42 protein-coding genes and 2 tRNA genes (1 of these 44 cut by a window edge) are annotated in these 46,929 nt (G+C 44.4%); 19 read left to right on the top strand and 25 right to left on the bottom strand.

From position 1 onward, the window contains the following. The 4 genes in view from KTG12_RS10675 to KTG12_RS10690 are tightly spaced (at most 39 nt apart) and all read right to left on the bottom strand, a layout consistent with a single transcriptional unit that may run on beyond the window. On the bottom strand, positions 1 to 1,342 hold the 5' portion of the coding sequence (locus tag KTG12_RS10675; RefSeq protein ID WP_046451997.1) for an efflux RND transporter permease subunit. It extends 1,787 nt beyond the left edge of the window; only the first 1,342 of its 3,129 coding nucleotides appear in the window; the start codon lies at positions 1,340 to 1,342; the stop codon falls past the left edge of the window. A gap of 12 nt (positions 1,343 to 1,354) precedes the next feature. Beyond that, positions 1,355 to 2,380: an efflux RND transporter periplasmic adaptor subunit gene (locus KTG12_RS10680; protein ID WP_005641164.1), complete on the bottom strand. Its 1,026-nt coding sequence runs from the start codon at positions 2,378 to 2,380 to the stop codon at positions 1,355 to 1,357. A 38-nt stretch (positions 2,381 to 2,418) separates the two neighbouring features. Continuing rightward, positions 2,419 to 3,801, bottom strand: coding sequence for a TolC family protein (locus tag KTG12_RS10685; RefSeq protein WP_005641163.1), 1,383 nt, complete (start codon positions 3,799 to 3,801; stop codon positions 2,419 to 2,421). A gap of 39 nt (positions 3,802 to 3,840) precedes the next feature. Then, the gene (locus KTG12_RS10690) at positions 3,841 to 4,452 is read right to left on the bottom strand and encodes a TetR/AcrR family transcriptional regulator (protein WP_005641161.1); all 612 of its coding nucleotides are present in this window, start codon (positions 4,450 to 4,452) and stop codon (positions 3,841 to 3,843) included. A gap of 221 nt (positions 4,453 to 4,673) precedes the next feature. On the opposite strand from KTG12_RS10690, the gene KTG12_RS10695 reads away from it, so the two are divergent. Beyond that, positions 4,674 to 5,582: an AraC family transcriptional regulator gene (locus KTG12_RS10695; RefSeq protein ID WP_216945436.1), complete on the top strand. Its 909-nt coding sequence runs from the start codon at positions 4,674 to 4,676 to the stop codon at positions 5,580 to 5,582. Between the two features lie 24 nt (positions 5,583 to 5,606). Here the strand turns inward: KTG12_RS10695 and KTG12_RS10700 are convergent, their stop codons facing one another. Next, entirely contained in the window at positions 5,607 to 6,125 is a 519-nt protein-coding gene (locus KTG12_RS10700; RefSeq protein WP_005641157.1) for an HdeD family acid-resistance protein, read from the bottom strand. A gap of 46 nt (positions 6,126 to 6,171) precedes the next feature. Next, positions 6,172 to 6,468, bottom strand: coding sequence for a hypothetical protein (locus KTG12_RS10705; RefSeq protein ID WP_227225845.1), 297 nt, complete (start codon positions 6,466 to 6,468; stop codon positions 6,172 to 6,174). A 423-nt stretch (positions 6,469 to 6,891) separates the two neighbouring features. Here KTG12_RS10705 and KTG12_RS10710 point away from each other — a divergent pair, with 423 nt between their 5' ends. Both KTG12_RS10710 and yidC read left to right on the top strand, forming a co-directional pair. Beyond that, a complete protein-coding gene (locus KTG12_RS10710; protein ID WP_005651232.1) occupies positions 6,892 to 8,499 on the top strand; it encodes a CTP synthase in 1,608 nt (535 codons plus the stop codon). 9 nt (positions 8,500 to 8,508) lie between these two features. Further along, a complete protein-coding gene (gene yidC / locus KTG12_RS10715) occupies positions 8,509 to 10,425 on the top strand; it encodes a membrane protein insertase YidC (protein WP_138272957.1) in 1,917 nt (638 codons plus the stop codon). Positions 10,426 to 10,488: 63 nt separating this feature from the next. Here yidC and kdsB read toward each other — a convergent pair whose 3' ends face one another. Beyond that, the gene (gene kdsB, locus KTG12_RS10720) at positions 10,489 to 11,274 is read right to left on the bottom strand and encodes a 3-deoxy-manno-octulosonate cytidylyltransferase (RefSeq protein WP_005651239.1); all 786 of its coding nucleotides are present in this window, start codon (positions 11,272 to 11,274) and stop codon (positions 10,489 to 10,491) included. A 35-nt stretch (positions 11,275 to 11,309) separates the two neighbouring features. Further along, positions 11,310 to 13,577: a cation:proton antiporter gene (locus KTG12_RS10725; protein ID WP_005641143.1), complete on the bottom strand. Its 2,268-nt coding sequence runs from the start codon at positions 13,575 to 13,577 to the stop codon at positions 11,310 to 11,312. Positions 13,578 to 13,648: 71 nt separating this feature from the next. Here KTG12_RS10725 and KTG12_RS10730 point away from each other — a divergent pair, with 71 nt between their 5' ends. Further along, complete coding sequence (locus KTG12_RS10730) at positions 13,649 to 14,287, top strand: helix-turn-helix domain-containing protein (protein ID WP_119215433.1); 639 nt, start codon at positions 13,649 to 13,651, stop codon at positions 14,285 to 14,287. A 22-nt stretch (positions 14,288 to 14,309) separates the two neighbouring features. On the opposite strand, the gene KTG12_RS10735 is transcribed toward KTG12_RS10730, so the two are convergent. After that, complete coding sequence (locus tag KTG12_RS10735) at positions 14,310 to 15,692, bottom strand: nodulation protein NfeD (RefSeq protein ID WP_122204349.1); 1,383 nt, start codon at positions 15,690 to 15,692, stop codon at positions 14,310 to 14,312. A gap of 261 nt (positions 15,693 to 15,953) precedes the next feature. Here KTG12_RS10735 and KTG12_RS10740 point away from each other — a divergent pair, with 261 nt between their 5' ends. From KTG12_RS10740 to xpt, 5 genes are all read left to right on the top strand, one after another. Beyond that, a complete protein-coding gene (locus KTG12_RS10740; RefSeq protein ID WP_005641140.1) occupies positions 15,954 to 16,463 on the top strand; it encodes an RNA polymerase sigma factor in 510 nt (169 codons plus the stop codon). A gap of 98 nt (positions 16,464 to 16,561) precedes the next feature. Beyond that, entirely contained in the window at positions 16,562 to 17,584 is a 1,023-nt protein-coding gene (locus KTG12_RS10745) for a low specificity L-threonine aldolase (protein WP_005641139.1), read from the top strand. Positions 17,585 to 17,679: 95 nt separating this feature from the next. Continuing rightward, complete coding sequence (locus KTG12_RS10750) at positions 17,680 to 19,548, top strand: endonuclease/exonuclease/phosphatase family protein (protein ID WP_022322385.1); 1,869 nt, start codon at positions 17,680 to 17,682, stop codon at positions 19,546 to 19,548. Positions 19,549 to 19,566: 18 nt separating this feature from the next. Then, entirely contained in the window at positions 19,567 to 20,937 is a 1,371-nt protein-coding gene (locus tag KTG12_RS10755; protein WP_005641137.1) for a nucleobase:cation symporter-2 family protein, read from the top strand. Positions 20,938 to 20,939: 2 nt separating this feature from the next. Continuing rightward, entirely contained in the window at positions 20,940 to 21,506 is a 567-nt protein-coding gene (gene xpt / locus KTG12_RS10760; protein WP_005641135.1) for a xanthine phosphoribosyltransferase, read from the top strand. Positions 21,507 to 21,526: 20 nt separating this feature from the next. Here the strand turns inward: xpt and KTG12_RS10765 are convergent, their stop codons facing one another. From KTG12_RS10765 to KTG12_RS10780, 4 genes are all read right to left on the bottom strand, one after another. Further along, positions 21,527 to 22,051, bottom strand: coding sequence for a histidine phosphatase family protein (locus KTG12_RS10765; RefSeq protein ID WP_022322384.1), 525 nt, complete (start codon positions 22,049 to 22,051; stop codon positions 21,527 to 21,529). A gap of 69 nt (positions 22,052 to 22,120) precedes the next feature. Next, positions 22,121 to 22,195: transfer RNA gene (locus KTG12_RS10770), tRNA-Met, on the bottom strand. A gap of 135 nt (positions 22,196 to 22,330) precedes the next feature. After that, positions 22,331 to 22,648 carry a chaperone modulator CbpM gene (locus KTG12_RS10775; RefSeq protein WP_008150563.1) on the bottom strand — a complete coding sequence of 106 codons (318 nt, stop codon included), beginning with the start codon at positions 22,646 to 22,648 and terminating at the stop codon, positions 22,331 to 22,333. Positions 22,649 to 22,662: 14 nt separating this feature from the next. Continuing rightward, entirely contained in the window at positions 22,663 to 23,556 is an 894-nt protein-coding gene (locus KTG12_RS10780; protein WP_022322383.1) for a DnaJ C-terminal domain-containing protein, read from the bottom strand. Between the two features lie 330 nt (positions 23,557 to 23,886). Between KTG12_RS10780 and KTG12_RS10785 the strand changes: the two genes are divergently transcribed. Beyond that, complete coding sequence (locus KTG12_RS10785) at positions 23,887 to 24,111, top strand: DUF4248 domain-containing protein (RefSeq protein WP_005641125.1); 225 nt, start codon at positions 23,887 to 23,889, stop codon at positions 24,109 to 24,111. A gap of 507 nt (positions 24,112 to 24,618) precedes the next feature. Here the strand turns inward: KTG12_RS10785 and KTG12_RS10790 are convergent. Further along, positions 24,619 to 24,690, bottom strand: a tRNA-Met gene (locus tag KTG12_RS10790). 265 nt (positions 24,691 to 24,955) lie between these two features. Between KTG12_RS10790 and KTG12_RS10795 the strand changes: the two genes are divergently transcribed. The 4 genes from KTG12_RS10795 (at position 24,956) to KTG12_RS10810 (ending at position 28,044) form a co-directional block, all read left to right on the top strand. Then, positions 24,956 to 25,549, top strand: a complete 594-nt coding sequence (locus tag KTG12_RS10795; RefSeq protein ID WP_005641117.1) for a TetR/AcrR family transcriptional regulator — start codon at positions 24,956 to 24,958, stop codon at positions 25,547 to 25,549. A 14-nt stretch (positions 25,550 to 25,563) separates the two neighbouring features. Next, positions 25,564 to 26,508, top strand: coding sequence for a 3-oxoacyl-ACP synthase III family protein (locus KTG12_RS10800; protein ID WP_005641115.1), 945 nt, complete (start codon positions 25,564 to 25,566; stop codon positions 26,506 to 26,508). An 18-nt stretch (positions 26,509 to 26,526) separates the two neighbouring features. Beyond that, entirely contained in the window at positions 26,527 to 27,273 is a 747-nt protein-coding gene (gene fabG, locus KTG12_RS10805; RefSeq protein ID WP_005647896.1) for a 3-oxoacyl-[acyl-carrier-protein] reductase, read from the top strand. A 93-nt stretch (positions 27,274 to 27,366) separates the two neighbouring features. Further along, positions 27,367 to 28,044, top strand: a complete 678-nt coding sequence (locus tag KTG12_RS10810; protein WP_005641111.1) for an RluA family pseudouridine synthase — start codon at positions 27,367 to 27,369, stop codon at positions 28,042 to 28,044. A gap of 51 nt (positions 28,045 to 28,095) precedes the next feature. On the opposite strand, the gene KTG12_RS10815 is transcribed toward KTG12_RS10810, so the two are convergent. After that, complete coding sequence (locus KTG12_RS10815) at positions 28,096 to 29,025, bottom strand: DMT family transporter (protein WP_022322001.1); 930 nt, start codon at positions 29,023 to 29,025, stop codon at positions 28,096 to 28,098. A gap of 232 nt (positions 29,026 to 29,257) precedes the next feature. On the opposite strand from KTG12_RS10815, the gene KTG12_RS10820 reads away from it, so the two are divergent. The 4 genes from KTG12_RS10820 to KTG12_RS10835 all read left to right on the top strand — a co-directional run bounded on the left by KTG12_RS10820 (position 29,258) and on the right by KTG12_RS10835 (position 33,143). Beyond that, a complete protein-coding gene (locus KTG12_RS10820; protein WP_005647891.1) occupies positions 29,258 to 29,995 on the top strand; it encodes a copper homeostasis protein CutC in 738 nt (245 codons plus the stop codon). A gap of 75 nt (positions 29,996 to 30,070) precedes the next feature. After that, positions 30,071 to 30,274, top strand: coding sequence for a PspC domain-containing protein (locus KTG12_RS10825; protein WP_005641105.1), 204 nt, complete (start codon positions 30,071 to 30,073; stop codon positions 30,272 to 30,274). Then, positions 30,271 to 32,298, top strand: coding sequence for an excinuclease ABC subunit UvrB (gene uvrB, locus KTG12_RS10830; RefSeq protein ID WP_122204346.1), 2,028 nt, complete (start codon positions 30,271 to 30,273; stop codon positions 32,296 to 32,298). The genes KTG12_RS10825 and uvrB overlap by 4 nt, the downstream gene beginning before the upstream one ends. 14 nt (positions 32,299 to 32,312) lie before the next feature. After that, entirely contained in the window at positions 32,313 to 33,143 is an 831-nt protein-coding gene (locus tag KTG12_RS10835; RefSeq protein WP_122204381.1) for an N-acetylmuramoyl-L-alanine amidase-like domain-containing protein, read from the top strand. Between the two features lie 2 nt (positions 33,144 to 33,145). Here KTG12_RS10835 and KTG12_RS10840 read toward each other — a convergent pair whose 3' ends face one another. After that, complete coding sequence (locus tag KTG12_RS10840) at positions 33,146 to 35,326, bottom strand: DUF5686 family protein (RefSeq protein WP_216945437.1); 2,181 nt, start codon at positions 35,324 to 35,326, stop codon at positions 33,146 to 33,148. A 129-nt stretch (positions 35,327 to 35,455) separates the two neighbouring features. Here KTG12_RS10840 and KTG12_RS10845 point away from each other — a divergent pair, with 129 nt between their 5' ends. After that, positions 35,456 to 36,157 carry a Crp/Fnr family transcriptional regulator gene (locus KTG12_RS10845; RefSeq protein ID WP_005641096.1) on the top strand — a complete coding sequence of 234 codons (702 nt, stop codon included), beginning with the start codon at positions 35,456 to 35,458 and terminating at the stop codon, positions 36,155 to 36,157. Between the two features lie 116 nt (positions 36,158 to 36,273). Here the strand turns inward: KTG12_RS10845 and kdsA are convergent, their stop codons facing one another. The 9 genes from kdsA to KTG12_RS10890 form a co-directional block, all read right to left on the bottom strand. Next, a complete protein-coding gene (gene kdsA, locus KTG12_RS10850; protein ID WP_005641092.1) occupies positions 36,274 to 37,080 on the bottom strand; it encodes a 3-deoxy-8-phosphooctulonate synthase in 807 nt (268 codons plus the stop codon). A 70-nt stretch (positions 37,081 to 37,150) separates the two neighbouring features. Next, positions 37,151 to 38,068 (bottom strand): tRNA (adenosine(37)-N6)-dimethylallyltransferase MiaA, encoded by a 918-nt coding sequence (gene miaA / locus KTG12_RS10855; protein ID WP_046452007.1) that lies wholly within the window; start codon positions 38,066 to 38,068, stop codon positions 37,151 to 37,153. A gap of 71 nt (positions 38,069 to 38,139) precedes the next feature. Further along, complete coding sequence (gap, locus tag KTG12_RS10860; protein WP_005641086.1) at positions 38,140 to 39,150, bottom strand: type I glyceraldehyde-3-phosphate dehydrogenase; 1,011 nt, start codon at positions 39,148 to 39,150, stop codon at positions 38,140 to 38,142. A 182-nt stretch (positions 39,151 to 39,332) separates the two neighbouring features. Further along, complete coding sequence (locus KTG12_RS10865) at positions 39,333 to 39,710, bottom strand: hypothetical protein (RefSeq protein ID WP_122115325.1); 378 nt, start codon at positions 39,708 to 39,710, stop codon at positions 39,333 to 39,335. Further along, complete coding sequence (locus tag KTG12_RS10870; protein WP_138272959.1) at positions 39,667 to 40,077, bottom strand: phage holin family protein; 411 nt, start codon at positions 40,075 to 40,077, stop codon at positions 39,667 to 39,669. Before KTG12_RS10870 ends, KTG12_RS10865 begins: the two co-directional genes overlap by 44 nt. 6 nt (positions 40,078 to 40,083) lie before the next feature. Continuing rightward, entirely contained in the window at positions 40,084 to 40,305 is a 222-nt protein-coding gene (locus tag KTG12_RS10875) for a YtxH domain-containing protein (RefSeq protein ID WP_005641080.1), read from the bottom strand. Positions 40,306 to 40,395: 90 nt separating this feature from the next. Further along, positions 40,396 to 41,247, bottom strand: a complete 852-nt coding sequence (prmA, locus tag KTG12_RS10880) for a 50S ribosomal protein L11 methyltransferase (protein WP_005641079.1) — start codon at positions 41,245 to 41,247, stop codon at positions 40,396 to 40,398. 197 nt (positions 41,248 to 41,444) lie between these two features. After that, complete coding sequence (locus tag KTG12_RS10885; protein ID WP_138272960.1) at positions 41,445 to 43,349, bottom strand: RagB/SusD family nutrient uptake outer membrane protein; 1,905 nt, start codon at positions 43,347 to 43,349, stop codon at positions 41,445 to 41,447. A 19-nt stretch (positions 43,350 to 43,368) separates the two neighbouring features. Beyond that, positions 43,369 to 46,701 (bottom strand): TonB-dependent receptor, encoded by a 3,333-nt coding sequence (locus KTG12_RS10890; protein WP_122342677.1) that lies wholly within the window; start codon positions 46,699 to 46,701, stop codon positions 43,369 to 43,371. Positions 46,702 to 46,929 lie beyond the last annotated feature (228 nt).

Raw genomic sequence — 46,929 nt, forward strand, 5'->3', positions numbered from 1 at the left:
TCAGGGGCAGGAACACGGCCAACATGGTCAGGGTTGAGGCGATTACAGAGATGGCCACTTCGTTTGTAGCATGTACGGCCGCTTGTTTTGGGGCACTACCTCTTTCGATATGGGTAGTAATGTTTTCCAGCACCACAATCGCGTCATCCACAACCATACCGATAGCAATAGAGAGTGAACTCAGCGAGATAATATTCAGTGTATTGCCGGATGCAAGCAAGTAAGCGAACGAGGCTATCAACGAGATCGGAATGGTCAGAATAATGATAAACGTTGCTCTCCATCGTCCGAGGAATACGAACACCACTAACATAACGATAATGAAGGTGATGAAAATGGTTTCTTTCAGACTGTCGATTGTATTCAAAATGTTAGTGGAGGTATCCATGATTACCCCTAACTTGACATCTGAAGGAAGGCTTTTTTGAATTTCCGGCAACTTCTGATGAACCTTCTTGGCTATGTTCACCGAGTTGGCTCCCGATTGTTTTTGGATAACGATCATGCCGCCTTTTTTACCGTTATTGTAAGTCTCTTGGGCACGCTCTTCGATGCTGTCTTCAATGCGGGCAACATCACGCAGATAGATAGTCTTGTTATCTTTATGACCGATCACAAGATCGTCCATCTGATGCGCATCCGTAAATTCACCTTGTACACGGAGCGCATAGGCGTTGGAACCGATATCCACGCTGCCGCCTGGAGTGTTCCTGTTTTCCTGTGCGATGATAGCGGATATTCCTTCGATTGAAACTCCGTATGCTTCCAGTTTGTACGGATCACAATAGACTTGTATTTCACGTGCCGGCGTACCGGAAATGGAAACCGCTCCTACACCGCTGATACGTGCAAGCGGGTTCGATACCTTATCGTCCAGAATCTTGTATAGGGCGTTCGTGCTCTCTTCCGCCGTAACCGAAAGGATGATAATCGGTATATCGTTCGTCCCGAATTTGAAGATAATGGGATTGTCCACATCATCCGGCAGCATTGGCTCGGCAACGTCCAGTTTATCGCGCACGTCGTTTGTCGCCACATCGATATCCGTACCATAGTCGAATTCTAGTGTGATGATTGAAATGTTTTCACGTGACTGTGACGTGATGTGTTTCAGGTCGCTGACACTGTTCAGCACGTTCTCCAACGGTTTGGAGACGTTCATTTCGATATCCGCAGCGCTGGCGCCGGCATAGGAGGTCATGACCATGATCGTGTTTGTCTCGATCTCTGGCAGCAGGTCCACTGATAATCTGGTTAATGAAAAAAGACCGAAGATCACGATTGCCACAAAGACAAGGGCAGTCGTAACCGGCTTTTTTACCGCTGTTGCATATAAGCTCATAGTGTTTGTCTCTTACTTTTCGATTTCTACTTCCATTCCGTTGTTTAGGCGGCTTTGACCGGATATTACAACCTGGTCGCCACTGTTTACCCCTGAAATGACTTCATATTTGTTTCCCATACGGCGTCCTAACTCCACTTTCTCGTAGTAAACTTTACCGTCTTTGTATACATATATATAGCGGTCTCCTGCACCGGACTGTTTTACGATGGCGAGATCCGGAGCGACCACATGGTTTTGTGTTCCGAAACCGATCGTCACGCGGGCGAACATCCCCGGACGGACACGTTCGTCATTGTTGTCGATTTTGATTTCGACAGGGAATGTGCGTGTATTCGGATCGATAGTCGGGTAAACCAGGCTGACTTTTCCTTTGAAAACTTCGTCTCCGTATACATCTAACCGGATGTCGACATCTTTTCCCTTTTTTACTTTCGTGAAAAGACTTTCGGATACGTTGATCAACAGTTTGACCGGACGAATCTGTTCTACGGTGAAGATCGGCGAACCTCCGCTATACATATCGCCGCTATCATAGTTGCGGGCAGTGACGATACCGGTGATCGGACTCAATAACTGTGTGTTTTCCTGCAAATTCTTGTAGGTCGCACGGCTTACGTCTAATTGTGTTTTCTGTGCATCCCAGGCTGATTTGGAAGCACCGCCTACTTTGTACAGTTCATCAATACGTTTGAACTCCAGTTCCTGGTTATCCAATTGTATTTTTGTCTGTTTGAGGTTTGTCTCATCCATCTTGACCAAGAGTTGACCTGCTTTTACATGATCGCCGACTTCTGCAAACAGTTTCTCTATGCGCACTGGGTTTTGTGGGGCGATGTTATTCGAAATATTGGCTTCTACTGTTGCTGTAAATTCACTGATCTGCTCCACATCTTGTGCGGAAACAGTTTCTATTCTCACAATGGCTTTGTTGCTGACGGTTTCCGTTTGTGCCGAATCTTTCTTTTCCCCTGAACAGGATAGCAACAAAGATAAAATGAAGAGTGATATAAAGTGTTGTCTTTTATTTGTTTCCATTTTGTGATATTTTTATTCAATGTCTATTTTTTTGTTTTTTAAAACTCTTGCTGGCCTAATACCTTTTCCAAGTCAGCTTTTGCTACCATATAGTCGTAAATAGCTTGGTTGAAATTCAGTTTGGCCTGTGTCAATGCTAATTCCGAATCGTTCATTTCTAACAGAGTCCCGGCTCCTGTGTCGTATCGTTTCTGTGAGATCATATATCCCCGTTCGGCTTGCTCTACTCCCTTTTGTGAAGCGTCGAAACGTTTGACGCAGGTATTCATATTATCTATATACTGCTTGATTGCCAGTTGCAGGTTTCGCTGTGTATCCTCTCTTTGCAGGCTCAACTGTTCGATCGAATTTCTTGTTTGTTTGATCTTATAGAACTTGCTGCCGCCTGAGAAGATAGGAATAGAGAGTGATAAGCCGACCATCGAGTAGGGGTTCCACATATAGTCTTTGAACTTGAAGTCGTTGTTCATGGCTGTCCACTGATATAGTCCAGTGAGCGACAGTGTCGGCAGATAATCGAACTTTTGCATGGTCAGTGTCTTTTCCAGTTGCTTGGCTTGCAAATCCATCTGTTTCAAATCTGTATTATTAGCCAGGGTTGTGTCTGTGGAAAGAAAATCGCCGAATAGATCTTTTTCAAAGTCGGTCAATTGTCCTTCACATTCGATATTTATGTCCAGATCCATGCCTAATAATGCTTTCAATTGCCATTTGGCAAGAACTAATGCGTTTTCTGCCTGCAACATATTGGGTTCGCTGTTCTTTACGGTAACATTGGCGCGTATCAGGTCATATTCGGCAACGGTTCCCTGTTCGAACTTATGCTTGATATCCAGGTAATTTTCCATTGCGTTGTCATAGCTTTCCTTAAATACGCGGTATGAATCGTTGGCAAGAAGCACGCCGTAATACCCTTTCTTTACCTGGTTGACCATAGCAATTTTGGAAGAACGTGCCTGTTCGATAGCCAATTCCACATCGACAGCTGAGATGCTTAGGCTTTTCCAAAGAGCGGCGTTGACAATCGGCATAGAGGCGTTGAAACCGAGATTCCAGTTATTATCACGTCCTACTTCGATCCCTTCATCCATATTCGGCATGTCTTCCATGCCTGGTATTTCGGTACTTCCCATGTCGAAGCCGTCCATATACATCACCTGTTTTTTCAAAGTTCGATTATAGTCGGCAGCAAAACTTACTTGGGGAAATAGGGCGGCATATGAACCTTTCTGTGCATATTTTTTTTTCTGGATTTCCTTGTTAGCCACTTTTACGGTGGGATTTTCGCTCAGCGCGATCTCAAGAGCTTTCTTTATATCGAGAACGAGCGTGTCTTGAGCTTTTACGGTGGTGAAGGCCAGAGAGGGGAGTAACATTATCACTACCCACATCATCTTTTTGGTAATTATGATTTGTCTCATTTAAAATAAGTAAATTTGATTTTTAATAAAATCGTTTGTTCAATCTAATTGCTTCTGTTTATATTTCAACAAGTAACGATCTAAAATGGCAATGCCTTTTTCTGTAGAGATTCCCCGAAGGAAGGTATAAAGAATCGTATTGAACACTTCGGACACGGAATGGTTGGAAAGGGCTTTGGACGGACGGATCATTTTTGCCTGCTCTTTCGCCAGTAAAGCTACAATCTCAAAGTTAATATTCGGTTGAAAAACACCTTCTTTAGCCCCTCGTGACAGTAGTTTTATACATTTTTTCAAAAAGCGGGACTTTTCTTCTTCCGTTTTTTGTAATGCTTTCGGATAACGTTTCAGATCATCATAGAACTTCCGGTTAAACCAGCGAGGCCGTCTCATAAGTTCTTCATAAAAAAGCAAAGCGACTTCTAAGGCTGTTATCGGCTCGGATTCAAGTCGCTTCATGGATAGCCTCATTTTAGTATAACTCAGGTTTATACATTCTGTTAGCAGAGTCTCCTTATCTTCGAAGAGCTCATAAAGAGTCCGTTTGGATATACTCGCGTTATGAGCGATATCATCCATACTGACATTCTTGATCCCGTGTTCCGAAAATAAGTCGAATGCCGTTAACATTATTTGTTCTTTTATGACCATCGATTTTAATGATTACTTTTTATACGATCAGATATTGCAAAGGTCTGTCTAATTTGGAAAACTAAAAAGGTTTATTCTGTTACGGAATTAGTCGAAAACGAATAAAAGGAACCTTTCTTATTCCTGAAAAACCGTTATTCATTGGTAAAAAAATGAAACATTTTTCTGTTTGTTGAAAAAATGTTTACCTTTGCAAGTACACGATTAGTAAATATGTAAAGATGGAAAAACTTCCTTTAATAGAATTGGCGGAACTGAATAAGAGTATTATTTTCCGTGATAGTTTTCAGGATATTTTTTCGATTGCGGATCTGGACGGAGGTATGGATATCGGAGATCCCGACTCGCCTGAGCGTTTTGCTCCGATGCGGTTAAATGCGCTTTTGATGGTGTTGACTTTTGAAGGGACACTTGAAATCCATGTGGATTATGTTTCTTACATTGTCAAACCGAACAGTTTCATAACGATCATGCCTACGCATGCACTCCAACTTGATAGGATCGGTAAAGATTTTAAAGGTCGCTTGCTGATTGCGTCTAAGGAGTTTTTGAACGATTGTAATCCTGGTGGAGGTAACCGGACTCAGGCTATAGCGAACTATATGGAGATCCGTAAGAATCCTTGTACGGAACTGGAACCGGAAGAAACAGCGAAACTGGCCGGTAGCATGCAGGTTATACGGGAGAAGATGAGGGAACGTACTCATTTTTATCAGAAGGAGTTAGTACAGAATGCCTTTATTGGCTTCTTGCTGGACTTAGGGAATATAATGTTAAGCAAGAAAGATCGTTTGATCCGACCGACCCTTTCTCGTAAAGAAGAGCTGTTCGAACAATTCCTGCAATTATTGTTTGAGCATTGTAAGGAGCAGCATGTGGTTACATTCTATGCTGAAAGGTTATTTATTACGCCACAATATCTGTCATTGATCCTGAAGGAGTTGACGGGTAAATCCGCTAATAAGTGGATAGATGATGCCCTGATTGTCGAAGCGAAAATTCTTTTGAAAGCGCCTCAGGCGACTGTCCAGCAGGTGGCGGATATACTTCATTTTTCCGACCAGTCGACTTTTGGAAAATTCTTTAAGAAACATATGGGAATTTCTCCGATGGAGTACCGTAAATCCTGAAGCGGGTGGTACTCCATTTTTCTCTTATCTTTTACTGAACTTATACCAGTTGATCAATTCGGAAATACCATAGATCAAGCAAGCAACTCCGAAAATCACAAATGTGTTGGCGGCTGCTCCGAATGGGTAGGCGAGGATCATGATCCCTGTTATTAAAATCAGGGATGGTATGATATAAAAAACATAGGAAACGGTACTCCATTTGCGGGCAGAAACCAGTGAAATCAGTTGCTGCGCGCCTGCAAGAACCAGTAAAGCCCCTAAAACATACATCAATATGCTAACGAAAAATTGCGGCATGATTACCAACCATGCTCCGAACAGAATACTGCCTGCTCCGTCGATCGGAAACATTGGACTCGGCTCTCCTTCTACTTTTTCACGGGTGAAATAATTTAAGAGTGAGAATAAGCCGGGTATGATAAAACAGATACCGATCGTTATCACCAAGTAAGTAACAGCCGCTTCCGGCCAAAGAACCAATACAAGTCCCAATACGATCGCAAATATGCAACGCAGGACTGAACCATTTAAACTTTTCATCTTATATGTATTTTATACTTTTCTTTAATATAACAACGAAGATACACTATTTTCTTTGGAATGAAAATAAAAATAAATGATACGTTCTTTTTTCAATTGACAAAATGTTATCGCCCTGCTGTGAAAATCTATTTATCAAAAAACAGCTATTCCACTGGATTATAATCAGAAACAGTGCATAAAATCTCCTCAAACAAGGCAGATAAACAGCTCCACATCCCCGTTCCGGTTTCACGAAGACCCGGGTCTCCACCTCCTCCACACCCGGATCTCCCATACCCTTCCACCCGGGTCTGAAGAAACTTTTCAAGTTGTTTTCGGTAAAAAAGTAGCTTGTCTTCATGAAAAAACGAGCCTTTTTTATCTACTTTGTATCAGCTTTTGAACATATCTGTTGTTTTATAAAAGTCTGGTATATAATACTTTATTGCTTTTTGACCATGATGGTTATGATAGATGAATGATAGTTGAAAATAGGAACTGTCATGGAATAACATGCTGTTTTACAAGTATATGAATTTAATTATGATAGTATGATAGTTGTTTTTTAAACAAAACTTTTATATAGAGCTCTGTTTTCGTTACATCCGTTTGATGTACCTTTTTTAAGTTTGTTCGTTTCTATATGAAGAGGATCAGCTTCCTTTTGCTGTCAAAAGGACAAAAGATGTTTTTCTCTCTCCCCTTGTTATATGAATGAAATTATGTAACTTTGCAGTTTTGAAATGCGAGTGTGCAATTAAAAGATAATTAAAATATTACTATCGTGGCAGATACAAAGTACATCTTCGTTACGGGCGGCGTGGTCTCTTCATTGGGTAAGGGAATTATTGCCGCATCATTGGGTAAACTACTTCAGGCAAGAGGTTATAAAGTTACCATTCAGAAATTTGATCCCTATATCAATATCGATCCAGGTACGTTGAACCCATACGAACATGGGGAATGCTATGTTACCGTAGACGGACATGAAGCGGATTTGGATCTCGGACACTACGAGCGTTTCTTGAATGTTCAGACGACCCGTGCAAATAATATCACTACAGGCCGCATTTATCAGAGCGTTATTAACAAAGAACGTAAAGGGGATTACCTGGGAAAGACTGTGCAGGTGGTGCCTCATATCACGGACGAGATCAAGCGCAATGTGAAATTGCTGGGAAATAAATACAAATTTGATTTCGTGATCACTGAAATCGGAGGTACGGTCGGTGATATCGAATCTCTTCCGTTTATCGAAAGCGTGCGCCAGCTGAAATGGGAATTGGGAAAGAATTGTATATGCGTACATCTTACTTATGTACCTTATATCGCGGCTGCAAAAGAATACAAGACCAAACCGACACAGCATTCTGTAAAACAACTGCAGGAGCTGGGTATTCAGCCAGATGTTCTGGTATTGCGTACTGAACATGAGTTGAGTGCCAATTTGTTAAGTAAAGTGGCCCTTTTCTGTAATGTAGCACAGGATGCCGTCATACAGTCTATTGATGTTCCGACGATTTACGAAGTTCCGTTGGTATTGCAGCGCCAGAAGATGGACGAGGTGATCCTGCGTAAGGTAGGACTGGAAGTCGGACCGACACCCGAGATGAAGCCTTGGCATCAGTTCTTGCAACGTAAGGTTGATGCTACTGAAACTGTAAGGATCGGCTTAGTCGGTAAATATGTCGAACTGCAGGATGCTTATAAGTCGATCGACGAATCTCTGTTGCAGGCCGCTATTTATAATGATCGTAAGTTGGATTTGCATTTGTTTCATTCTGAAAAACTGAATGATGGTAATGCCGCCGAATTGTTGAAAGATATGGACGGAATCCTGATTGCTCCGGGATTTGGACAGCGTGGTATTGAAGGAAAATTTGCTGCATTGAAATATGCTCGTGAAAACGATGTCCCTTGCCTGGGTATTTGTTTGGGCATGCAGTGCATGGTGATTGAATTTGCCCGTAATGTAATGGGACTGGCGGAAGCCAACTCGACAGAAATGGAACCAAATACCCCATATAAAGTGATCGACCTGATGGAAGAGCAGAAGAACGTAACCAATATGGGCGGTTCTATGCGTCTGGGAGCATACGACTGTATATTGAAGAAAGGGTCTAAGGCTTATGAAGCGTATGGACAGACACACATCCAGGAGCGCCATCGACATCGTTTTGAATTTAATAGCGAATATCGCGATAAGTTCGAGGCTGCCGGCATGATGTGTGTAGGTGAAAATCCTGAATCGAACTTGGTTGAAGTCGTTGAGATTCCAGCATTGAAATGGTTTGTGGGGGTTCAGTTCCATCCGGAATATAACAGTACGGTCGTTAATCCTAATCCTCTTTTCGTTAGCTTTATAAAAGCTGCAGTTGAAAATAAAAAATAAAAATTATAGATGGATAAAAACACGATAATAGGTTTCCTGCTTATTGGAGTTGTCTTAATTGTATTTACCTGGTTGAACCAGCCTACGCCGGAGCAGATAGAAGCACAGCGCCGGATGCAGGATTCGATAGCCCGGATAGAATATGCAAAGCAGCTGGAACAGCAGAAAGAATTGAATAGAGAAGCAAAAGCGGACGACGAACTGGCCGGTTTGCCCGATTCTGTACGGCTTGCCCGTTTACAGAACACGTTTGGCGTTTTCGCCGATGCAATGATTGGAGAGGAGGGTTCCACTGTTTTGGAAAACGAGCTGATTGAAGTCCGTTTGGCCAATAAGGGAGGGCGTATTGGATATGTCCGCCTGAAAAAATACGATAATTATAAAGGTGAACCTTTAGTGCTTTTCGATGAAAAGGACTCGAAGTTCGATTTTACATTGGTTACGGCTGATAATCGCGTGGTAAATACCGGTGATTTGTATTTTACCCCTGTAAAAGGAAATGACGGGAACAGTATTACCATGCGTCTGAATACGGGCGAAGGCAGCCATCTGGATTTTATGTATACCTTAAAACCGGATGATTATATGTTGCAGTTCTCCATTAAGGGAACCGGCCTGAATGGTGTACTGTCGCCAGGTACGACTGCATTGGACTTGTTGTGGCAACAAAAAATAATCCAGCAGGAAAAGGGGCGTAAGTTTGAAGACCGTTATGCAACGGTATATTATAAATTTATGGCCGACGATGTGGAGTACCTGAGCGAAACCAAGAACGACAGCAAACAATTGTCTAACCGGTTGAAATGGGTTGCCTATAAAGACATGTATTTTTCTTCTATCCTGATCGCCGGAAACGAAGGATTCGAGTCGACAACTATCGATTCGAAGATGTTGCCTGAAGACGGTTCTTTCCTGAAAGAGTATAAGACGACGACTTCCGTACCTTTCGATTTGAAGGGTAACGAAGCGACGGATATGCGTTTCTATTTTGGTCCCAATCAGTTCTCTCTGTTGAAATCTTACGATGATGATGTAGAGAAAGCCGACCAACTGGATCTGGAAAAGATCGTTCCGCTGGGATGGGGTATTTTCCGTTGGGTGAACCAGTATTTCGTCATTCCGTTGTTTAATTTCCTCGGACAATTTATTCATAGCTACGGCTTGTTGATCTTCCTGCTGACGGTTATCGTAAAATTGATCCTGTTTCCGTTGACATATAAGTCTTATATGTCATCGGCCAAAATGCGTGTATTGCGCCCGCAGGTAGAAGAGCTCAATGCTAAATACCCGGGACAGGATAAGGCGGTAGAGCGTCAGCGTGCGATCATGGAACTGTATAGCCGTGCCGGAGCGAGTCCGATGGCAGGATGTGTTCCGATGTTGTTACAGATGCCGATCCTGGTCGCTCTGTTCATGTTCTTTCCGTCGGCTATAGAATTGCGTCACCAGAGTTTCCTTTGGGCACACGACTTGTCTACTTATGATGCGATTGTAAGCTGGAATACATATATTCCTATTATTACACCGTACTTCGGAAATCATATCAGTTTGTTCTGTTTGTTGATGACTGTAACGAACATCATATATACGAAGTTCAATATGGATCAGACGAACACTGGACAGCAGCAGATGCCGGGAATGAAGGCGATGATGTACATGATGCCGCTGATGATGTTGGTATTCTTCAATCAGTATGCATCCGGTTTGACCTACTACTACTTCATCTCCACATTGATCACGATTTTGCAGACTGTAATTTTCCGTTATACGATTAACGAAGATAAGCTGTTGGCCAAGTTGGAAGAAAACAAGAAAAAGCCGATGAAGAAGTCCGGTTTCATGAAACGTTTGGAAGAAGCCCAGAAAGCTCAACAGGCCCAGTTGGAAAGACAGAAACAACAGCGGGAGAATAACCGTCGCCGTTGAGAAGTCGAATCTGATGGGATAAAAAGAATGCCGGTTGCTTTGGAGAGCAACCGGCATTCCTTTTTATGCGGATGCCGATTCATTAGTCGGTTGATACTCCCTATTTTTCAAGAAGGCCAATGCCTTTTCCATATCCTCTGGCGTGTCGATACCGATTGTTTCCTGCTGGGTAATTCCAACTTTTATCTTGTAGCCGTTTTCTAGCCAGCGCAGTTGTTCCAGGCTTTCAGCCAGTTCCAGAGGGGATTGGGGTAAATGGGTAATTTCTTTGAGTGTGTCGGCGCGGTAGGCATATAGCCCGATATGTTTGTAATAGGTATGGTTCGGCAGCCATTCGGTATATTTCCTTCCTCTCATGTAAGGAATGATCGAACGGCTAAAGTACATAGCCTCATTCTTCTTGTTCAAAACTACTTTCGGTGAATTGGCGTTGAATAAGGTCGTTTCGAAATCATCATCCGGGCGAAATGGTTTTACCAGGGTGGCGATTTGGATGCTGTCATCGATGAAACATGCTTTTAGTATTTCGATCTGTTCCGGTTGGATAAAAGGTTCGTCGCCTTGTATGTTAACAACCACATCGTATCCATCTCCGATTTTACAATACGCTTCATAACAACGATCCGTACCGCTTTTGTGTTGGTCGGATGTCATGATGACATTGCCGCCGAAAGCTTGGACGGCTGCTTCTATACGGTTATCGTCCGTAGCTACGCAAACTGAATCAAGCACATTTTGGACTTGTTCGTATACCCGTTGGATCATCGGCTTGCCTGCCAAATCGGCAAGTGGCTTCCCCGGAAAGCGGGTAGAGGCGTAGCGTGCAGGAATTATTCCTATAAACTTCATGATCTATGAATTATAATTTATGATTTATGAAATTATCAATTGTTCACCGTTTTTCCTTCGCTTAACTGAACGACTTTTTCATGTTCTCCAACAATCCATACAATATCCCCCTCTTCAAAAACAGTTGAAGGAGATGGGTTTTTGATGGAAGAGGAACCTCGTTCGATACCGATGACCAGACAGGCAGACCTGTCCCGTATGCCTGATTCCAGAATTGTACGCCCGATCAGATGGGATCCTTCGGCGATGGTGAATTGTTCCATATTGACTTCATGCGTCGTCTGCTCCTTGTCGGTTTGGGCCTTTTTATATCGCTCGACCAGATATTGGCGGAAATGTTCAAGATCGACATCTGCACCGACTACTACCAATTTGTCAAATGGATAGAGACGTTCTTCTCCTCCGGGAATATTAATCCGCTGTTCTCCCCGAATGATCGTTACGATGTTGACATTGCATTTCTGGCGGAAGTTGAGTTCCTTCAAGGTTTTTCCCATGCTGGGGGAGTTCTGCTTTACTTCAAAATCGGCTAAATGAAGGTCGCGTTCCAACAGGTGGTTGGCAAACCGTTGGTTGATCGGAGCTTTCCGCTCGTTCTCCAATTCACGTGCGGAGAGGTTACTGAAAAAATGTCGTTCCATCAGGATGGATTGTCTTTTCAGCCGTTTGGATAAAATGACAATAACGATGACGGTTGCTGCGATCGCCAGTACGATACCGACTGTGGCATTCAACAAACGGGCGACGGGCAGCATGACTAGGCCGATACATAATATAATACGCAAAATGACCAATGAAACCAATGGTCCCCGGTTGTACTTGCTGTCCAGCCATAATTGTTGGAATTCGGCGGAATGGTTCTTCTTCATCATGATCGCACGCAGCATGGGAGCTATTAGTAGTAGGATCAGAACGAGTGAGATACCCGCTCCCCGTATGCCCGGAAGTTCTTTCATGATAAAAGGAGCTATGAACTGAAGCCAGATAAAGATCAGGACAAGGGTAACGGCTGTATAAGTGCCGACTATGCGGATCAGCGCCTTCAACAGTTTATTCCAGGCGCTTTTCTGATGTATGGTATTGGAACCGGAAGAATAACGTTCGAGAAATTTCATCCATGACTTCGGTATGATCCGGTCGGCAACCCGGCATGCAGGTTCTGCCATACGAATCATGTAAGGCGTAAAGAAAGTCGTGACAACTGAAACCGCTACGACAATAGGATAGAGGAAATTATCGGTTACCCCTAATGACAGCCCCAACGATGCGATGATAAAAGCAAATTCGCCTATTTGAGCGAGAGAAAAACCAGATTGTATGGCAATCTTGACCGGTTGTCCAGAAAGCAAGACCCCGAAGCTGGCAAATAATATTTGTCCGGTCATTACGACCAACGTGAGGATCAGGATCGGAATTTTGTATTCCCACAGCAATGCCGGATCGATCAACATCCCGACAGAGACAAAGAATATGGCTCCAAAAAGATCTTTTACTGGTTTGATAATATGTTCGATATGTTCCGCATCAATGGTTTCTGCCAAGATAGATCCCATGACGAAAGCTCCCAAAGCGGAAGAAAAACCAGCTTTCGTGGCAATGATAACCATTCCGAGGCATAATCCCAGGCTGACGATCAACAAGGTCTCGTCATTCAGGAAAGTCCTGGCTTTTTTTAGAAAAGAGGGAATTAGATAAATGCCGATAACAAAACAGAAAAGCAAAAAGACTCCCAGTTTGATCACACTGTTGAGCAGTTCCATTCCCTCTACGTGTTTACTGACTGCCAATGTAGACAGTAAAACCATTAGTAAAACGGCAAACAGATCTTCGACAACAAGGATTCCGAAGACCACTCCGGCAAACCTCTGATTGCGTAGTCCCATATCGTCGAACGCTTTGAAAATAATGGTTGTAGACGACATGGAAAGCATTCCCCCGAGGAAAAGGCTGTTCATATGTCCCCAACCTAAAGATAATCCGGTAGTATAGCCAAGTGTCATCATGCCTATCACGATGGTAATAGCTCCGATCACAGCTGTTCCGCCGACTTTCATCAGCTTTTTGAAACTAAAGTCGAGTCCTAAAGCGAATAAGAGGAAGATTACGCCTATATCAGCCCAGATACGGATACTTTCTATATTCGTGACAGTCGGTATTTGCGTGATAGACGGACCGGCAAGAATTCCGGCTACGATATATCCGAGTACGACCGGTTGCTTTAACCATTTGAAAAGCAAGGTGACCAATCCCGCTGAAATCAGTATGACAGCAAGATCCGATATAAGAGAAGGTATTTGAGACATGCTTTCATTGTTTTTTCTGTTGGCAAAGTTATGTATTTATTTTAATTTTGCCGATCTAAAAAATTGCCAAAATGAAGAAGATGCATCCGATAGAAGCGTTGATAGAGCAGGGGGAACACCAACAACTTGATTTTAAATTCGAAGTGAGCGACAGTAAGAAGATTGCGCGTACGCTGAGTGCTTTTGCCAATACCGACGGTGGACGTCTCCTGATCGGTGTGAAAGATAACGGGAATATCTCCGGTGTCCGAAGCGAAGAAGAATATTATATGATTGAAGCGGCCTCCAAGATGTATACCCGCCCGGAAGTCCCCTTTGAGGCGACACGCTGGGAGGTGAACGGCAAAACGGTTCTTGAGGTGTACATCGCCCCCAGTCCGGATAAACCGCATACCGCTCCCGATAAGGATGATAAGTTTAAAGCCTACATAAGGGTCGCCGATGAAAATATTTTGGCAAATGAAGTGTTGGTGCTTGCCTGGCAGAAAAAGCATAAACCGGACGGGACTTTATTGAAGATAAGCAAACCTGTGGAACGTTTGTTTGCTTATCTGGATGATCATCCCCATATCAATATCAGCCAGTTTTGCCGGATCGGGCGGATCAATTATTATACCGCGAAAAACATTCTGAGCGATCTCCTGGCCATGAACACCTTGCAATACCTTGTAATAGACAAGCATATCTTATATCAACGCGTCCCTGCGTAGAAAGTGCCAAAACGGCCGTGTCTTAAAGGTTTTCCACATACACTTGTGCATTCTCAAAACGGACAACTTTGACCTTGCCCCCTTTCTCTATAAAGCCTGATTCGGAAATCCCGTCATAAAATACTCCGTCGACCGACACTTTCCCGGAAGGACGCAATACGGTTGCGGCTGTACCTTCTTTCCCGACTAACGAAGATAAATCAGGGGATGATATCGCATTTTCCAAATCTGTATTTAGCGCGACTTTCCGGAACATTCCCCGATGTCCGATTTTATTAGACAGCCAGATCATCAGGCTGAAGCCTGTCACTAATCCGACCAGGACTGTCAATGTCGCTTTCCCGATCTCTTTTCCGCTGACTCCTTCGAAATCGAAATGATCGTTGTTCAGTAAGCCCATGACTAGGCCGCCGATAATCAATATGATACCGCTAATTCCGGCAACCCCGAATCCCGGAATGATGAAGATTTCCACTGCGAGCAATAGAATGCCGATGATAAAAACCAGAATCTCCCAGTTTGCCGCCAGCCCATCTATATAGAGTGGTGCAAAGTAGAGGATTGCCGCCAGCAGGGAGGCAGCAGAAGGGAAACCCAGTCCTGGCGTTTGCATTTCAAAATAAATACCGCCGATGATAATAATGATCAAAATAGACTGAAAAATAGGATTCATCAAAAATCCTTTTAAATCGTCCTGCCAACTAGGGATATAACTTTTCATTTTGTAATCTTTATATCCCAAATATTGCGTGATTACTTCATCCGGATTTTCTGCTATACCGTTGCAATATCCCCACTTTTGAGCCTCCTGTGCTGTGAAAGTAAGGACTTTTCCTGTGTCTATCAGATTTGGAATGGCAACCCGTTCGTCTACCATCGCTTCGGCTATCAACGGGTCTCGTTTCCATTTGTATAAGGTGTCGTTTTTTTGGACGATTGTATCTTGTCCATGCGCTTCGGCTGTCGAACGCATCATGGAACGCATATAGGATTGGTATTTGTCTGGCATTGCTTCCCCTGTTGGGTTCACGACGGTGGCTGCCCCGATATTTGCACCTTTCCGCATATAAATTTTTTTACATGCGATGGAAATGAGCGCCCCAGCAGAAGCCGCATTGTTGTCGATGAAGACATAGACAGGGATGGGGTTGTACAAAATAGCCGTACGCATCGAGTCTGCAGCATCTACCTGGCCGCCGTATGTGTTCATATGGATCAGGACGGCGTCTGCACCCAAAGCGTAGGCTTCCGCTAAACCATTGCTAAGATACAGGCGTGTGGTGTTGCTTATCTCTTTTTTTATATCGATTTTATATATTAGCGGGTGCAAGGTGTCTGCCGCTGATATAAATGGAGCTATCTGAACCAATATGATAGCTAAAAAAAGTCCTAAATTTTTCTTCATTTTATATTATTCTCCATCTCTTTTACATGTTGTACGAATTTGTAACATACATGTTGTGAATTTTGTATTTTAGTTGTTGCAAAACTTGTAAATACTGCTCATTTTCAATACTGTTTGTTATAAATGTATTAAGTTACGATTTTTAATATTAATAATCATCAAACCGCATTGTATTTAAAATATTATTCCTACATTTGTAATGTCCTTCAATGGTGAAGGATAATGCCAAACCGGTATTAAACATATAAAAAAATAAGTAATATGAATGCGTTGCAATTTCAGAAAAAATTATTGAGCATGCAAGAAAACATGATGAATTTTGCATTAATGCTCACCGCAAATCGGGATGACGCCCAGGATTTGATGCAAGACACAACGCTGAAAGTTTTGGACAATCAGGAAAAGTTTGTAGATAATATTAATTTCAAAGGATGGGTCTTAACTGTGATGCGTAATATCTTCATAAATAACTACCATAAAATCGTTCGTACACAGACTGTCGTTGACCAGGGTGTCGACCTGTATAATCTGGATGTAGTGAATGACTCAGGTTTTGATTCTCCTGACGGTGCTTATCAAATCAAAGAGATAACAAAAGCGATAAACAGCCTGAACGATGAGTTGAAAATCCCGTTCTCCATGTTTTTGAGTGGTTACAAGTATAATGAAATTGCAGAGAAGCTATGTGTACCTCTGGGAACGGTTAAAAGCCGTATCTTCTTCGCTCGTCAGGAATTGCAGAAAGTCTTGAAAGATTTTCATCGAAGTTGAGGTGAAGTTTAAAATAAATATGTGAAAAAATAAACGGGAGTATCCAAGGGGTGCTCCCGTTTATTTTTATTACTTTTGGCTCAAAATTTTAAACGGAAATGAGAAGTTTTGCAAGTGATAACAATTCGGGTGTTCATCCTTTGGTGATGGATGCCGTGATAAAGGCGAACGATAACCATGCTGTAGGATATGGTGACGATCCCTGGACAGCAGCAGCTACTGCGAAAATTAAAGAAGTGTTTGGCGAAATGGCATCGCCTTTTTTTGTTTTTAACGGAACAGGGGCGAATACTGTAGCTTTGCAGGCTGTGACACGTCCGTTCAATAGTATTTTGTGCGCTGAAACAGCTCATATCAATGTGGACGAGTGTGGTGCTCCTGCCCGTATGACTGGTTGTGCTATCGTGACGATTCCGGCTCCGGACGGAAAACTGACGCCGGAATTGATCAAACCTCGTCTGCATAATTTCGGTGTCTGCCATCATTCGCAACCGAAAGCTGTTTATATTTCACAGGTTTCCGAGTTGGGGACGATTTATACGATCGAGGAGGTCAAAGCGATTGCTGATCTGTTGCATTCTTATAACATGTATCTGCATATGGACGGTGCACGTTTGGCGAATGCCTGTGCTTATCTGAATTGTTCGATGCGGGAGGTGACCGTCGATGCCGGGGTGGATATCCTGAGTTTCGGGGGAACTAAGAATGGGATGATGATGGGAGAGGCTGTGGTTTCTTTCCGTCCTGAGATAACTGAGAATTTGCAGTATTTCAGAAAGCAATCTGCCCAATTGGCTTCCAAACTGCGTTATCTTTCCTGTCAGTTTATTCCTTATCTGGAAAATGACCTGTGGTTGGAAAACGCACGGAAAGCAAATAGTAGTGCTTATCGCTTGGCTGAAGCTTTGAAAAAATATCCGCAGATACGGTTTACCCAGAAAGTAGAATCCAACCAGCTTTTCTTTACCATTCCCACGGAACCGCTGAAGAAGTTGCAAGAAAAATATTTCTTCTATATGTGGAATGAGGAAATCAATGAAGCCCGATTTGTCACTTCGTGGGACACGACGGAAGAGGATATTGACGATATGATACGGACGTTGGACGTCGTGTTTGGTTGACGGCTACCCCTATGAGTTTCCTGATGAGGATTTATCTTGCCGGACTCATGGAAAGTTGTTACTTTTGTGGCCTAATCTATAAATCCGGCGATAAAATGAAACAGGCGGTTTGGTTGGCGGCGGCATTGATGATGTTGTTGCCATTGGGAAAAGTCTACTCGAAGGAGAGAAGCGAGCGCGAGAATAATACGTTGCGCATTATGAGTTATAACATCCGTAACGGTAGAGGAATGGACGATGTGACCGACTTTCGGCGTACGGCGGCAGTGATCAATAAAGTTTGTCCCGATGTCGTGGCAGTACAGGAGATCGACAGTGTGACAGGCCGTAGTGGAGGAAAAGACGTCTTGCGGGAAATTGCCGGACTCACCCTGATGCATCATATGTATGCCCCGGCAATTGATTACGATGGAGGGAAATATGGTATCGGCATGTTGAGCAAGGAGAAACCTCTTGGCTATCGTTATCTGCCCCTGCCTGGAAGGGAAGAAGCCCGTGCGCTGCTTGTCGTAGAATTTGAAAAGTATATTTATTGCTGTACGCACCTTTCGCTGACCGAGGAAGACCGGATGCTTTCCTTGCCGGTCATCAGGCAGGTGGCGGCTTCGGCAAACAAGCCTTTCTTTATAGCCGGCGATATGAATGCGCATCCCGGTTCGGAGTTTATCCGGCAACTGCAGAACGATTTTGTGATCCTGACGGATACGAAGATGCCGACTTTCCCGGCTGATAGACCTGACGAAACTATTGACTATATTGCTGTCTATGCGAAAGATACGACTGCCTTTACCCGCATCTCATCCCGTGTATGGGATGAGCCGGCCGCTTCCGACCACCGCCCAATCATCACGGATATTATCTTCAATCAGCCTGCGGGCAAGATATTCCGTACGGAGCCCTATCTGCAAAATCCTGTAGGAAATGGAATTACGGTCATGTGGCAGACTACCGTCCCGACTTATAGCTGGGTGGAATACGGAACCGATAAGGAGCACCTGCAGAAGGCTCGTACGATCGTGGATGGGCAGGTGATCTGCAACAATCTGCAAAATAAAATCAGACTGGACGGACTGGAACCGGGAAAAACCTATTATTACCGGGTTTGTTCGCAGGAAATCATGCTCTATCAGGCTTATAAGAAAGTGTTTGGAGAAACAGCCGTTTCTGATTTTCATACTTTTACTTTGCCTACTACGACGGACACCGATTTTACGGCCATTATATTCAACGACCTGCATAAACATTCCGAGACTTTGCAGGCACTGTATAAGCAGGTGAAGGATTTGAAATATGATTTTGTCGTTTTCAATGGTGACTGCATCGATGATCCGGCCAATCATGACGAGGCTACCTGTTTCCTCAGTGAACTGAACGAAACGGTCGGAGCCGACCGGGTGCCTGTCTTCTATATCCGTGGCAACCATGAGATACGCAATGCCTATTCGATCGGCCTGCGCAGTCTTTTCGACTATGTGGGCGATAAAACCTACGGCGCTTTCAACTGGGGCGATACGCGTATCGTCATGTTGGATTGCGGTGAAGACAAACCGGATACGCATTGGGTCTATTATGGGCTGAATGATTTTTCAGACCTGCGTAAGGCACAGGCGGGTTTCCTCAAGGAAGAGTTGGCGTCCAGAGCCTTCAAGAAAGCCTCTAAGCGGGTGCTGATCCATCATGTTCCCATCTTTGGGAAAGGAGAGGACTATGATTCGTATAATCCTTGCCGGGACGAGTGGGGAGCGATCCTTGAGAAAGCACCGTTCGCTGTCAGTATCAATGCGCATACTCATCGTTTCGCTTATATCCCTGAAGGTGCTGACGGAAACAACTATCCTGTCGTAGTGGGTGGCGGTTACCGGATGGATGGAGCTACGGTGATGATTTTGCAGAAGAAAGGAAAGGAGATGACTCTTCGTGTGCTGAATGCTAAAGGAGAAACATTAAAAGAACTGAATTTATAATAGACGAATAGTAAAGATATGAAACTAAACCTGGAAGAGCAGGAAGAAACGATTGAACCGGTCGAAAAGACCGATCTGATTTATGGTATAGACGACCGTCCCCCTTTTAAGGAAGCCCTGTTTGCCGCTTTACAACATTTGCTGGCGATCTTTGTGGCGATCATTACGCCCCCGTTGATTATTGCCGGAGCCTTGAAGCTGGATCTCGAAACAACCGGTTTTCTGGTTTCGATGGCACTCTTTGCATCTGGCGTCTCGACATTCATACAGTGTCGCCGGATTGGTCCGGTAGGGGCGAAGTTGCTTTGTATCCAAGGAACGAGTTTTTCTTTCATCGGTCCGATCATAACGGCCGGACTGGCAGGAGGATTGCCCCTTATATTCGGGGCGTGTATTGCGGCAGCCCCGATCGAGATGGTAATCAGCCGGACATTCAAGTATATGCGTTCTATCATAACTCCACTGGTATCGGGCATCGTGGTGCTGCTGATCGGACTTAGCTTGATCAAGGTTGGAGTCGTTTCATGTGGCGGCGGCTATGGTGCGATGGATAACGGGACGTTCGGGAGCATCCGGAATATAGGGGTGGCGGCGACAGTGTTGCTGAGTGTCCTGTTCTTTAACCGTTGCAAGAACAAGTATCTTCGTATGAGTTCGATCGTATTGGGGTTGTGCATCGGTTATGCGCTGGCCTACTTTCTCGGTATGGTCGATATGGCGGCGGCTTCTTCGCAAAGCCTGATGGGATTCAATATCCCGATGCCTTTCAAATATGGGTTGGACCTGAATTTCTCCGCCTTTGTCGCTATTGGCCTGGTGTATCTGATTACGGCGATCGAAGCTACCGGCGATGTGACGGCCAACTCGATGATCTCAGGAAAGTCAATAGAAGGAGAGGACTACCTGAAGCGTGTTTCGGGCGGCGTGCTGGCAGATGGAGTGAACTCCTTTATTGCCGGGATTTTCAACTCTTTCCCCAATTCGATCTTTGCGCAGAATAACGGTATTATCCAGCTGACGGGAGTTGCCAGCCGGTATGTCGGATATTATATCGCCGGTATGTTGGTGCTGTTAGGGCTGTTCCCTGTTGTCGGTGTTGTCTTTTCCTTGATGCCTGACCCGGTGTTGGGTGGGGCGACCTTATTGATGTTCGGTACGGTTGCGGCTGCCGGCATACGGATTATCGCATCGCAGGAAATCAATCGGAAGGCGACTTTGGTTTTGGCGGTCAGCCTCTCGCTTGGCTTGGGAGTGGAGCTGATGCCGGATATCCTGAATACGGCGCCGGAAGCTGTAAAGGGTATTTTTTCGTCCGGGATCACAACCGGTGGACTTGCCGCTATTATTGCAAATGTATTGATACGAGTCAAAGAAGATAAAACAGAATAAAAATGGAATTACTAAAACAACGTATTCTGCAGGATGGCAGATGTTTTCCGGGAGGGATTTTAAAGGTTGACAGCTTTATTAACCATCAGATGGATCCCATGTTGCTTTATAAGGTGGCAGAAGAATTTATTTACCGTTTCCGGGATGCGGATATCAATAAGATCGTGACGATAGAAGCAAGTGGTATCGCTCCGGCGATTATGGTGGGATACATCATGCATCTGCCTGTCGTTTTTATCAAGAAAAAACAACCGAAGACGATGGAGAATATGTTGTCTACCGTTGTCCATTCGTTTACGAAAGACCGCGATTACACGGTGTGTATCAGTAACAACTTTCTGACTGCCGATGACCGTATCCTCTTTATTGACGACTTTCTGGCATATGGCAATGCCGCAATGGGCGTGCTCGACCTGGTGAAACAGTCTGGCGCCAAGCTGGAAGGGATGGGCTTTATCATCGAAAAAGCATTCCAGAAGGGACGCGATGTGCTGAACGAAGCGGACGTGCGTGTAGAAAGCCTTGCCATTATCGACAGCCTGGAAAACTGCACGATCACCATCCGCTAATGATTTAAGCCGTTGGGAGATTACGGCAGCGTGAAACGCATGCATGCCGTATTCTTCATGATCGGTAAACTCAGTATCTTTTCAGGGGGCAGTTTCTCCAGCTGCACGATGATGGCACGGTTGAAGCCCCCATGTCCGATCGCCAGGATCCGTTTTCCCGGAAACTCCTTTTTCAGGAAGTCGACAAAATCTCCCGCTCTTTTGTATAGGGCTTCTATGGTCTCCACGCTTTCCGGCAGTGTCGTAAAATCCATCTCATCCGCTACTTTCCCGGTATATATGCCCCAATCCATTTCGCGAAGAAGAGGAGTCGCCACCGGCTGCAATCCTTTCTGCCGGGCGACGGCCATTGCTGTGTCGTAGCTACGTGCGAGGTCGCTGCACACGATCACGTCCAGCTCCTCCTTGTCCAGCGTTTCTGCTAATGCTTTGGCCTGCTGCTTGCCCAGTTCCGACAGATGGCCGGGGAGCTGGCCTTGCATAATATGCAATTTGTTTTCTTCCGTCTCGCCGTGGCGGCTCAGGATCAATTCTATCTGACTCATATCCGTTTTTTTATTTGGTGGTAAAGGTAAATAAAAAAAAGAGAACCAATTGCTTGATTCTCTTTTTACTGGTTGCGGAGGCAAGACTCGAACTTACGACCTTTGGGTTATGAGCCCAACGAGCTACCACTGCTCCACTCCGCGATATAGTTGCGATCATTCCCGATTGCGAGTGCAAAGGTACAAAAATATTCTTACAATCCAAATTTATTTACAAATAGTTTGTGAAATATTCTTGTACCCCGGTTCTCCGGCCTTAAGAAACAGCATTTTGATAGCTTATAAATCTTCTATCGAATCATGATTTTCTGTTTCGTATAGCCTCAGTTTGCTTTTCAACCGATTCACCTCCTGTTGCAGAGATTCTACCCGGCCCAGCAAATGATGGATGGCGTCGATCCCCTCTATGTTGATAGACAAGTCGTAATACATACGAGTATATCGTTCTACGTCATACAATTGGGAGGCGGGAAGGTAGCTTTCCCCTTCTACCGTGTCTATCTCTATCAGGCCGCCTTTTTGTAATAGGTAGAGAAACGATGGTTCGATATGGCATATCCGGCAATATTCACTGACTATGATTAAATCTGTTTGCATAACAATCTCGTTTTTTAATTAAGACTTTGTATTTCGCGGAACAATTCTTTTTGTTTGTCCGTCAGGTTGGTCGGGATGTCGATGGAGTAGGTCACTATCATATCGCCGAACTTTCCTTCTTCCTTATAAACAGGGAATCCTTTTCCTCTCAACCGTACCTTGGTGTTGTTTTGGGTTCCCGGTTTGACTTTGAGCTTGGCTTTACTGTCCATTGTCTCGACAATCTGTTCGCCGCCGAGGATTGCCGTATATAGGTTTAAAGGAACAGTGACGTACAAGTCATCGCCCACTCGTTTGAACCGGCTGTCTTCCGGGATATGGAAGGTGATATACAAATCGCCTGCCGGCCCGCCATTTACACCCGGTCCGCCCTGTCCTCTCAGCTTGATGGTCTGTCCGTCGGCGATACCAGCCGGGATGGTGATACGCAGGTTTTTGCCGTTTACGGTGATGATCTGCTTGTGTGTCTTGGCAGCATCTGTCAAAGAGACCTGCAATTCTGTCGTGTAGTCTTGTCCGCGGAAACCGTGGCTGTGTCTGCCTCTGCCACCCATGCCGCCGAACATCTGTTCGAAGAAGTCGGAGAATTCGCTGCCGTCGCCGGAGCTGCTCCAGTAGGCTCCTCCGCCTTGCCCGTTTTGATATTGGCGATATTGCTGCTGTTGGGCTTCGAACTCGTCGGCGTGTTTCCAGTTTTCTCCATACTGGTCATATTTCTTCCGTTTCTCCGGGTCGCTGAGCACCTCATTGGCTTCATTTATTTCCTGAAACTTGCGGTGAGCGTCCGGATCATTCGGGTTCAAGTCGGGATGGTATTTCCGCGCAAGCTTTTTGTACGCCTTTTTGACGTCGTCCTGCGAAGCGCTTTTGTCTACTCCCAAAATTTTGTAATAATCTATATAGGCCATATTTATATATGTTATTAAGTCTGCTTCTTTTTCTGAATTTAATGCATATATAGAATAACAACAAATGTGCCAGAGAGTTCATGCCGGACTTAGCGCCTGTTTAAATTTTGTTCGACACTGTTTTGCTGTTTGTTTCCGAGGCTATTTATCTGTTTTCTTTATCGATGACAACACAAAGGTAGGGCCTCACGGCAGGCTGGAATACGCTTTCGGGAATATCGGCGAATATCGGTGAAGATAGGTGCAGAAATAGGTAGAATATAAATGCTATTATATTTTGAATATCAGCAATTATTGCTTATCTTTATAGGGCAATAAAACAATGGGATTATGATGCTGAATGAATTCGAAGTCAGGAGTTACGGGTGGCAGGAATTGGCGGTCCTTTACGGTCCGGATTTGATGCCGGCATCGGCTGGCAAACGGTTGTCCAAATGGGTGGGGGTCAATCCGGAGCTAAAGGCGGAGCTGCAAGGTAACGGTTGGAGGAAGGGGAAGAAGATGTTGACTCCCCTACAGGTGAGGACGATCGTGCAATATCTGGGTGAACCTTGAAACAAGGGACTTCTGTGTGCGAAGTAAGGGACTTCGGCGTGTCAAACCACGAAGTTCGGGAGGTAAAAGACCGGACTTCCGGATGCGAAAGAAGGGATTTTTCTCGTACCAGTCGTATCTTTGCCTATGCCGGTTTAAAAAAACGGTGCAAGGAAATACGGAAATAAGCCTATATATATATATTAATATATTTATTTTAAGATGTAGGATTGAACCACAAGTGACGGAAAACCTCTGTAAGGCGCTTGTAATGAATGGTTTATATTGTGCTATTGACTGCACCGTTTTTATTTGAGATGAAATGTCGGATGTAGAGTCTGTTGCTATTTCCTTCAATAACAGTCTTATAGCAGTCAATTTGACCGTTTCCCCCGGTTCCGGATCGAATGTTTGTTCACGGAAGCTCCATAGGAAAATAAACAGAGGTTTTTTTAATGGGACTAATAAATTGGGGGAGGAGCTGAAAAAGAAAAACCTCCGATCCTGAAGAACCGAAGGTTTACTGAGTTGCGGAGGCAAGACTCGAACTTACGACCTTTGGGTTATGAGCCCAACGAGCTACCACTGCTCCACTCCGCGATGTAGTTGTGATCATTTCTGATTTCGAGTGCAAAGGTACGACTTATTTTTGATAAAACAAATTTTCCGGCAGTTTTCTTCATTTTGGGAGGGTAAAAGCTATAGTTGGAATAACTGTCCGGAAATCAGCTCCGCTCTTTTAGAGAACGATTGGTTCATATCTCTATTATAAAGGTTTGTTTGGATAAAATGTAAGTATGTTTTTGGTAGTTATTATTTTTTCCGGTACTTTTGCGCACAGTTTTAATCAAAATGTGCAATACAAATGCCGATGACAGTTTCTAAGACACGTGAGATGTTGGTGGATGTGGCCAGACAATTGTTTGCCCGCATGGGGGTGGATAATACGACAATGAACGATATTGCACAGGCATCCAAAAAGGGAAGGCGGACGCTTTACACATACTTTAAAAGTAAAAACGAGATTTATCTGGCAGTAGTCGAGTCCGAGTTGGACCAACTGTACAAGATGCTGCAGGATGTAGCAGCGAAAGACTTGCCGGCGGACGAAAAGTTGATGACATTTCTTTATGCAAGATTGGATGCAATCAAGGCGCTGGTGTTCCGTAACGGGACATTGAAAGCTAATTTTTTTCGTGACATTTGGCGGGTGGAGAAGATTAGGAAAAACTTCGATATCCGTGAGACGGAATTGATACAGGGAATTCTGGAAGCTGGAGTGAAGGAAGGAATTTTCGCGATGCCCGATACCGAGATTACGGCGGTCGTTCTTCATCATGCCCTGAAGGGGTTGGAAGTTCCGTATATACGTGGAATCATGGGGGATAATATCAGCCAGCGGATTAAACGGAGAGATAATGTAATGAATTTGATATTCAATGGTATAAAGATAAAGTAACACAATACTGAGGAATGTTTATTAATGCAACAGGGTTTTATGTACCTGAAGAACGGGTAGATAACCAACATTTTTTAGAGTTAAACGGGCTAACCAGCGAGTGGATTGAACAGCGCACCGGGATTCGTTCCCGGTCTAAGGCAAAAGCCGAGGAAAATATTAATACGATGAGTATGGAGGCTGTTCGTAACGCCCTGCCTAAATTGCCGTATGATATTACGGATGTAGATTTGATTGTTTCCGCCTCTTATTCTCCGTACGATACGGTAGCGACTGCGGCTCATCTTGCCCAGCATGAATTCCATATTGAAAATGCGAAAGCGCTCTATCTTTCTTCCGCCTGCTCCTCATTCCTGAATGCGTTGGAAGTTGTGGAAGGGTATTTTGCTATGGGAAAAGCAACAAAAGCGTTGATCCTTTCCGCCGACAAGAATTCGGCCTACTATAATGAGACGGATCCGAAAGCCGGCCACCTTTGGGGCGATGCGGCTGCGGCCTTCTTCATCTCGAAGGAACGCGTTTCGGAAAAGGATTCCGAGATCGTGGAAGTATACACACAAGGACTTGGTTATCTGGGCAAGGCTCCGGATGCGGTTCATCTTCGTCCGTGCGACGGGGGAATCATGATGCCGGAAGGACGCGACGTCTTTATCCAAGCTTGTACCTATATGCCGAAGAACGTGCTCTATCTCTTGGAAAAGAATGGCTATACGTTGGACAACCTGACATATTTCATCGGCCATCAAGCCAATATGCGTATCATGTCCAATATTGCCAAACAGCTCAATCTGCCGGAAGAGAAATTCCTGCATAATATTGAAGAATTGGGAAATACCGGTTCGGTAAGCTCAGCATTGGTATATGCCCAAAATGATCATAGTTTCAAGAAAGGCGACCTGGTTGCCATTACCGTGTTCGGCGGTGGCTATTCTACGGGGGCTTGCTTGATTAAGTGTTGAATTTAAAACGGAATTAATATGAAATTATTAGAAGGTAAAGTGGCAATCGTTACGGGGGCCGCACGTGGTATTGGTAAGGCGATCGCATTGAAATTCGCCGCAGAGGGTGCAAATATCGCATTCACGGATTTGGTGATCGACGAAAACGGTCTGGCCACCCAGAAGGAAATCGAAGCATTGGGTGTTAAAGCAAAAGGCTATGCTTCCAATGCGGCCAATTTCGAAGAAACACACAATGTCGTTGCTGAAATCGTAAAAGATTTCGGTCGTGTGGATATCCTCGTAAACAATGCTGGTATCACGAAAGACGGTCTGATGATGCGTATGAGTGAAGGTCAGTGGGATGCCGTCATCGGTGTCAACCTGAAATCGGCTTTCAACTTTATCCACGCTTGTACTCCGGTGATGATGAAACAGCGTTCGGGCAGTATCATCAATATGGCTTCTGTCGTTGGTGTACATGGTAATGCAGGTCAGAGTAACTATTCGGCATCCAAAGCCGGTATGATCGGCCTGGCTAAGTCTATCGCGCAGGAACTGGGTTCACGCGGTATCCGTGCCAATGCAATCGCCCCGGGCTTCATTATTACTGATATGACAGCCGGTCTGCCGGAAGAAGTCAAGGCCGAATGGGCAAAGAAGATTCCTTTGCGCCGTGGCGGTACGCCTGAAGATGTGGCCAACATCGCTACATTCCTGGCTTCCGATATGTCTTCTTATGTATCAGGACAGGTGATCCAGGTTGATGGCGGTATGAATATGTAAAGAGATTTATGATTTATAATTTATGATTTATGTAGGTGACGTTTGTTTTGCAAAATCATAAATCCATAAATCATAAATCATAAATTTGAAATCATGGAGGTTATTTACGAAGACAATCATATCATTGCGGTAAATAAGACTTGCCGCGAGATTGTACAAGGAGATAAAACCGGTGATACTCCTCTTTCGGACATGCTGAAGGCATGGCTGAAAGAGAAGTATTGTAAACCCGGAAATGTCTTTGTCGGCGTTACGCATCGTCTGGATCGTCCGGTCAGTGGCGTCGTGTTATTTGCCAAGACGAGCAAGGCGCTCGCCCGTCTGAACGAGATGTTCCGGGTCGGCGAAGTAAAGAAGACCTATTGGGCGATCGTGAAGAACTGTCCGCCGGCAGAAGAGGGAGAGCTGGTGAACTGGCTGGTTCGCAACGAGAAGCAAAACAAGAGCTATGCTTATGACACGGAACGGACGAATGCCAAGAAAGCGGTCCTGCATTATAAAGTGATTGCTCGCTCGGACAACTATTATCTGTTGGCTATAGACCTGAAGACAGGCCGTCATCACCAAATCCGTTGCCAGCTTGCCAAGATGGGATGCCCTATCAAAGGCGACTTGAAATACGGTTTTCCCCGTTCTAATCCGGACGGCGGCATCAGCCTGCATTCCCGCAGTGCCGAATTCATCCATCCCGTATCGAAACAGCCGGTCAGCATTGTCGCTCCTGTGCCTGCTGATTCTCTTTGGAAAGCGATGGAGCAGATGAAGAGGTGAAAGTTGTTCTGACTTTCAGCCGATTTATTAACCGGATGCGAAGCCTCTCTTTCATCTTTCACCTTTTAGCTGTTTTAGCTGTTCTTTTGATTTGCTTCGTGTCACGATATAAACCCCTAAGAATACTAATGCGATCGCGATACTTTTCATCAGTCCGAACGTGTCCAGGCCGACTATGACTGTGATGATGGATGCGATGATCGGTTGGACATAATTGTACATGGTCGCAACCGTTGGGCGTAGAATCCGTTGGCCGATCGGGACGAGAAGGTAGGCGAAGAACGTTCCTCCCAATACGACAACCGCGATGTTCAGGTAGATATCCAGGGGCAGGGTGGCGAAGTCGATGCTTACGACACTGTTGTAGGAGAAAGGGATCGTACAGATTGCCGAGTAGGTGAACATCCATTTCATCAGCGTCACGGGCGAGTACCGTCCGATCAATCCTTTGTAGACAACTACATAAATAGAAAAACTGCATTGTGCGATCAGGCAGAGGATATCTCCCCACACGTTATTGCTGCCGTTTCCTGTTACCGCCGTTTGCTGTCCGCTCAGAATAAGCGTCAGGGCACCTGCCGCCCCGACAAAGATACCGAGGATCTTCGTTCCCGTAATCGGTTCCTTCAGGTAAAAAGCAGCGATGATCATGGTGATGATGGGGGTGGAGGTGGCAACGATCGTTGCGTCTATGGGTGAAGTCTGCGACACGCCAAAGATATAAGTACCTTGGTTGAATACGATTCCGAAGAGGGCTGCGAAAAACAGGTGTTTCAGGTCTTCATGAGGGACGTGTTCCTTGCGGGTAAAGATCGATGCGATCCAGAATACTATTGCCGCACCCAACATCCGGAAAGTTGTTAGTGAGATTGCATTTATTAATCCGCTGGATAAGACAATCTTGGAAGAGGGAGACATGCATCCCCACAATACGTTTGCCATCAGCATAGCCAAATGTCCTTTGTAAGCTTCTGATTTCATGATAACCTGTTTGTTTTGGGGGTACAAAAGTAGAAAATCTGCCAAATCTGCCAAAAAAGGTCCGCCAGATTTTGTGTTTTGTTCGGTTTGTAGGCGACAGGATTTATGCAGACAGGCATCCGTTTTTGAGATGGATGCCTATGCAATTCGATCTCTTTCCTGGGAATATAGGATAGTTTCGCATAATAGTTTTATCTTTGTATGTAGTAGAAACAATAATGGTAAGATTCTTATGAAACCGACTCGTATTATCGAAATTTGTGCAAACTCCGCACAAAGCTGTGTGGAAGCAGAAGCCGGAGGTGCAAAACGTGTGGAACTTTGTGCCGGCATCCCGGAAGGGGGAACGACACCCAGCTACGGGGAGATCCGGACGGCGCAGGCACTCACTTCGTCTATTGATATAAATGTGATTATCCGTCCGCGTGGAGGCGACTTCCTCTATACGCCGGCAGAGATTCAGTCGATGTTGCTGGATATCGAACTGTGCAAGCAGTTGAAGGTGCACGGCGTAGTCTTTGGTTGCTTGACGAAAGACGGGGATATCGATGTCCCTTTGATGCGCCGGTTGATCGAGACGGCCAAACCGTTGTCTGTCACCTGTCATCGCGCCTTTGATGTTTGCCGCGATCCCTTTGCCGCATTGGAGCAGTTGATTGAGTTGGGCTGCGACCGTATCCTGACTTCCGGCCAGCAGTCCGATGCCGTGAAAGGGATTCCTCTCATTGCCGAACTGGTGAAACGTGCGGCAGGCCGCATCATCATCATGCCGGGGTGCGGAGTTCGGGAGAATAACATCGCCCGCATCGAAGCGGAAACCGGGGCGAAGGAGTTTCATACATCCGCTCGAAGCATCGTCTACAGCAAGATGGAATATCGGAACGAGAATGTCCCGATGGGCAGCAGCATCGTTTCCTCCGAGTTCGAGACGGTCGAAACGGACCGCAAGAAGGTGGCTTCTTACCTGTAAAAGAACCAATTTATGGCAAGGCTGCGAAAGCAACTTTGTTTTTGAAACGAGTAAACAATAAAAAAAGAAAGAACAATGGAAGAACCTAAAAGACTTTACCGTTCGAATAACGGGATGATAGCAGGTGTTTGTGCGGGTATTGCCGATTATTTCGGCTGGGATCCTACATTAGTGCGTATCGGATATATATTATTGAGTATCTTTACGGTATTTTCCGGGGTGATCGCTTACCTGATCCTTTGGATGGTTATACCTAAACAACCTATAAATAAAGGATGAACTTTGAATTATCTTCCCCATTCAGTCCGACAGGAGATCAGCCGGAAGCGATTGCGGCCCTGTCCGACGGTATAAAGAGTGGTGTGCCTTTCCAGACCTTGTTGGGAGTGACAGGGTCCGGAAAGACTTTCACTATCGCCAATGTGATCAAGGAAGTGCGGAAGCCGACTTTGATCCTGAGTCATAACAAAACCCTCGCAGCCCAGTTATACAGCGAGTTTAAGGCATTTTTTCCAAATAATGCCGTCGAGTATTTCGTCTCTTATTATGACTATTACCAGCCGGAGGCTTACCTGCCGACGACGGACACCTACATAGAAAAGGATTTGCAGATCAACGACGAGATCGATAAACTACGTCTGCGTGCAACCGCTTCACTGTTGTCGGGGCGGAAGGACGTTATTGTCGTTTCGTCTGTCTCCTGCCTGTATGGTATGGCGGACCCGACAGCCTTTGCCGAGAAAGTGGTGCATCTGGAGAAGGGGATGCGGATAGACAGGGATAAACTGCTGCGCCGTTTCGTGGATGCCCTTTATGTCAATAATAAGATAGAGTTCAACAGGGGGTGCTTTCGTGTAAACGGGGATACGGTCGATATCTTTCCGGCTATCGAAACTTTTGATGGGGCAGCCTACCGTATTGAGTTCTGGGACGATGAGGTGGATCGCATTTCTTCGTTCGACCCGCAGACCGGGCAGGAGATAGACGAGCAGGATGAACTGAACATTTATCCGACCAACCTTTTCGTGACCACCCAGGAACGTATCAATACCGCTATCGGGCAGATCGATGTCGATCTGGGGACGCAGGTGAATTTCTTGCGGGAAATCGGCAAGCCTTACGAGGCGAAACGTTTGTACGAGCGTGTCACGTTTGATCTGGAAATGATACGCGAGTTGGGGCATTGCTCCGGTATCGAGAACTATTCCCGCTATTTTGACGGTCGCCAGGCGGGTGAACGGCCTTTCTGTTTGCTCGATTATTTCCCGAAAGACTTTCTGTTGGTGGTTGACGAGAGCCACGTGACGATCCCGCAGATACGGGCGATGTACGGAGGCGATTATTCCCGTAAGAAGAATCTGGTGGATTATGGTTTCCGTCTGCCGGCAGCGATGGATAACCGTCCGTTGACGTTCGATGAGTTCGAGTCGCTGACTCCGTTGGCGATTTACGTGAGTGCGACACCGGCCGACTATGAACTGGAAAAGAGCGAAGGGATCGTGGTGGACCAAGTGATCCGTCCGACAGGCTTGCTCGATCCGGTTATCGAGGTGCGTCCGACGTTGAACCAGATCGACGATCTGATGGAGGAGATCACACAACGTGCTGCTGTGGACGAACGTGTTTTGGTGACGACATTGACGAAGCGTATGGCGGAGGAACTGACTGCTTATCTGACGCGCATGGGAATCCGCTGCAACTATATCCATAGCGATGTCGATACGTTGGAACGCATTCAGATCATGGATGATTTGCGGAAAGGGTTGTTCGACGTGCTGATCGGCGTCAACTTGCTGCGTGAAGGACTTGATTTGCCGGAAGTCTCTTTGGTCGCTATCTTGGATGCCGATAAGGAAGGTTTCCTGCGCTCGCATCGTTCGCTGACGCAGACGGCTGGACGTGCTGCCCGAAATGTGAATGGGAAGGTGATATTCTATGCTGACAAGATAACGGACAGTATGCGCCTGACAATGGACGAAACGGCCCGTAGGCGTGAAAAACAGCTCGCTTATAACGAGAAACATGGCATTACGCCTAAGCAGGTTATCAAAAACAGCGTTTCCTTGGTTGCGGAGAAACAACAACCGGTTACAGGCGAACCGTATGCTTATGTGGAACCGGAACCCAGCTTGGTTGCAGACCCGGTAGTTCAGTATATGAACCGCAAACAGCTTGAGAAAGCGATCGAACGGACGAAGAAGCAGATGCTGGAGGCGGCCAAGAAGCTGGACTTTATCGAAGCAGCTCAGTTTCGTGATGAACTGGTGAAGCTGGAAGACCTGTTAGTGACAAAAAAGGATTGAAATTGGATCAAGAGATGAAACGGACGCTATTTTGTTTGTTCTTTTTTGCTTTTCTTTCCCTACCTGGAAAAGCTCAGAGGGATAAGGCTATTTACGAACGCTATTGTACGGCAGTGAAGGAGAAAGCGGCTTTGCCGACAGGTGACCTGATGGTAGAGACCGCCCGTTTTTTCTTGGGAACTCCTTATGTAGCAGGGACGTTGGAGGAAGAGCCTGAAACATTGGTGATAAACCTGCATGGCTTGGATTGTATGACTTTGGTAGAGAATACGGCTGCTTTGGCCTGGTCTGTCAAGCATCGTCTTGCTTATGATGGGTATGTTTCTGTCTTGAAAGATATGCGTTACCGGAATTCCGGCTGTGCGACACTCGATTATACGGATCGTCTCCATTATACGGCTGACTGGATATATGAAAACGAAAAGAGAGGGTATCTGAAGGATGTTACGAAAGAGATCGGTGGGCAGTCGCTTAAGCTTGACCTGTCCTTTATGTCTACACATCCAGATAGTTACAAGCAGTTGAAAGGAAATCCGGGACGTATCGCAGTAATGGCGGCTAAGGAAAAAGAAATTAGTGTCCGCCCGCATTATTATATTCCGCAGGATGAAATCAATGAGCATGCCGGCCAAATCAGGAATGGCGATATCGTCTGTTTTGTCACGACTGTGAAAGGGCTGGATATCTCGCACGTCGGCATTGTCTGCCGGGAAAGGGATATGCTTACTTTTATCCATGCCTCGACCGTCCAGAAGCGGGTGATCGTGAACGAAGAACCTTTGCAGGAATACGTGCAGGGTATCAAACGCAATTGTGGTATTATGATTGTCCGTCCACAGTTCTGAACTTACTGGAAGAGTTCGAACGCGAACTTGAATCCGATCCCGTCATATTTCAATTTATCGAACCCGACGAAGGCGGCGACGTTGAAGATATGGTTACCGAAACCGTATCCGATTTCAGTGTAGCTGGGTTTGACTGGCATCCATAACTGACTGAGGTAAAAACGTTCGGAGATGATGTGCTTGGTTGCTTCTGGTTTGAATAGCTGAAAGAGCATGAATGGACTTTCGTACATGGCATGTGCTTGGACATATTTGTCGGATGCGTTGAACCATACGCTTCCTAGCTGGTGGAAGACACCTCCGAAATCGTCTCCTCCCCATGATTCGGGGAAGTTGTGCCGTGTGAAATACCGGTAGTCGGCAAAGTAGGTTGACTTCTGGGCTGTATAAAGCCCTCCGCTGATATGGTAGTTGAACCGGCGTGACAGGCCCAGGTAAATGCTTTGGTGGATATCGGCCTCCACACGTCCGTAATTACCGCTGCTTTTCCATACGCCTGGTATGGCCCGTCCGAACTCGATGGAGATGGTCGGGTAGTAGGAGTAGAGGTACTCTTTACGGTAACCGTCCATCCAGTAGTATTGTCTGGGAGTATAGGAAAAGCCGATCGTGGGGATGAAATCGTGATAGTTTTCGTTGATGATCTCCGTGACACCGTCTCCCGGATCTATCGCGCTTTTCCGGGTTGGTATGCGGCGGTGGTAAGAGATGCCGGTGGTCATTTGGAAACCGTTGAACAACTCGATCTGATTCTTGAGCTCTATGTAATAGTGCTTGAAGTATTCCAAATCCAGGTTTTCGAAGTTGAAAGTGGAGTCTTTCAGCTGTTCGTTAATTTCGTTCATGATCTTGGAAGAATATCCTTGGTTGGTGTTTCCGAGACTGAGGCTCAGGGCTCCTTGTTTCTCAGGAAGATATTCCCAATCTCCCTCGAATTTGAAGAACAACTCTTTTCGTTTGAATACAAAACCGACCTCAGGCCGGAAACGCAGTTGGCGATCTTTCTTGAAGGTCTTGCTGAAGCGGAGCTGTTGCCTGTAAGTAATACCGTTTCGTCCGGAATAGCCCAACTGGAAAGGATTCAGGATGCCGGAGTATTTCAGACGGGTCGTTTTATAATCCATATTGATGGTGTTGGTCAGGCGTTCTGTTATTTTCAGGTATTTCCGAATGTTGCTTGTGTCGTTGGCTTGGGTTGTTCTGATGCTTGTTTTTTCATATTTTGTTTCTTCTTCCTGGGTCAGTGGGATGTCTCTTTTGTTTTTCCAGTAGCTGCTGTCGCTGATGATTGGGATCGTATCAGATGATAACTGGTAATATCCGGTCAAATCGAGGGAGTGGTGTTTTTTGTCTTCATAGTCTTCTTCAACCCATTCAACGGCTTCGTATTTGAATGAAGTATGATAGTAGCTGGCGATGGCATTTCCCAGCACATGATACCGGAGAAATAGGTCTGCCTTTTGTGGCAGGATGAAATGGCGGTAATCCCGTCCGAATGTCATGACTAGGTTGAATTCGGCAAAGGAGAAACGCCCGTTTAAGTCGATCTTGTCAATGTGCCAGTCTTTGTCGGTGATGTACAGATCTCCGCAAATGAGTTTTTGGCTCCATAGCTTTGGCATGAAGCGTATCTGGTAGATTTTCAGATCGCCGGTCGTTTCGATGCTTTTCAGGTTGAAGTTGTAGTATTTGAATGCTTCATGAGCTACTGGCATGATGATCCCTTCGTTGTAGATGGTTGGCGAATAGACGTTCAGGTTCAGAAATGTCAAGACTTCCTGCTGTTTTGCGCCGTTGGGGATGCTGTTTCCGTTTATCGCTTCGAAGCTGTGCAGGTAGTTGTTCGGAGCGTTGAACTTGGAGTGGCTGACCATCTCGAAGATCATATCCTTGTTCTTCCTATCTACCGGAAAAAGATGATGGGCGAAACGCATTAGAATGTTTTGTTTGAGTATTTTCGTCTTGCCTTTGATATAGATTTCGGCCTCGTACCGTGAGACGACTGTTTTGTATTTGTCGGCCTGCTCGATTACCTTCCTCATAATAGAATCCCCTTGCTGGGATGATACCGTTTTGGGGGACCGACCCAGCAATAAAAGGTTCCCATAACTACCATCAGGGTCAGCTAAGGCATTTACTGCGGTAAAAAGCAGAATGATAATATAAAAATACTTTTTCAACAAATTATCGTCTCTTTCTTTACAAACGTAACGAATAAAATCGAATTTTTATTCATTTATCGTATTAAACTTATTCTGCTTTTAAAAGAAAAGTATTACATTTGTGCTTCATAAGTATGTTATATAGCAGTCGTGGTTAAACAACAAAAAGAAGAGGTCGATCTATCGGCCAGTTTGGCAGAAGTGTGGAGAGTCCTGACCGAAAAGGAGCGGGATGTTCTCCGTAATAATTCGACGATCCAGCATTTCAAACGTAATGAGTTGATATATTGCGAGGGCGACGAACCGAGAGACATGATGTGCTTATTAAAAGGCAAGGTTAAAATCTTTAAAGAAGGTGTTGGCGGACGAAGCCAGATCATTCGAATGATTAAACCGGTGCAGTACTTTGGCTACCGGGCAAACTTTGCTCAGGAAAATTACCTGACGAATGCATCCGCTTTTGAAGCTTCGACGGTATGTCTGATTCCGATGACTATCGTTACGGATCTTTTAATGGGGAATGCGAACCTTGCCATGTTTTTTATCCGCCAGCTTTCTCTCGATTTAGGAATTGCTGACGAACGTACAGTCAACCTTACTCAGAAACATATCCGGGGTCGTTTGGCGGAATCTTTGTTATTCCTGAAAGACAGTTATGGTTTGGAGGAAGATGGAGCGACATTGAGTATCTATCTTTCTCGAGAAGATTTGGCTAATCTTTCGAATATGACGACATCTAATGCAATCCGTACATTGTCTACATTTGTAGCTGAGCGTATTATTGCAATCGACGGTCGAAAGATCAAGTTGATAGACGAGGACAAGCTCAAAAAAATAAGTAAGATGGGATAGCAGAATAAATTGAGAATTGAAAATGGATAATTGAAAAGTGGAAGAGCCCGTTAAGGTTCCTGTTTTTCAATTATCCATTTTTTGTATTATAATTTTCAATTCTCGACTTTCCAATTTCAATTTCCAACCGCTTCCCGTATTCGAACCAACTTTGTCAGCAGTCCTTCCAGTAAGTCGAGTTGCAGCATGTTCGCACCGTCTGATTTGGCTTTAGAGGGTTCCGGATGGGTTTCGATGAATAATCCGTCAGCTCCGACGGCAATGGCTGCTTTGGCTATCGTTTCGATCAGGGTAGGGAGTCCTCCTGTCACACCTGAAGTTTGGTTGGGTTGTTGCAAGGAGTGGGTAACGTCCATGATAACGGGATAGCCGAACTGCTGCATTTGAGGAATACCCCGATAATCGACAACCAGGTCCGTATATCCGAATGTAGTGCCTCTTTCCGTAATCATGACGTTGTCATTTCCGGCATCGGCTACTTTTTGTACGGCAAATTGCATGGCTCCCGGCGAGAGGAACTGTCCTTTTTTGATATTGACAATTTTCCTTGTCTTGGCAGCAGCTACCAGCAGGTCCGTCTGCCGGCAGAGGAAAGCAGGGATTTGCAGGATATCCACATACTCGGCAGCCATTGCAGCTTCAGCTGTTTCGTGAATATCGGTTACAGTCGGAATACCGAACGTGTCGCCTACCCTGCGGAGTATTTTCAGTGCTTTCTCATCGCCAATGCCTGTGAAAGAATCCAGCCGAGAACGGTTGGCTTTCCGGTATGATCCTTTGAATATATATGGGATATTCAGCTTATTCGTGATACCGACTACTTTCTCTGCAATACGCAATGCCATATCTTCTCCTTCGATTGCGCAGGGACCTGCCATCAGAAAGAAATTGTCTCTATTCTTTAAATCATTAACTGTTATCATAATATGATTGTTTTGTTTCAAAATTGGGTAGATTTGAATTGTAAATGCTGATTTGTCAGTCTAAATATTCTTATAATTTCAATAACTCCAATGTCTTCTCTATCTTTTCTTCTGTCGGCAATGTAGCATCTATCCAATGGATGGTGTTTCCCCGGCGCTCCATGCCTCTGAACCAGGTCATTTGCCGTTTGGCAAACTGGTGTATGGCGATCTCCAGTTGGGAAACCATATCTTCATAAGACAGTTTGCCTATTATATATAAAGTAAGATATTTATATTCCAGTCCGTAGTAGATCAGATCTTCCGGCTTAACTCCCGAGTCGATGATCTTCCGCACCTCGTTGACCATCCCTTCGTCCAGGCGGACACGCAAGCGGCGGGAGATCTTTTCGCGTCGTAGCTCCCGGTCTATGTCGATACCGATGATCAGGCTGTTGATTGGATCATATTCATTGACATCCGGAGCTTCGTTCTTATAATACTCTTCGATTTCAATGGCCCGGATGGCCCGTTGGGCGGTATCCACATCTGTCTTATTATGGAGGACCTTGTAGCCGGCAAGTATCTGCTCCAATTCCGGGAGCGATTTATCTTTCAACGACTCGCGCAGCCCAGGGTTCTGGGGAACATCCAAGAGTCTATATCCTTTCAGTACGGCTTCAATGTACATACCTGTACCACCGCATAGAATCGGCAGTTTCCCTTTTTTCCGGATTGTTTCATAAGCTCGGAAGAAATCATGCTGGTATTCGAATACGTTATATTTATATCCCGGATCGCAGATGTCGATCAGATGGTAAGGAATCGTTTTTCCATTTACTGTATAGTCGGCCAGGTCCTTTCCTGTCCCGATATCCATTGAACGGTAAATCTGTCTGGAATCGGCGCTGATGATTTCCGTGTTCAGTCGGGCAGCGAGTGCAGCGGCAAATGTTGTTTTACCGGATGCTGTCGGCCCTAAAACAGTGATAAGTTGATAGGTATCCATAGTGATACAAAGATACAAAAAAAAGCCGCAACCCGAAGGATGCGGCTTTCAAACTATATAATCTTGATTGATTAGCAGTTTACAGATGCCATATGAGCGATCAGGTCAAGAACCTTGTTAGAATAACCGATTTCGTTATCATACCAAGAAACAACCTTTACGAATGTATCTGTTAAAGCGATACCAGCTTTAGCATCGAAGATAGAAGTACGAGTGTCACCTAAAAAGTCAGAAGAAACTACTGCATCTTCAGTATAACCCAGTACGCCTTTCAGTTCGCCTTCAGAAGCTTCCTTCATTGCAGCACAGATTTCAGCGTAAGTAGCCGGTTTAGCCAAGTTAACTGTCAAGTCAACAACAGAAACGTCCAGAGTCGGAACACGCATTGACATACCAGTCAGTTTACCGTTCAGTTCAGGAATAACTTTACCTACAGCCTTAGCAGCACCTGTAGAAGAAGGGATGATGTTGCCAGAAGCAGCGCGGCCACCTCTCCAGTCCTTCATAGACGGACCATCAACAGTCTTCTGAGTAGCAGTTGTAGAGTGAACAGTTGTCATCAAACCGTCTGTGATCCCCCACTTGTCATTCAGAACCTTTGCGATAGGAGCCAAGCAGTTAGTAGTACAAGAAGCGTTAGAAACGAACTGAGTACCTTTAACATATGATTTTTCGTTTACACCGCAAACGAACATAGGAGTTGCATCCTTGGAAGGAGCAGACATAACTACATATTTAGCGCCAGCTTCGATATGAGCCTGAGCCTTTTCCTGAGTCAGGAACAAACCAGTAGATTCTACTACGTATTCAGCACCTACTGCATCCCACTTCAAATCAGCCGGATTGCGTTCTGCTGTTACGCGGATTTCCTTACCGTTTACGATCAGCTTGCTGTTTTCAACGTCAGCTTCGATAGTTCCGTCGAACTGACCGTGCATTGTGTCGTATTTCAGCATGTATGCCAAGTAATCAACCGGGCAAAGGTCGTTAATACCTACGATCTGAATATCGCTTCTCTTTTGAGCAGCACGGAAAACGAAACGTCCGATACGGCCGAAACCGTTAATACCTACTTTAATCATTGTAATAAAACTTTTATGGGTTTATTAAAAATATTACTTATCTCCAATTTAACTTAACAGCCGCAAGGAAAATATATTCGTAGCACACTGTTTTTAACGACTGCAAATTTAGTCATTTTTTTTATTGTACAGGAATTAGGACAAGAAAAATATGCCCTCTAACATAAATTAATTGTTGCAGCTTATTTCTTTTTCTTGAAAAGTTTCTTTATTATCCACGCCTGGACTTTCTGGATGCCCCAAGCTGTCAATAATGGGCGTGCAACATCCCATGCAACAGGTAATAAGCCTTGTGCCACAGAAAGATAGTCGGCAAATCCAAACGACATGGATGGCACTTCTGAAGTATGTACAGGCTGGTTGCTTTCCGTTCCTTTGGATTTGGTTTTTGTGTTAGGGAATAAGAGAGCGGAGACACCTGAAAGTAACAACGTGCCGGCGTTCTCTTGTATGTGAGAGAAATCAGCATTCAATTTCTGTTCCTGTATCGTACATTCCTGTTGGATGCGGCGACGGTCAGAAATCAGTTTCTCCAGTGGTGTCGGTTGCGGATTGTTCATTGTCTATCGCGTTTGTTTTATCATCATTTGTTGTCAATGCGGAGATCACAACGTTTAATACTTTATTGCTGATTCTGCCTTTGTTCATGACAATAATACCGATCAGCAGCAGATAGAGCACGGCTACCACGCCGAATCCCGAACCTACCGAACCGAACAGATCCCCCAAGAAAAAACCTAATGCGAGGAAAATGAACAGAATCGCAAAGAAAGCCAGAAATAATAAAATAACACCATACGAGAGAACAGCAATAACCTTTCCTGTTCTCTCATATGTGTTTAATTTTAGGAGTTCGAGCTTCAACTCCACGTAAGCCGAAAGATCTTTTTTCAGTTCACGGAAGATTTCACCTGCGTCTTTCTCCATACAAAATTATTCTGCTACGATTTCTTCTGTAGTTTTTGCAATTTCAGCTTTTCCTTCTTTGTATTTAGCAAGAGCTGAATTGAAGCCTTCTTTTACTTTACCAACTACACCATTCAATTCTTCCAGTAGTTGTTCTCTTTTATCTGTTGCTGCCAGATAACCAACTGCGGCGCCAACGGCTGCACCAACTACTAATCCCAGTAATAATTTAGAATCTACGTTTTTCATAACTCTTTCTTTTTATAATGTTGCTACTAAGATAACGAATATACTTGAATGATGGTTTATTTGGACCTTAACTTTTAGGGTTAATTAATGTTATTGTTTCTGGACTTTCACCGCAGCCCAATTATTCTTCTCTGTGTGCGATAACAATGCCAATCCGTTATGTTTGCATTCTTCTTCGATGGCCGGAATGTCTTGTACATAGAAGCCGCTCATGTAAAGGAAGGCTCCTGGTTTCATACATTCGCTGTAATGGCGGATATCATTCAGCAGGATATTCCGGTTGATATTCGCAAACACGATGTCGAAGGTTCCGAATGCAGGGATCTGTTCGGCTCCCCCAAGGGCGACCTGGATATCGTTCGTGTTGTTTAGACGTATGTTTTCGAGTGCATTATTGTAGGCCCATTCGTCAATGTCGATGGCCACCACGCGTCCGGCTCCTTTCATATGGGCAAGGATGGCCAGTACGGCTGTTCCGCAACCCATGTCGAGTAGTTCTTTGCTGGTGAGGTCTAATTTGAGTATTTCGCTGATCATCAGGAAAGTTGTCTCGTGGTTGCCGGTTCCGAATGCCATCTTCGGGTCGATGATGATATTATAGGCATAACCCGGCTCATGTTCGTGGAAGGAGGCGCGGATGATGCAATCCTTGCCGATGCGGATCGGCTTGAAATAGTTCTTTTCCCATTCCTCGTTCCAGTCCTTGCTTTCCACCAATGTTTCGGTAAAATGAATATCCACGTTTTCCAGTGGAAATTCGGCAAGTTTGTCCTGCAATCCTTTTACATTATATAATTGGTCGGAAATATACCCTTGTAACCCATTTTCGTTTTCGGCAAAACTTTCAAAACCGATTTCTCCTAGCTCGGCGGCCAGCACGTCGTTGATAATGGAAGTCTCGACAGGGGAGGTGTATGTAAATGTAAGTTCGTAATAATTCATATCGTTCTTTCTTTATAGATTCCTTCTATAGACAAAAGTATATATTTTATCTTGATGTTTCACATTTCATTCGATACATTCTTTATTTATGTGTAAGAATTAGTAAAATATCCAGTAGCCTTATAAAAAACCCTTTTGGTACACCCATATACCAAAAGGGTTTTACTTCCTGATTTTTGATAATCAGATGTCTCTTACTACCATCCTGGATTTTGAATCAATGTTGGAGTGCGAGACAATTCATCTTGCATAATCGGCCAAAAATAAGAACGAGGGCTATAGAATACACGTCCGTCATTTACCGCAATGCGTTTCATCTTATACCGTTTCCCGTCCACTTCAATTTTTCCATTTGGATCTTCTACAGGCTTCATGCCGTGTGAACAACGTTGGCTTTTAGCATACGGCCAACTCTCTGGTCCAATATAGTTTTTTTCTTTGGCTAACTCAATAGGATCATCTGATTCCATATATAAGCGTGTTGCCCAATAGCGCCAATTCTCATAGAATAATTCTACACGACGTTCGCGTTGGATATATTCTTGCATCAAGTTTGCATCAGTTAGGACAGCTGGAGGCATCGGAGCCATGAAAGAACGTTCCCTTACAGAATTGACTAAATCATAGATTTCTTGTGTGGGGCCACTTACTTTGTTCACAGCTTCTGCATAAATATAAATGAATGTCGGCAGACGCCAAATAGCAGGTCCGTTGATCACATGTCCACCTTTGTTTCTATCCCATCCGTCTTTGAACAGTTTTCTCAAATAATAACCAGAGTGAGAAGAGGCTTCCAAATAACTACTGCTCACGGCATCTTTGCCTTCGGCTGTATTCAATTGTTTACCACCATACCAAGAACCATGATAACGGATATCACGATAGAAACGCGGATCACGTTTTACGCTTTCATAAGGGTTTTCGTCATCATAACCATCTATTTTAGCTCGGCTATCATAAATAGGGTAGCCATATCCGTCAGGGCTTATGTATTCATATTCGTCGACTTGTTCCTGCAGAGGACGTTGACGGGCATGACCATTTTGGGAAGGAGGCAAGACATCGCCAGACCAGCCCGTATCTTTATCACGAGTGGTAAACCAAACCCATTCCTGTTGAATCGCATCCATGTTGTAAAACATTTGCCATAGTCGCTCTTGTACTTTTCCATTGTTTGTATTGGCATTGCCATCAACGTCTTTAAAGTCATCTGCATCCATTGCTGCCGGTGCATATAATTTATACCGAATAGCTCCATTGACATCTTTCGCTTCCAATACATCTTTTGCTGCATCGCGAGCTGCTTCCCAGCGTTTCGGATCATAAGTAGTGTATTCATCTTTGAAAGTTCGTGTGTCGTTTGGCAACGTCCCGCCATTCCACAAAGGGGTTGCTGCCATCCAACGGACAATCGCCTTCAATCCTAAACAAGCCCCCTTGTCGACACGACCAAAATACTCACCTCCGTAAGAGGCGTCTACCTTTTCATAAGCGGCATCGGCATCGGCACAAATCTTTTCGACCATACTATGAAAAGACTCTTTTACATACGCCATATCTTCACCTGGAACGACAACATGATCCATATATACTCCTTCACCATAAGCTCGGATTACGAGATAGTGCAAGTATGCACGGAAAAATAATGTTTCACCTAAGCGACGTTCTAAGTCGCCTTCCCGACCGTCTTTGGGGTTATCTGGAGTATTGTATTTTTTTACACCTTCCAAAATGATATTGGCACGTCGGATACCATTATATAAGTTCCACCAGTATTGTCCGCAACTACTGTTGTTTGGCATACCTTGTGAAGGTCCATAATTCCCAATGTTGAATTGATGCGGAATGGCTTGTTCATGGCTGGAAGCCGTACATTCGTCTGTCAATCCTGCAGAGCCGAAGTGATTCATGAAAATCAGCGGTCTATTTGCGAACTTTGCTCTTGCATACAAATCGGTCACCAAGTTATCGACTTGTTCATAACGAGTAAATACATCTACCTCATTTTTCTTATCATCAGGCATTCTGTCCAAGAAGTCGTCACAAGATGAAAGAGACAGGAGTAATACTCCAATTCCTATGATTGATTTTTGTAATTTCATTTTCAAAAGATTTAAATAATTAATATGTAATTTCGACACCAAAATTATAGACTCTCTGGATCGGATACCAGTCACCGGAGCCTTCTTTCGTTTCAGGATCCATGTCGACATCATCCAAACTGTCGAATGTTAGTAAGTTTAAACCTTGTACATAAAAGCGTACATTTTGCAAACCTGCAAAACGAATTATGTTTTTGGGTAACGAATACCCCACTTCTAAGTTTTTCAACCGGATATAATTTGCATTGTACAAGAATAAACTGCTGTTCCCATTTTTGTTGTTTTCATAAGCTCCGTATGTTAAGCGTGGGTAAGTTGCCACATCTTTTGTAGCTTCTGTCCAACGGTTCAAGTGCATGTGTTTCACTTTACCATATTGATCTTGTTCGTAGGATGGAAAATCCCAAACTGCGGCTCCATTCAACAATATGCTGGAGTTTAAAGAGCCTTGAAACATTACGCTGATGTCGAAGCCTTTATATTGTATTCCAAAAGGAATACCAAATTGTATTTCCGGTGTACGTGGAAATCCCATATGTGTTCGGTCGCCATAGTCATCGATTTTACCGTCTTGATTCAAATCTTTATATACGACATCACCCGGATGTAATTCGCCCCAAGGCTGGAAACCACGACCGTCATTCATTGCATTCAATTTATCCGCTTCTGCTTGATCATATACAAAGTGATCGACTACATATACAAAATGTTCTCCTAATCGCCGGCCGGTCTTTTGGCGATATTCATTTCCATAATCAACTTCATTCATGAATTTGATCTTATTACGGGCGAATGTGAAATTGGGTTTGATATAATAACGGAAATCTTTACCGATTGTGGAGTTCCAACCTAACTCGAAATCAATACCCTGATTGTCCACAATTCCAGAGTTTACAAATGGAGCGTCTTTTCCTACTATGTCTGGATATCCCATCTTGTCGCCATCGCTTAGTGTTGTGATAATATCGTATCGATGTTCTCTAAAGTAGTCGGCAGCAATAGTTAACTTCCCATTGAATAGGGTCGCATCGAAACCGACATTCGTTTTACGAGCTTTTTCCCAAGTTAAATTTGGGTTGGCGAAGTTCCCTTCTTTCAGCCCATCGTATCCAGAGCCAAACTCATTAAAGCCGAAACTGTAGCCATCACCTCCTTGGAAGAATTGAAGGTAGGCAAAACGATCATCGTTATTATCTGAAATTTTATCGCTTCCTACAAGACCGAAAGAGGCTCTCAACTTTAAATTATCCAACCACTTCTCAGTTCCTTTCATGAATGCTTCTCGAGAAATCACCCAACCGATAGATCCTGCCGGGAACACACCGTATCGATTACCCGGAGCAAAATTTTCAGATCCGTTGTAGCCAATATTGAATTCAGTCAAATACTTGTTGTCATATGCATACGTTGCGCGCCCACTAATACCTTGATACCGATATTCTACTCGATTATCATAGGCTCGTGATGAGCGGTTGAATAGTACCATAGCGGAAACATTGTGTCGATCGAACTCACGTTGATAGTCCAATTTTAATTGATAGTAAGTTTTGTTTTCCGCGGCATTGTGACTAAAACCATTACTAATCGTTTCGTCTGTACTATACCAAGGATTACCTAAGCGATAAGCTCCTGCATAAGGTTCCGTAGAATGCAAATAATAAGAGCCATATACGCTTTCATCCGGTTGGAAAGTAGCATATCTACCATAGTTCGCATAACCATCTTGACGTGTTTCCAACACACGCCGTATCCAACGACCTTCTTTTGCGTCATACGAGATACTACCTTCAACTTTTAATCCTTTTGTAATGAAATCCAATTTGTGACCGATTGAAAACGTTCCATTCAAAAACGTTTTTTTCTCATTCAAATATCCGGTACGGCTTAATTCACCTAAGATATTGTAACGATGTTGCTGGTCACCATAGAGCATACCTTTCGGATTGTTTAAGGCATAGGTTTCATTGGCCGCATTACCATTGTCTTGTAGTGTAATAGGTAAATGAGGTGGTTGCGTATTTGCAATAGACACTACCCGGCTAGCGGTTGTACCTGGGGCATTACGGTCGGTAATGCGTGCACCCAAGTCGACCTTAACATAAAAGTTCTTTGTAATATCCACATCTACATTCGCACGAAAATTATAACGCTGAAATACAGCTTGTGTGCTATAATCCGCCATGTCCGTATGTTTGTAGTTACCGTCTTGCTTATAATAATTTGCCATTACATAGTAACGGGCGCGTTCGGAGCCGCCTCGGACAGACAAACTATAATCCTGCTGAATACCTGGTTTGAAAGCATAATCAAAATAATCCCAATTATATCCTTTCCCATTTTTGAAATCTTCGATAACATTTGTAGAGAATAGATCTGGAGAAGATGGATCTACCCCCATATTCATGCGAGCTTCGTTGTAAAGTTCAGCATATTGAGCTGAACCTAAATATTCAGGGAACTTAGCAGGAGAGTTTGTTCCGACTGATGCTTTGAAACTCACGGATGGTTTTTCGGACGCTTGTCCACGCTTAGTTGTGATTACGACTACACCGTTTGCTCCACGAATTCCATATGCAGCCGTTGCTGAAGCGTCTTTCAAAATAGTAAATGTTTCAATTTCTTCTGGTGCTAAATAAGCCATATCATCGCGTTCCACACCGTCAATGATGAAGATCGGTGTCTGGTCTCCATATGTAGAGGCTCCGCGGATGCGCAAGTCTGCTCCATCGACACCCGGCTCGCCTCCACTGAATTGATTTGCCATCAGACCCGGCATACGTCCGGCCAAGGCATTTGTTAAATTAGCTGTCGGACTTTGTTTCAAATCTTTTGTGGTAATCGTTGCTACAGATCCAGTGATAGTTGCTTTCCGTTGTGTTGTATATCCTACAACAACGACTTCTTCCAATGCCTTGGCATCTTCAACCATTTTGACATTTACAATTCGTTCTCCTTTCAGTGAAACTTCTTTGGGTTGATATCCCACATACGAAAAGACTAAAGTTGCTTTCGAATAAGGAGCTACGATTTCAAAATTGCCGTCCATGTCGGTTATTACTCCTGTCATGGTTCCTTTGACCATGACATTCACTCCTGGTAACGGACCGACATTATCTGAAACCTGTCCTTTTACTTTGAAACCTTCTTGATTTACACCGTCCAATTTGGTTTTGGTTGTGCCGACCAAGGGAACTACTTTTTTGTCATCTACGCCATTGCTCCCCATATTGACTTTACCATCCACCGCAAAAGCACAGGTAGTCAAACAAAAAAGTAACCCACAAGTTACTTTCGAAACTCGAGACAACGAGTTCTTTCTTCCTATTGGAAGATTACAATTCTGTTTTTGCATCTTTTCATGTATTGCTTTAATTGTTAACTAAATAAATTATATACCAAGTGAAAACTTGATATCGGAATTTTTAAAAACACATTTTATATCATAGGCCTTTTTGTTTTAATTAAAAAAATCTTGCCGTAGTTCTTGGAGAACTGAGTACAATTATATAATGCAAAAGTATTATACCTTAATTCCGCAACACTTTGATTTAACTTTATTTATAAGTACCTGAGCAACAAA

It is taken from the genome of Parabacteroides sp. MSK.9.14, from assembly GCF_019041495.1.
Lineage (GTDB): Bacteria > Bacteroidota > Bacteroidia > Bacteroidales > Tannerellaceae > Parabacteroides > Parabacteroides merdae.

Coding starts and splice junctions, on each gene's coding strand:
- KTG12_RS10680 (WP_005641164.1), bottom strand. CDS start 2,380: ATGGAAACAAATAAAAGACAACACTTTATATCACTCTTCATTTTATCT.
- KTG12_RS10685 (WP_005641163.1), bottom strand. CDS start 3,801: ATGAGACAAATCATAATTACCAAAAAGATGATGTGGGTAGTGATAATG.
- KTG12_RS10690 (WP_005641161.1), bottom strand. CDS start 4,452: ATGGTCATAAAAGAACAAATAATGTTAACGGCATTCGACTTATTTTCG.
- KTG12_RS10695 (WP_216945436.1), top strand. CDS start 4,674: ATGGAAAAACTTCCTTTAATAGAATTGGCGGAACTGAATAAGAGTATT.
- KTG12_RS10700 (WP_005641157.1), bottom strand. CDS start 6,125: ATGAAAAGTTTAAATGGTTCAGTCCTGCGTTGCATATTTGCGATCGTA.
- KTG12_RS10705 (WP_227225845.1), bottom strand. CDS start 6,468: ATGAAGACAAGCTACTTTTTTACCGAAAACAACTTGAAAAGTTTCTTC.
- yidC (WP_138272957.1), top strand. CDS start 8,509: ATGGATAAAAACACGATAATAGGTTTCCTGCTTATTGGAGTTGTCTTA.
- kdsB (WP_005651239.1), bottom strand. CDS start 11,274: ATGAAGTTTATAGGAATAATTCCTGCACGCTACGCCTCTACCCGCTTT.
- KTG12_RS10725 (WP_005641143.1), bottom strand. CDS start 13,577: ATGTCTCAAATACCTTCTCTTATATCGGATCTTGCTGTCATACTGATT.
- KTG12_RS10730 (WP_119215433.1), top strand. CDS start 13,649: ATGAAGAAGATGCATCCGATAGAAGCGTTGATAGAGCAGGGGGAACAC.
- KTG12_RS10735 (WP_122204349.1), bottom strand. CDS start 15,692: ATGAAGAAAAATTTAGGACTTTTTTTAGCTATCATATTGGTTCAGATA.
- KTG12_RS10740 (WP_005641140.1), top strand. CDS start 15,954: ATGAATGCGTTGCAATTTCAGAAAAAATTATTGAGCATGCAAGAAAAC.
- KTG12_RS10745 (WP_005641139.1), top strand. CDS start 16,562: ATGAGAAGTTTTGCAAGTGATAACAATTCGGGTGTTCATCCTTTGGTG.
- KTG12_RS10750 (WP_022322385.1), top strand. CDS start 17,680: ATGAAACAGGCGGTTTGGTTGGCGGCGGCATTGATGATGTTGTTGCCA.
- KTG12_RS10755 (WP_005641137.1), top strand. CDS start 19,567: ATGAAACTAAACCTGGAAGAGCAGGAAGAAACGATTGAACCGGTCGAA.
- xpt (WP_005641135.1), top strand. CDS start 20,940: ATGGAATTACTAAAACAACGTATTCTGCAGGATGGCAGATGTTTTCCG.
- KTG12_RS10765 (WP_022322384.1), bottom strand. CDS start 22,051: ATGAGTCAGATAGAATTGATCCTGAGCCGCCACGGCGAGACGGAAGAA.
- KTG12_RS10775 (WP_008150563.1), bottom strand. CDS start 22,648: ATGCAAACAGATTTAATCATAGTCAGTGAATATTGCCGGATATGCCAT.
- KTG12_RS10780 (WP_022322383.1), bottom strand. CDS start 23,556: ATGGCCTATATAGATTATTACAAAATTTTGGGAGTAGACAAAAGCGCT.
- KTG12_RS10785 (WP_005641125.1), top strand. CDS start 23,887: ATGATGCTGAATGAATTCGAAGTCAGGAGTTACGGGTGGCAGGAATTG.
- KTG12_RS10795 (WP_005641117.1), top strand. CDS start 24,956: ATGCCGATGACAGTTTCTAAGACACGTGAGATGTTGGTGGATGTGGCC.
- KTG12_RS10800 (WP_005641115.1), top strand. CDS start 25,564: ATGTTTATTAATGCAACAGGGTTTTATGTACCTGAAGAACGGGTAGAT.
- fabG (WP_005647896.1), top strand. CDS start 26,527: ATGAAATTATTAGAAGGTAAAGTGGCAATCGTTACGGGGGCCGCACGT.
- KTG12_RS10810 (WP_005641111.1), top strand. CDS start 27,367: ATGGAGGTTATTTACGAAGACAATCATATCATTGCGGTAAATAAGACT.
- KTG12_RS10815 (WP_022322001.1), bottom strand. CDS start 29,025: ATGAAATCAGAAGCTTACAAAGGACATTTGGCTATGCTGATGGCAAAC.
- KTG12_RS10820 (WP_005647891.1), top strand. CDS start 29,258: ATGAAACCGACTCGTATTATCGAAATTTGTGCAAACTCCGCACAAAGC.
- KTG12_RS10825 (WP_005641105.1), top strand. CDS start 30,071: ATGGAAGAACCTAAAAGACTTTACCGTTCGAATAACGGGATGATAGCA.
- uvrB (WP_122204346.1), top strand. CDS start 30,271: ATGAACTTTGAATTATCTTCCCCATTCAGTCCGACAGGAGATCAGCCG.
- KTG12_RS10835 (WP_122204381.1), top strand. CDS start 32,313: ATGAAACGGACGCTATTTTGTTTGTTCTTTTTTGCTTTTCTTTCCCTA.
- kdsA (WP_005641092.1), bottom strand. CDS start 37,080: ATGATAACAGTTAATGATTTAAAGAATAGAGACAATTTCTTTCTGATG.
- miaA (WP_046452007.1), bottom strand. CDS start 38,068: ATGGATACCTATCAACTTATCACTGTTTTAGGGCCGACAGCATCCGGT.
- gap (WP_005641086.1), bottom strand. CDS start 39,150: ATGATTAAAGTAGGTATTAACGGTTTCGGCCGTATCGGACGTTTCGTT.
- KTG12_RS10865 (WP_122115325.1), bottom strand. CDS start 39,710: ATGAACAATCCGCAACCGACACCACTGGAGAAACTGATTTCTGACCGT.
- KTG12_RS10870 (WP_138272959.1), bottom strand. CDS start 40,077: ATGGAGAAAGACGCAGGTGAAATCTTCCGTGAACTGAAAAAAGATCTT.
- KTG12_RS10875 (WP_005641080.1), bottom strand. CDS start 40,305: ATGAAAAACGTAGATTCTAAATTATTACTGGGATTAGTAGTTGGTGCA.
- prmA (WP_005641079.1), bottom strand. CDS start 41,247: ATGAATTATTACGAACTTACATTTACATACACCTCCCCTGTCGAGACT.
- KTG12_RS10885 (WP_138272960.1), bottom strand. CDS start 43,349: ATGAAATTACAAAAATCAATCATAGGAATTGGAGTATTACTCCTGTCT.
- KTG12_RS10890 (WP_122342677.1), bottom strand. CDS start 46,701: ATGCAAAAACAGAATTGTAATCTTCCAATAGGAAGAAAGAACTCGTTG.